Below are 45,225 nucleotides of genomic sequence, written 5' to 3' on the forward strand. Positions count from 1 at the left end.
ACCTGGTTCTCCGTTTTTTCCTTTTTCAATATGAGCTTGATATAGTTTTAAATTTTTATCATTCATAGTTGTATAAGCCACTGGCCATGGTGATAATCCGCGAATATGATTGTGTATCTCTTTAGCGCTTTTAGTCCAATCGATACGTTCATCTTCTCTGCTAATATTAGACGCAAACGTTGCTTTTGAATCATCTTGTGGAATACTTTCATTTGAACCATCTATAATAGAAGGTAATGTTTCTTTTAATAAATCTGCACCTAAAAAGCTTAATTTATCGTGCATTGATCCTACATTATCATCATCTTCAATGTCGATGGCCTTTTGAGAAATAATATTACCTGCATCTAACTTTTTCACCATATACATGATTGTAATACCCGTTTGTGCTTCACCATCTATAATGGCTTGGTGAATAGGTGCTCCACCACGATATTTTGGCAATAATGAGGCATGTACATTTACAGCACCTAACTTAGGAAGATTTAATAGACTTTCAGGTAATAATTGTCCAAATGCTGCCGTTACAATTAAATCAGGATTTAAATCCATAAGTTCATTTAACTCATTAGAATCTTTTAACTTTTCAGGTTGATATACTGGAATGTGATATGTTTCTGCCACTTTCTTTACAGGAGGAGGGGTTAATACACGCTTACGTCCTACTGGTCTGTCTGGTTGAGTAACTACTGCGATGACTTCATGTTCAGCGATTAACATCTCTAGTACTTTTGTTGAAAAATCTGGTGTTCCCATAAAAATTATCTTACTCATTGTCAAAATATGCCTCCACTTCTTTTTCAGTCAATATTTTTGTAGCACGTTCGGTAAATGGAATACCATCTAATTGATCAATGATGTGCAGTATCATTCTAGCCACATCATCATAAGCAGTTAATTCAATCTCGTGACCTTCTAAATCATTTGCTTCTACAGTTATCATTTTACTACGTTCTACCTCCCCAAATACATTAGGAAGATTAACCGAACCTTCTAAATCAATGATTTTTTCATTAGATTCTGTTTTGATTTTAGGATTGATTAATTGCAAGAGTCCTTCCGCTTCCATGTCAATTATAGCAACACGTTGACTTACACCAATTTGTGGCGCTGATAAAGCTGATGCTTCTTCAGAATATAAAGTGTCTTCAATATCTAATAATAAACGTTTTAAATTTTCATCAAAAGTTGTTATCTTTTTTGCTTTTTTAGATAAAACAGGATGAGTCGATGGAACTAATTTCTTTATTGCCACTTAGAACGCCTCCCGAAAAAAATTCATCATATTATTATAACGTAATTCAATTTAAAATGCGACCTTAGTCTTATCTTCACTCTTCTCAGATAACTTTAATTGCTTTTAATTTTTTTCATATCTAAAATAATTATGAAGACAATTAATATATTAAATAGACTAAGGAGGTATAAAGAATGGAAGTCAATAAAGTGATTTACATTATCCTAGCTGTCTTTTTAGGTGGCTTTGGCGTACACAAATTTTATGCTGGTAAAATGATGTCTGGTCTTCTTCATTTATTATTCTGTTGGACAGGAATTCCTCATATTATTGCAATCATCAGTGCGATTCTGACATTACTAAGACCAGCAGATGAAAATGGAAACGTAACAATGTAACATGTAAATACAAAAAGAGTTACACCACGCAGTTAAACGCAAACGGTGCAACTCTTTTTTTACATTAATATTTGAGGATTGATATCAATCCTTAACGATAATTTATCTTTAATATATGCTTCATGATAATAATCATCTAAGTACTGTAATGCATGAATTAATTCTGGCTCACTCTTGTATTTAACCAATATTTGAAAACGATGTTCGTTATTAATTCTAGCAATTGCCGCTGGAGAAGGTCCAAGTACGAGTGCTCTTTCTGAAAGATGTTGCAGTAAAATTTGATGTACATGTTTAGCAGCTTCCATTACTTTTTTCATATTTTTATGCGCAATAGTAAAATTAATTAAATAATAATAAGGTGGATATTTACCTAATTTTCTAAATTGCATTTCTTTATGATAAAACGTTAAATAATCATTTTTTTGAACATCTTCTATTGCATAATGAGTTGGATTATATGTTTGAATAATCACTTTACCGGGTTTTTCATGACGACCAGCACGACCTGAAACTTGTGTAAGTAACTGATACGTTCTTTCACTCGCTCTAAAGTCGGGCAAATTTAACATTGTGTCGGCATTAAGCACACCAACTAATGTTATATTTGGATAATCTAAACCTTTTGCAATCATTTGTGTGCCTAATAAAATATCGCCTTTTCCCTTTTCAAAATCAGTCAATAGCTTTTCATGTGCACCTTTTCTTGACGTCGTATCTACATCCATACGAATAATACGTGCCTCTTCAAATTCTTGTTGTAAAATTTCTTCTACCCTTTGTGTACCTGTACCAACCTGTCTGATATGCGGGCTTTCACAATTAGGACACAGGTTAGGAGGCAAGTCTTGATAGCCGCAATAGTGGCATTTTAGTTGGTCTGTCGTCTTATGATAAGTTAACGAAATATCGCAATGTGGACATTGTGGAACATATCCACAATCTCGACATAACATAAACGAAGCATAACCCCGTCGATTTAAAAATAAAACGATTTGTTCATTTTTATTCAGTCTATCATGAATCGCTTGTCTTAATTCTTCAGAGAACATGGAACGATTACCTGAACTTAGTTCTGCTCTCATATCAATGGTATCTATTGAAGGTAAAGCTTGTTGATTAACTCTTTCAGGTAAAGTAAGTAATTGATATACATTTTTTTCTGCCCGTGCATAAGATTCAAGACTTGGTGTCGCACTTCCTAATACTAATGGACATTGATGAAATTGACTTCTCCATTCTGCTATGTCTCTAGCATGATAACGTGGATAATCTTCTTGCTTATATGTTGATTCATGTTCTTCATCAATAATAATAATGCCTAAGTTTTTAAATGGTGCAAAGATACTTGATCTCGCACCTACGCTTACACGTGCTCTTCCATCTCTAATTTTTTGCCATTCATCATATCGTTCACCATTTGACAAACCTGAATGTAAGACAGCTACATCATCACCAAAACGTCGCTTAAAGCGTAAAACCATTTGTGGTGTCAGCGCAATTTCTGGAACAAGCATCATGGCTTGTTCATCTTTTTTTAATACTTCTTCAATGGCTTGCAAGTAGACTTCAGTTTTACCTGAACCTGTGACGCCGTGTAATAAAAATGTACGTTGTGCGTTGTGATCTATTTTTTCTTTAATTTGTTGAAATGCGTTATTTTGATCAGGGGTTAACATTCGTTTTTCTTCTTTTTCAAAGATACGATTTGCAAAAGGATCTCGTTCAATTTCAGCATCATATTTTTCAAGGAAACCTTTTTTGACGAGACCCTCTATACTTGATTTAGAAAACCCCATTTCTTCAAGTTCTTTTAAAAATACATTTCTATGATGTTCTTCTAAAAGATAAGCATACACATCATATTGTTTTAATTTCTTTTCTAGTAAAGCTAATATATCATCTGGATTGTATCCTTCAACAACTCGTACTGCACGCTGTGTTTTTCTTTTTGTATGTTGAGATAATATGGTTTCTTCTTCTATTAAATGTTGTTCAAGTAAACGATTTAATATATTTAAATGATTATTTTTTTGCGCATCTTTATACTTATAATATCCGTTGTTATCAAAATATTTTAATATATCTTCTTCAATATCATTGTGACGGACTATTTTAAATACTTTAGTGTATTTTGCTTTAATCGCGCTTGGAAGCATTGCCTCTAACACAGAAATGCGTTTTGAAATATGATAATGACTCAACCATTCACTTAATTGGATAAGTTCAGGTGTTAATTCTGGTCGAATATCTCTAATTTCTTTAATTGCTTTCAATTTATCTATATTGACATCTTCACTTGGTTGTTGTTGTATATCCATAACATATCCTTGAATGGTACGTGGACCAAACGGTACAACAACTCTTACACCCACTTTTATAAAATCTTTTAAATGGTCAGGTACGAGATAATCGAATTTAAAATCAACACTCTTAGAAGGAATATCTACAATGACCTTCGCAATCATTATTGCCACCTAGTTTCCAGTTCATCTAAAATTTGTTGTGCAAGTTGCACTTTCTTTCCTTTTTTTATATTAATACGTTGTCCATTTTTAAAATGCATAGTGAGTTCATTATCATCAGATTGAAATCCAATGGTCTGATCTCCTACATTATTCGAAATAATGACATCCGCATTTTTACGTTTTAATTTATCTTGTGCATAAGCATTAATATTTTGGGTTTCAGCTGCAAATCCGACCAAGTATTGATGTGTTTTATGTTCACCTAAATATTTCAAAATGTCCTTTGTTCGCTTAAAAGTGACAGAAAGATTGCCATCTTGTTTTTTCATTTTATGATTCAATACATCAGCCGGCGTATAATCTGAGACGGCTGCTGCTTTAACAACAATATCTTGTTCTTCATATCGACTTGTAACTGCATTAAACATTTCTTCTGCACTTTCTACATGAATGACTTCTACATTCTCTGGATTATCAAGTTGCGTTGGTCCTGCCACAAGCGTCACCTTTGCACCTCTTTTAGCTAAAGCTTCTGCAATTGCATATCCCATTTTTCCAGAGGAACGATTAGATACAAACCTTACTGGATCAATTACTTCAATTGTAGGACCGGCAGTAACTAAAGCATGTTTCCCTTCAAAAGAAGTATGAGATATGTGTGATAGTTCATTCTTATCTTTAAAATAATCATTTATGATTTTGACAATTTGAAGAGGTTCCTCCATACGTCCCTTTGCAATGTACCCACATGCTAAAAAACCATCTCCAGGTTCAATAAAATGATATTCATCGTCTTTTAATACAGAAATATTATGTTGCGTACGTTTATTTTCATACATATGAACATTCATAGCTGGAGCAATAAATTTAGGGGTTTCTGTAGCAAGTAGCGTTGATGTGACGATATCATCAGCAATACCTACACTTAATTTGGCAATAGTATTAGCGGTAGCAGGTGCAACAACGATACAGTCTGCCCAATCACCTAATGCTATATGTTGAATGTCTTCAGGATTTTCTTCAATAAATGTATTGGTATATACAGGGTTTCTACTAATGGCTTGAAAGGCTAAAGGTGTAACAAATTCTTGTGCATGATCAGTGAGCATTACTCTTACATCATAATTCGCTTGCGTAAGTTTACTAGTTAAATCAATTGCTTTATAAGCAGCAATGCCTCCTGTAACAGCTAATAGAATGTTCTTCATGATTCGACTCCTTTAGTTATATTTATAGTCTTCACTTTTAAATTTATTATACACAACTAAGATGAAAAACTAAAAACACGGGAGTAGAACAGATTTTTAATTCACTGTTCTACTCCCGCAAGATTAACTGATTCTAAAAACGCTTATATAAGTACATTTTCAATTGAATCAGAGATTGCAAAAATGTTTAAAAGTCTGAAATACATGGTAACTTATATTTCAGAACAACAACTTAACTGATAACAAAATAATTTTATTTATGCTTGAAACTCTTCAGGTACAACAGGTGAAATTTTTCCGCTTGCGATCTCTTCTAGTGCTTCACCTACAGGTTTTGCTGAATGATAACCCTTTAGTAATGCAGTTTCAGGCTTTTCGTCTAATTCACGTGCACGTTTAGCAGCTGTTGTTGCAATTAAATATTTTGAATTAATTTGTGATTGTAATTGATTTAACGGTGGGTTTAACATTATTTCTTTGCCTCCAATAACATTTTTCTATATATCGCTTCAACGCGTTCTCTTTTTAAGTGCTCGGCTTCTACAATTGATTGAATTCTTTCTTTAGCCAAATGAACTTCATCATTAACAACGACATAATCATAAAGATTCATCATTTCTACTTCTTTACGTGCTTCATTTACCCTACTTTGAATCTTTTCATCTGTTTCTGTACCGCGACCAATAAGACGTTCTTTCAAATGATCTAAGCTTGGCGGTGCAAGAAAGATAAATAATGCGTCAGGAAATTTTTTTCTTACTTGTTTCGCACCTTCAACTTCAATTTCTAAAAACACATCATGACCTTCAGCCATTGTATCTTTAACATATTGTACGGGTGTCCCATAGTAATTTCCTACATATTCGGCATATTCAATAAATTGATCTTCTTGAATTAATGCTTCAAATTCTTCTTTCGTTTTAAAAAAGTAATCTACACCGTTAACTTCTCCTTCTCGCATTTGACGCGTAGTCATCGAGATTGAGTATTTATATGATGTAGTTGGATCGTCAAATATCTCTTTACGAACAGTTCCTTTACCTACTCCTGAAGGACCTGAAAGAACAATTAGTAATCCTTTTTCATTATCCATGCCTTACGACCTCTCTAAGCTATTCTTCTATTATTTAAATATGATATCACATTGTTGTTTACGTTGTATAGAGTGTACTAGGATAAACTTAACTCATGACGCTCTATTGTTACCATGTTACAATATAATGAATGACAAAACTGAAGGTGGAAAAAATTATGGCTTATGATGGCTTATTTACAAAAAAGATAATAGAATCACTACAATTTTTAGTAACAGGTAGAATTCACAAAATTAATCAACCAGAAAATGACACAATCATTATGATTATTCGTCAAAATCGTAAAAACCATCATCTATTGTTATCTATTCATCCCAATTTTTCAAGAATGCATCTCACCAATAAAAAGTACGACAATCCCTTTGACCCACCAATGTTTGCACGTGTCTTTCGTAAGCATTTAGAGGGAGGTATTGTTAAATCAATACGACAAATCGGTAATGATCGTAGAGTAGAAATTGACATTGAAAGTAAAGATGAAATTGGCGATACGATATATCGAACAGTGATATTGGAAATCATGGGTAAACATAGTAATTTAATACTAGTAGATGATCAATATAAAATTATAGAAGGCTTTAAACACTTGACGCCAAATACAAATCAGTATCGTACAGTGATGCCTGGTTTCAAATATGAAGCTCCTCCTACTCAAAACAAACGAAATCCATATGATATTTCAAGTGATGAAGTGCTCAAATTCGTTGACTTTAATTCCGGAAAAATTGCTAAACAATTACTCAATGCGTTTGAAGGCTTTAGTCCTCTAATTACAAATGAAATTACAAATCGTTACCAATTTATGAATCAAGATACTCTACCTCAAGCTTTTGAAGAAGTGATTGACCAAACATTAAAAGTACCCGTACCAGTATTTCATAAAAATCATGAAACAGGTAAAGAAGATTTCTATTTTATGAAATTAAAACAATTCTCGGATGATATTGTTATCTATGATTCATTACATGATTTGTTAGATCGTTATTATGATGCTAGAGGTGAGCGAGAACGTGTAAAACAACGTGCGAATGATCTAGTACGCTTCGTACAACAACAATTACAAAAATATCAACACAAGTTAAGTAAACTTATAGACGAATACGAAAGTGCTAAAGATAAAGACACACAACAATTATACGGTGAACTCATTACTGCTAATATTTATCGTATTCAACAAGGTGACGCGTCTATAAACGTTCTAAATTATTATACTAATGAAGAAGTAACGATTCCATTAGACCCTACTAAATCACCATCTGTGAATGCTCAATACTACTATAAGCAATATAATCGAATGAAGACACGAGAAAAAGAACTCGATCTTCAAATTGCTCTTACACGTGAAAATATTGACTATTTTGCCAATATTGAACAGCAATTAGAACATATTACAGTTGATGAAATTGATGACATTCGTGATGAATTGGCAGAACAAGGATTTATGAAACAACGTAAAAATACTAAAAAGAAAAAACAAGATAAAATCCATTTACAAACATATATCTCTTCAGATGGAGACACGATTTTAGTAGGTAAAAATAACAAGCAAAATGATTATTTAACAAATCGTAAAGCTCAAAAATCACATATATGGTTCCATACTAAAGATATTCCAGGTTCGCATGTTGTCATTTTAAATGATGCACCGAGTGAGACTACGATAAAAGAGGCAGCAATGCTTGCGGGATATTTCTCTAAAGCTGGAAATTCTGGTCAGATACCGGTAGACTATACAGAAATCAAAAATGTCCATAAACCTTCTGGCGCTAAACCAGGATTTGTCACATATGATAATCAAAAAACGTTATATGCAACACCTGATTATGACCAAATCCAGCGTATGAAGCAGGATAAAAATTAAAAAAATAAAAATCCGTAGATGCTTTTTTTAAGTCATCTACGGATTTTATATATCATAGTGTCTATTTTTCTGGTAATGCAAGTTGGAAACTTACTCCAAATTTATCTTGCACCCATGCAAACTCACGAAATGGTGGCATAGAAGTTTTAGGCATCAGTATAGCACCTTCTTTTTTTAGACCATTAAATAAACGTTCCATTTCCATAGCATCTTCAACAGTGATATATAAAGAGATGGAAGGATTCATTGGTAATTCTTCACCATTATCGGCATCTATCGCCATGAATACTTGACCATTTAATGTGAAAATAGAATGTTGAACTGTCCCAGGTTCTCCAGGACCATCTTCTCCGTATTTTACCATTGTTAAAATCTCACTGTTTTTAAATAAGCTTGTATATAAATTGACTGCTTCTTCAGCTTGATTATTAAACATTAAAAATGGTGTTACTTTAGGTATTTCCATTGTAATCCTCCTATAATTTATAATTAATGTCTATTTTAAACTATTTTTAAAAATAATAAAAAGTTAGCTATTAAGAACTTTGAATTAAAAGTAGCTTTAATTTTGAAAACTTTCCATAAACAGTTAAAATTAAATAAAAGTATAATAGGAGGCATTTAATATGATGCATTATATTCTACCACTATTAGCAATGGTCATCGTTTTATTAATCGGATGGGTGTTAATTAAAATCTTTATACGTTAAGTTAATTATAGATTGATATAAAAAGATACATATAAATATGTTGATTCATATTTATATGTATCTTTCTTTCTATATTTAGATTTTATCTTTTTGACGTAAACGTGCTTTGGCTTTTTTAAAGAAGTCACTTGTATGCTCAAAAGATTCCATTTGTGCGTGATGCATATGTTTAATACTTTCTTTAATAGTTAACACATGTGCTGTTTGTTTAAATTCTTTTTCACTGTATAAAAATTGATTCACATGTTTTAACTGATTATAAAATGCATTATTATCTTTGTCTTTAGACAACTTTATCACCCTTTAAGCGAAACTTAGAGATTATCGCGCCAATCCACTAATGTTTGAATATCATTTTCTGAAATTTTGCCTTCTTCTTTAGCTACTTCAATAAGTTCATTATAATTACTTAGCGTATAGAATGGTAGATTCGCTTGTTTGAACATGTCGTCTGCTTTAGCTAGACCATAAGTAAAGATTGCAACTACACCTACGACTTCAGCCCCTGCTTCTCTTAAAGCTTCCACTGCAGTAATTGACGATCCCCCTGTTGAAATTAAATCTTCCACGACAACGACTTTTTTATTTTTACTTTGTGCGCCTTCAATTTGATTTTGTTTACCATGACTTTTACTTTTAGATCGTACATAGTTCATTGGTAAGTTTAGTTTTTCAGAAATATAAGCAGCATGTGGAATACCAGCAGTTGCTGTTCCTGAAATAACCTCTACATTATCAAAATGTTCTGTAATAAGTTCACTTAATCCATCACGAATGTCTTGACGTACTTTAGGGTAACCTAATGTAATACGATTATCACAATAAATAGGTGATTTTATGCCTGAACTCCATGTGAATAAGTCATTGGGTGATAAACTTACTGCTTCAATATCTAATAATGATTTTGCTATGTGTTTTGACATATTAACTTAACCAACTTTCCTTTATTTTTGTATAACTCTCTTGTGGATGCTCACTTTGAGTTATTGGACGACCCACTACAATGTGAGTTGAACCTAATTGTTTCGCGTCTTCTGGAGTTGTAATACGTTTTTGATCATTCACCGCTGCACCTTTAGGTCTGATACCAGGCGTCACCTTTAAAAAGTCAGAACCTAGAGACTTTGTCAGTAATTTAGCTTCTAATGGTGAACATACTACGCCATCTAATCCTGACTCCTGCGCTAATTTTGCATAATTCAACACTGCTTCTTCAATAGACGTTTGGATATTTTGTTCTTGATGAAGCATTTCTTCAGTCGTTGATGTTAATTGAGTCACTGCTATTATTTTAGTAGTTTCATTATATTTACGTAACCCTTTTACAGCATGTTTCATCATTTCAGTTCCACCAGCAGCATGCACGTTAACTAAATCAACATTTAACTTACCTAAACCCTCCATAGCTTTTTGAACTGTATTAGGAATATCGTGTAACTTAAGGTCTAAAAATATATCATGTCCACGTTCTTTTATTTTCTTAATTAAAGCTGGTCCAGTTTGATAATATAATTCCATTCCTACTTTTACAAAAAGTGGTTCATCAAATTGATCTAAAAAATCAAGAACATGATCCTCAGAATCAAAATCTAAAGCTATAATTGGTAAATCTCTCATTCATTAAACTCCTTTAAATAACTCACTTTTATTTTAAAAAGAAGCGACTTGTGCTTAAACATAAAGCAAGTTAACACATAAGTCGCTTATAATTACGGCATTACATATTTCTCATTGAAAATGTCATACTTTCAATGACATTTGTTAATGCACTTGCAGTATCTAATGAAGTTAAACATGGCACTCCGTTTTCTACAGTAGTACGTCGAATTTGGAAGCCATCTCTTTCAACTTCTTTACCTTTTGTCATTGTGTTAATAACAATTTGTACATCCCCATTTTGAATACGTGTTAATAAATCATCTTCTCCACCGATTTTACCAACAACTTCAACAGGGATATTGTGCGCTTCTAATTTTTGTGCAGTACCTTGTGTAGCTAAGATTTTATAACCTACTTCATTTAAACGGTGCGCAATATCAACGATTTCTTCTTTATCTTTATCACTTACTGTCATTAATACGGTACCATGATCTTTTACTTCTACACCACTACCTGTTAAACCTTTATATAAAGCTTTTTCAAGTGTTAAATCTTTACCCATCACTTCACCGGTAGATTTCATTTCAGGTCCAAGTGTCACGTCAACATTTTTTAATTTATTAAAACTAAATACCGGTGCTTTAACAAACACACCCTCTGAATATGGTTGAATACCTTGTTGATAGCCTAAATCTTTAAGCTTTGTACCCATTATTGCTTGCATGGCAAGTTGTGCCATTTGAATATCAGTAATTTTACTTAAGAAAGGCACTGTACGACTTGCACGTGGATTAACTTCTAATACATACACACCATCATGTGCAATAACGAATTGAATATTGATGAGACCCACAATGTTTAATCCTTTAGCTAATTTAATTGTATAATCTTCGAGAGTTTTTATTTCTTTATCGCTCAATGTTTGTGGTGGATACACTGCAATTGAATCACCGCTATGAACACCTGCACGTTCAATGTGCTCCATAATACCAGGAATAATAACTGTTTCACCATCAGAAATTGCATCGACTTCTATTTCTTTACCTGTTAAATATCTATCCACTAATACTGGATGTTCTGGACTTGCTTTAACAGCTTGTTCCATATAGTCTTCTAATTCTGCATCACTATTTACAATCTCCATGGCACGACCACCTAATACATAAGAAGGTCGTACAACTACTGGATAACCAATTTCGCGTGCATTTTCTAATGCTTCTTTAGGAGAAGTGGCTGTTTTACCTTTAGGTTGTGGCACATCAATTTTTCTTAAAAGTGCTTCAAATTCTTTTCTATCTTCTGCACGATTTAAATCTTCTAATGATGTTCCTAAGATTTTCACACCATGTTTAGCTAATTTATCAGCTAAATTGATTGCTGTTTGACCACCAAATTGAACTACTACACCTTTAGGTTGCTCTAAATTAATGATATTCATTACATCTTCTTCAGTTAGCGGTTCAAAATATAATTTATCTGAAATTGAAAAGTCTGTTGATACTGTCTCTGGATTATTATTAACAATGATTGCTTCATATCCGGCATTTTGAATTGCCCAAACTGCATGCACTGTCGCATAATCAAACTCTACACCTTGTCCGATACGTATTGGTCCAGAACCTAATACTAAAATTTTCTCTTTATCTGTAACTATAGATTCATTTTCTGTTTCATATGTTCCGTAATAGTATGGTGTAGATGATTCAAATTCTGCTGCACACGTGTCTACCATTTTATACACAGGTTTAATATCATTATCTTGACGTAATTGATATACTTCTTCTTCAGTCATATCAAAGCGATGAGCAATCACTTTATCACTGAAACCATAATCTTTTGCATATTTAAGATATTCTAAGTCTCCTGGATGCGCTTTAAGTTCATGTTCAATATGAATAATATTAAGGAATTTATTTAAGAAGAAATAATCAATTTTAGTCATTTCATGAATTTCTTGTAATGATGTGCCACGTCGAATCGCTTCACCAATAAAGAATAAACGCTCATCATCTTGATGACTAATACGTTCTTTAATGTAGTCTAAGTCATAACTTTCACCGTTTGGTAAACCAAGATGATGGACACCATATTCTAATGAACGAATCGCTTTTAATAATGATTCTTCATATGTACGACCAATAGCCATCACTTCACCAGTAGCCTTCATTTGTGTTCCTAATTCACGTTCACCTTTTTCGAATTTATCAAATGGGAAACGTGGAATTTTTGAAATGACATAATCAAGTGTTGGTTCAAACGCAGCATAAGATGTTCCAGTTATAGGATTTAGCATCTCATCTAATGTTAAACCAACCGCAATTTTAGCCGCTAATTTAGCAATTGGATAGCCTGTTGCTTTTGATGCTAGTGCAGATGAACGAGACACACGTGGATTAACTTCAATAATGTAATAATTTAATGAATATGGATCTAAAGCCAGCTGTACATTACAACCACCTTCAATACCTAAAGCACGAATCACTTTAAGCGATACATCACGTAACATTTGGTATTCAACATCTGATAGTGTCTGACTAGGAGCTACAACAACTGAATCTCCAGTATGGATACCTACTGGGTCAATATTTTCCATATTACATACTACAATGGCATTGTCATTTTTATCACGCATCACTTCATATTCAATTTCTTTATATCCTGCTATTGATTTTTCAATTAAACATTGAGTCGCTGGACTATAATGTAATCCATTACTTACAACTTCTTTTAATTCTTCATCATTATGACAGATACCACCACCAGTACCCCCCATTGTAAAGGCAGGACGTACAATTAATGGATATCCTACTTGTTCTTTGAATGCAAATGCTTGTTCTACAGTATTTACTATATCACTTTCAGGTACCGGAACATCTAATTCATTCATCAATGATCGGAATAATTCTCTATCTTCTGCTTGTTGTATAGATTCTAATTTTGTACCTAATAACTCTACATTATTTGCTTTTAATACACCGCTATCATGTAATTGTATTGCCATATTTAAACCTGTTTGTCCACCTAATGTAGGTAATAATGCATCAGGTTGTTCTTTACGAATGATACGTGCAATAAAGTCATGAGTTAAAGGTTCAATATATACTTTATCTGCAATTTCTTTATCAGTCATAATAGTTGCAGGATTTGAGTTTACTAAAATAACACGGTATCCTTCTTCTTTTAAAGCAAGACACGCTTGTGTTCCAGCATAGTCAAATTCTGCAGCTTGTCCAATAATAATAGGACCTGAACCAATTACTAAAATCGTTTTAATATCGTCACGTTTAGGCATTCGTTTTACTCTCCTTTTTATTATCTTTAAAATCTCTCATCATGTCTAAGAACTCATCAAATAAGTAATTTGAGTCACTTGGGCCTGGTCTTGCCTCTGGATGATATTGCACTGAAAAGGCTGGTAATGTTTTATGTCTTAATCCTTCAACCGTACCATCATTTAAAGCAATATGTGTCACTTCTAAATCTGTATTTTCTAATGAGTCTTTATCAATAGCATAACCGTGATTTTGACTTGTGATATCGACTTTACCTGTGCGTAAATCTTTTACAGGATGATTCGCACCACGATGTCCGAACTTCATCTTAAATGCTTTGGCACCTTGAGATAATGCAAATAACTGATGACCAAGACAAATGCCAAAGAATGGTATATTTCCTAAAACACCTTTAATCATATCTAAGGCAACATTAACTTCTTCTGGATCTCCAGGTCCATTTGAAAGCATGACACCATCTGGTGACATTGCTAATATTTCCTCTGCTGAAGTATCATAAGGTACTACAGTAACATTACATCCTCTTGAATTAAGCTCTCTAACAATATTTTGCTTTTTACCAAAGTCTAATAACACGACGCTTAAATCTGAGCCTGTTGATACATACGGTGTTTTTGTTGACACAGTAGTTACCTCATCACGAGGTAATTCTGCAGTTTTTAAGTTAGCTGCAAGTGATTCAATTTCCTCTTTATTGTCAGTAAATCCTGCTTTTAATACACCATATTTTCTAATTTTTCTAGTAATACTGCGTGTATCTACCCCTGAAATACCAGGAATTTGATATTGAACAAGCACTTCATGTAATGTTTTTTGTTTTCTAAAATTACTTGGATGCGTACTTGCTTCCTTAACCACTACCCCATTTAATGTAGGTGTAAGTGATTCAAAATCGTCTCTATTAATACCATAATTTCCAATTAAAGGATAAGTAAATGTAACAATTTGACCAGTATATGATGGATCAGAAATCGTTTCTTGATATCCAGTCATCGCTGTATTAAATACAATTTCACCGATTGATAATTGATCTGACCCTAATTTATATCCTTCATAATATGAACCATCTTCAAATACGAGATATCTACGTTCAAACATTTTACTTGTCCTCCTTAAATTTAACTTCACCCTCAACCATTGTTAAAACAGGGTTACCATATACTTTATATCCTATAAATGGTGTATTATCTGCTTTAGATAAGAAGTCTTCACCACGAATTTCTCTTTCTTCATCTAAATTGATGATTGTTAAGTCTGCATAGCTGCCTTCTTCTAATTTTCCATAAGGTAAATCAAATATTTGTGCTGGTTTAATTGTTAAGTAATCAACAAGTTGTTGTAATGACCAGTCTCCATTTTTAACAAAATGAGTATATAATAATGGGAAGGCTGTTTCACTTCCTACAATACCAAATGGTGCTTTTGTCATTGGCTGAGCTTTTTCTTCTTTGGCATGAGGCGCGTGATCTGTAGCAATACAATCAATGGTACCATCTAGTAATCCTTCTAATAATGCATCTCTATCTTCTTTACTTCTTAATGGTGGATTCATTTTAAAAATGGCATTATCACCTGGAACATCATCTTCAGTTAATAACAGATGATGTGGTGTCACTTCAGCAGTAACATGAATGCCTGCTGCTTTAGCATCACGAATTGCTCTTACACTTTCTTTTGTTGAAACGTGGCACACATGATAGTGACAATTTGCTGCTTCTGCTAATAAAACGTCTCGTGCAATTTGTACAGATTCACAAATGTTTGGAATGCCAGGAATACCTAATTCTTCACTACGTTTACCTTGATGCATTGCACCACCATAAATTAAGCTATTATCTTCACAATGAGCAACAACTGCTTTATTTAATTTTGCAGCTTGTTGCATCGCTTCATACATCATTGCTGACTCCTGAACACCTACACCATCATCTGTAAATGCAAATGCACCCTCTTTTGAAAGTGCTTCAAAATCAACATGCTCTTTACCAGCTTGACGAATTGTAATTGATGCATAAGGCAAGACACGGACTTGTGCATTTTCTTTAATTAATGATTGCAACTGATCCATGTGTTCTACTGTATCAGGTACAGGACGTGTATTAGGCATAGGACATACTGTTGTAAATCCTCCACGTGCAGCTGCTTTTGTTCCAGTTTCAATTGTTTCTTTATGTTCTCCACCTGGTTCTCTTAAATGTACATGCACATCTACTAGTCCTGGTGCTACAAACTGACCATTTGCATCAATGACTTCAGTACCTTCATCAATATTAATATTTTCATTCATTTCCTTGATATATTGTCCATCAATTAAAATTGACGTTGATTTAAGTTCACCATTGTCTAAAATTTTAGCATTTTTTATAAGTTTCATAATTATTCTCCTTTTCTTGATAAAAGTTTATCTATTACAGCCATTCTTAAATACATTCCATTTTCCATTTGTTTAAAGATTCTTGACTTAGGTGCTTCAACTAGTTCACTATCGATTTCTACGCCACGATTTACTGGAGCAGGATGCATCACTATCGCATCATCTTTTAAACGACGATACCTTTCTTTAGTTAACCCATATTGTTCATGATAATGATCAGCTTTAAAGTTTGCTTCATCAGTAATACCATGTCTTTCATGTTGAACTCTTAAAAGCATAATGATATCAACTTTATCAATCACATCATCAATATTTACATAGGGAGCATCTAATGTTTCATCTACCCATTCATTAGGACTTGAGAACATTACTTTAGCGCCAAGTGAGGTTAAACTTGTATAATTACTTCTTGCTACACGAGAATTTTTAATATCTCCACATATTAAAATATTTAATCCTTCAAACGTTTCGTATTCTTCATAAATCGTCATTATATCCAATAAGCTTTGAGTAGGATGCTGACCACTACCATCTCCAGCATTTGCAATCGGAATATTTAAATTTTCTAGTTCTTCGTAATATGCATTTTGAGGATGCCTAATGACTAATAAATTGACGCCAATACTCTCTAACGTTTTACAAGTGTCATAAAGTGATTCTCCTTTTTGTACTGAAGAAGTGCTTGTTTCAAAGTTAACTTGTTTCAATCCAAGATTAAGTTCAGCTACTTCAAAACTGCATTTTGTACGTGTTGAATTTTCAAAGAATAAGTTAGATACATATTTTCCTTCATACTGAGGGACAATTTCTTTTCCTGATTTAAAACGACTCGCTGTTTGAATAAGATTAAAAATATCGTCGTTTGTTAAATATTCCATTGAAAATAAATTTTTCATGACCTGCCTCCTAAAAGATCCTCTTTTATTTAATGTCTGATTCTTCTTTTTCTTTTGGCAAAATAAGATTTAATATGATTCCTGATAATGCTGCTAAAGCCATGCCTTCAATTTGTAGGTTCACACCAAGACTTTTTAAATTGATAAGTAAATTTCCAATACCAACTACTAGTACTACTGATGCAATAACTAAATTACGATTACTAGCAAAATCAACACGACTTTCTACCAACATTCTAAGTCCACTTGCTGCAATAATACCGAATAATAAGATAGATACACCACCCATAACTGGTGTAGGAATTGATGAAATTAATGCTGAGAACTTACCTATAAATGATAAGATAATTGCAATCACTGCTGCGCCACCAATGACATAGATACTATATATTTTTGTAATTGCGAGTACACCAATATTTTCGCCATAAGTTGTACTAGGCGGTCCTCCAATAATACTAGCGAACATTGTTGAAACACCATCACCTATAATTGAACGATGTAAACCTGGATTTTCAAAGAAATTACGTCCTACAATTTTATTAATTACCATTTGATGGCCAATATGTTCACTGACTGTTACAAATACTATAGGCAACATGACTAAAATAAGTCCGATATGTATCGATGGAACATAATCTTTAAATGGTAAATATATATCTGGAAAATCTAGCCAACTGGCTTTAGCAATTGGTTTGAAATTAACAATGCCTACAAAAATTGACACAATATAACCTACAATAATTCCTATTAATACAGGAATAAGAGAAAGGAAGCCTTTAAAGAATCCTTGAACAATAATAGTTACAAGTAAGGTTACTAATGCTACTAATAAATAGCTTAAATTGTAACCCTTCATATCTCCTGAATTCTCATACATTGCCATGTTTACTGCTGTTGGTGCGAGACTTAAACCAATGACCATAATAACTGGACCAACAACAACTGGTGGTAAAAGATGCATCAACCAACCGGTACCACTTAATTTTATGAAGATACCAATAACGATATACATTACGCCACTAGCGAATAATGCGACAAGCATATCTCCTAAACTGTGTGTACTTAACCCCGTAATAATTGGAGTAATAAATGCAAAGCTTGAACCTAAATAGGCAGGTATCTTTGCTTTAGTAATTAATATATATAGTAATGTTCCTATCCCAGATGCTAATAATGCTGCAGAAATAGGTAACCCTGTTAAAAATGGAACAAGGACAGTTGAACCAAACATTGCAAATAGATGTTGTAAGCTTAAAAACGCCCATTGTGCTGGTTTTGGTTTATCTTTTACATCTAGTACTGGTTTGACAGTACGTTTAAACATTTGCTCATTTTCCATGAAATGTTCTTCCTTTCTAAAAAAGTCTCTTTACACTATGGTAAAGAGACTAAAATAAATTAATGAAATATTATAAAAAGCTTCTTTAAGTTTTTTATAACATGACATAGGAAAAGTATTTAATTTAAGTGAGACATATCATCTATCCAATTAATAAATACATTACACGCTCACCATTAAATACTTTACCTTTTTCAGTCTCTCGTACTGGTTTAAAAGGTTAGTTATTCAATTACTACTGCATTTCTATCATCTATTTCTTCAAGATAAACAGATACTGCTTCATCTTTTGCAGTAGGTATATTCTTTCCAACAAAGTCTGCTCTAATTGGCAGTTCACGATGGCCACGATCCACAAGGGCAGCGAGGCCAATTTTTATAGGTCGAGAATGTAATAAAATTGCATCTAAAGATGCTCTAACTGTTCGTCCAGTATAAAGTACATCATCAATAATGATCACTATCTTATCTGTAACATCTTGATCAATTTCAATGGCATCTTTAGTGATAGGCTTTTTCGAGTTTTCAATATCATCTCTAAAATGAGTAATGTCAATCGTACCTGTTGGAACTACATGATGTTCAATTTGTTTAATTTTTTCTTGAATACGACGTGCTAAAAATTCGCCTCTTGTTTTAATACCTAAAAGAACAAGTTGTTCAGTTCCTTTATTATATTCTAGAATTTCATGTGCTATACGTGTAACAGTACGTTGTATAGCTGCTTCGTCCATAATAATACGTTCTGACATGATTACACCTCTTAAAAGAAAAAACCTCATGCCTTTTACAAAGACATGAGGTTTAATGTATATAAAAATATTTTATATGATTCGTCTGATAACAATCGAACAATTAAAGTTAATCATATTTATATCATTAGTCACCCTGTCTTTTGAGCCTCTCTGGACTCTTTTTAAAAGACACTGTTTTGTTTAATTTTAACTGTTATTAGCTTAAATCTTTTTAGTTCATAAGTCAATATGCTTTCTTTTAATTTACGACTTTGTTCTCTAATTTTATGATTCTCTTAATCGAATATCTTCTAATAGCGATTGAAACTCTTGAGGTAACTCAGCATGACGTTCAATATATTCATGAGTGACAGGATGTTCAAAACCAATAACTCCAGCATGTAAAGCTTGTCCACCAATATCTAATGTTTTTCTAGGACCATATTTAGGATCTCCAACAAGTGGGAACCCAATATATTTCATATGAACACGAATTTGATGAGTACGACCTGTTTCTAATTGACATTCAATTAATGTATAGTCATTGAAATGTTCTATTACATTAAAATGAGTCACTGCTTCTTTTCCATCATCAACAACATCCATAGATTGACGGTCTTTTTTGTTTCTGCCTATTGGAGCATCAATTGTTCCATAATCATGAGGGATATTACCATGTACTAAAGCTGTATACTTACGCTTTACTGTTTTATCCATAAGTTGTTCTACTAGACCACGATGTGCTATATCATTTTTAGCTACCATAAGTAAACCAGACGTATCTTTATCAATACGATGAACAATACCAGGACGTATCTCTCCATTGATACCTGATAAATCTTTAATTTGATACATTAACCCATTAACTAATGTACCTGTATAATGACCTGGTGAAGGGTGTACAACCATGCCTTTAGGTTTATAAACAATGGCTACATCTTCATCTTCATAATAAATATCTAAATTGAGGTTCTCCGGTAAAATATCGGCTTCAACCACTTCTTTTTCAGTCACTTGAATCTCATCATTTAATTTAACTTTATAATTTGATTTGATTATTTTACCATTAACAGTGACTAAATCATTTTTAATCCAATCTTGAAGTTGACTTCTAGACCACTCACTATTGAAATCAGATAATAATTTATCAATACGCTGACCTACGAGTGCTTCATCTTCTATTTTATATTCATACGTTTCCACTACGTGCCCTCCTATTCTTTTTTAGTTGCATCCTTAACCAATGCAATAATGACAAAAATAACACCAATTGTTAAGCTTGAATCTGCGATATTAAAAATTGGAAAATCATATCCAAAAATATTTGTATCAATGAAATCAACAACTTCACCATTGAATAAACGATCGATAAAGTTACCTAATGCACCAGCAAATAATAAGCTAATTGCAACTTGCATAAACGCATTATATTTAGTTTCTTTAATATAAAATATAATAAGTACAGCTAAAATAATAAGAGTAATAATATAGAAAAATCCCATTTTACCACTTAAAATCCCCCATGCTGCACCATTATTTCTATGTGATGTAATATTTAAAAAATGAGGAATCACTTCATAAGAATCACCAATGTTCATGATTGCTGTAATTATTTTTTTAGTTAATTGGTCTATAATTAAAATCACGATGGCTACTATTAAAGATAAACCAATATAATATTTCTTTTTCATTCATGTGCCTCCATTCAGCCCTCAACTCTTTGACAACACTCTACATTATAGCCTACTACTTAGTATAAAAAAAGCTACAATCTTCTATGTCATATTTGTGTTACTTTTAGGATGAATATAATTAAATTGATCGACTTGATCAACATCTACAAAACGTGTTGTAATTTCGTAAGGTTTTCTGAAATTCATATCAGAGACTATTAAAGAGCCATCATTATTGACTTGTTCTACATAAGCAACATGTCCATGTTTTCCTTTTGGATAATGTAAAATAGAACCCTTAGTTGGATTTTCATTGACTGTATACCCTTGTTTCTTAGCCTTATTTGCCCAATGTTTAGCGTCACCCCATTGGTTACTTATTAAATGATGGTCTTCTTTTACTCGATCAAATACATAGTAAGTACATTGACCTTTAGCGTATGTGTTATATTTCATAGGATTTTTTTCCCAAAAATGAATTGTAGGTTCAGTCATATCTTGATTGTCTAGACCATCAAAAACTGCACCGGCCGTAAATATCATGCACACAAACACCATTAAAAAAATCCATTTTTTCATTTCATCACTCTACCTCTATAAAATTAAATCTAAACTGGATACCATCTGGACCTTTTATATTGATATGATGTGTTTCTGGATAATGAAAGTCAACGATAGATAAACCATAAGTATGTTCATTATCTATTCGCTTTATTTTTGAATTCCATTGATTCATTGAAAGATGACAATAATATTGTTCAGAAGCTAAATAAAACGATTCATCATCTAAATATGCAGAAGGTACTAGTCCAAAATGGTTTAAATAATACTCTCTTACTTCATTTAATCGAATGGTTTTTAAACTAATATTCCCAATTTTACTATCATTAGGTAAACCTTGCCATCCGATGGTGGATGCATATGGTAATAATGAAGAAACATCGAGCGGCTTAATATTGAGTCTAATCCATTCACTTTCTTGTTTCCAATCAGAAATCGCTTTATCAACATAAAATTTAAACATATGACCTTCTGGATCTTCGACAAAAATAAATGTACATACATTTTGTTCTCCACCATTAATTGGTAACTCATAATCATTTAACTTTTCAATTAGATCTGCCAGATGTTGTTTATTGGATAATTGAATTCCTATATAAAATAAACCAGCTTCTTGAGATAAAGGATTTCGTCCAGACTTTATCTCTCTTAAAGTAATATAATGGTGACTGTCTCCAACTTGATATTTGACAGCGGTTAATGTCTCTTCCACTTTTTTAAACCCTAATAATTCTTCATAGAACGGTTGTAAAGTACGTAAATCTCTTACATTTAAAGTGATACCATTAATAAAATGTGCATCATTATCATGAAACATAGGACACCTCCTAAATTTTAAAATCTCTCTTTCAATTTAAAAAAGCTATGATTAATGATTATTCTATAATAAAATATTTAAAATTTTATCAGTCTTAATGCGTAATATTCAACTATTTAGACTAAAAAAGCTTTCGATAGAGAGAACTTCATTGCGTTTCCATCGAAAACTTTTAAATATATATAAAGTACATTATTTTTTAGCTAAAACTTTATTGTAGATTCTTGTACCAACACATGCACCAAACATTACACCAGTAGTCATAGCAAGATTAGTAAAAATTTTATTAACGAAATCTTGTTTATCTTTTTCATAACTAGCTAAATGATTCATATACTGTTTGAATACACCCATCACAAACTTATGTGCAATGGCTTGAGTAAACTTATAAACTCCCCATGGTAATGTTGGTTCATATCCTTGCAACGCTGCAATACCTTCGTTGGTATCTAATATACGTCTAAATTCAAATCGTGCATTACTACTGTCTTTAACCATAGCTAAATCTCCACCAACAATTTTATACACAATCATTTCATTAATAGAATCATGATTATCTCTTTTCATTTTTAAAATACATTTCCTTATTAATGGTAATTGAATATTAAATTCATGCTCATTAATGGTACCATTTACTAAATGGAGCGTGATATTATTAATAAATTCTGCATATTCTCTTGTTACATCCTGTATCGAATAACTTTCCGGAATTCTAAAACGCGTCATTGCTCTAACATCTTTAACTTCATCTCTCTTATTTTGATTTGATTTAGATTGTTTTGTAGTTATTATTTGTTGTTCATCTTGTTTTTCTTTAAGTGCTTTTTTCACATTTTCTTTACCATTCATTTTCTCTTTAATCCAATATCGACTTAACCGAATAAGGATGGTTGGTAAGTGCAATATAAACAAATGTTTATCAAGAATAGTCGCTATACGTTCAAATAATTCTTGATAATTCATTACCTTAGGCCTTGTAATATTAAATACTTCATTTTCTTTAGGAGAACGTTCGACTAACATAGCTAATTTATCAATAACATCATCCATAGATACTGGCGCAATCATATTGTAAGCCCAGTTCGGTAGAATCATTGCTGACAAACGCTCTATCATTCTTTTAAAAATAGGATATGAACTACCGTTTGAATCTATAATTAACCCAGCACGTAATGTGCTTACAGGGACACCATAATATCTTAATATTTTTTCACATTCTAACCGACTTTTTAAGTGAAGTGACAAATGACTATCATTCGTGATAATACCACTCATAAATATAATGTGTTTGACCCCATGTTTTTTCGCTACGCGCCCAACATTATCAGCTAGTAGTGCATCCATATCTTCAAAATTAGCCTGTGTAAGTTTAGCACTTGTCTTCATTGAATGACCAAGATAAATCGCAGTATCTATACCTTTCATTACTTCAGTTATAGCATCTAAATCAAATAAATCTGCTGATTTCCAAGTTACATTTTTTTCATTTTTTTTATTTTGAGCATTTCTTGATATTGCGATAATCTCATGATTAACTTTTAATTTATCTTTTAAGTGACTACCAATATATCCAGAAGCCTCTGTTAGTAAAATTTTACCCATCATTTTATCTCTCTTCCTATATTACTTACGAGAAACATTCTATCACTTATTATTTGATATAACCTCATCCGTTTTTATCTAAACTTGAAACTCTATTCAGATATATTTTCAAATTATTATTATTTAATATTTATATACTTTATAAAAAAACGCTCGTAACCCTTAATTAGGTTACAAGCGTTCTATCTCTATTGAATTAAACTAAAGTTTTTACGACTTCTTGACAACGTGGACATAAATGATCAAGTTCACCAACAGATCCTAATGTTTCACTATAATTCCAACATCTTTCACATTTTTCACCTGAAGCATGGTCAATACGAATGTCACCATGTTGGTATTCATTTCCATTGTCTACTTTTTCAGTCACTTCAACTTGAGAGACGATAAATAATTGTTGTAAGTCATTAAATTGTTGTAAAAATTCTGCAGCTTTAAAGTGATCATTGTTTCCAATCACTACTTTAGCTTCAAGAGATTTACCGATAACTTTTTCATTACGTGCTGCTTCTAATGCACGGTTTACATCATCACGTAATGACATAAATTGATTCCATTTATCTAATAACTCTTGATCAACGTCCACAACTTTTGGCATATCTGCTAAGTGAACACTTTCTTCTTTAACATGTGGTGTATGAGACCATACTTCTTCGGCAGTGTGTACTAAAATAGGAGCAAGTAATTTAGTCATATCTACTAAAATTTGATACAACACTGTTTGCATGCTACGACGTTTATGTGCGTCTTTTTGTTCAATATACAGAATATCTTTACCATAATCTAAATAGAAGTTACTTAATTCAACATTGATAAAGTTTTGAACTTCTTGATAAATATTTAAGTAATCAAAGTTATCATAGTGATTAATAGTACTAGCAGTGAATTCACGTAAGCGATTCAATAAGTAGCGATCTACTTCTAATAATTCATGTTCAGGTACACTGTCTGTTTCAGGATTAAAGTCGTTAATATTACCTAACATAAATCTTAAAGTATTTCTGATTTTTCTATAAACATCAGACGTTTGTTTTAAAATTTCATCTGAAATACGTACATCTGCTAAATAGTCTGTACTACTTACCCATAATCGTGCAATATCTGCACCTTTTTGTTTTACTACTTGATTAGGCACGATAACGTTACCTAAAGATTTACTCATTTTTTTACCTTCGCCATCCATTACGAAACCATGTGACAATAAGAATTTATAAGGCGCTTGTCCTCTAGTCGCAACTGCTGTAGTAATTGAAGAGTTAAACCAACCACGATATTGGTCACTACCTTCAAAATATAAATCGGCTGGGAAATGCAATTCTGGACGAGTTTCTAACACGCCTCTATGAGATGAACCAGAGTCAAACCAAACATCCATAATATCTGTTTCTTTAGTAAATTCTCCATTAGGACTTCCAGGATGTGTGAATCCTTCAGGTAATAAATCTTTAGCTTCTCTTTCAAACCAAACATTTGAGCCATATTCTTCAAATAAATCAGCTACATGATTGACTGTTTCTTTTGTCATAATAATATCGCCATTTTCAGCGTAAAATACAGGCAATGGTACACCCCATACACGTTGACGAGAAATCACCCATTCACCACGGTCACGAATCATATTATAAATACGTGTTTTACCCCAATCTACTTTAAAATCAGTCTCTTCAATCGCATCTAAGATATCTTGTCTCACTTTATTAATTGAAGCAAACCATTGAGGTGTTGCACGGAAAATAACTGGTTTTTTAGTACGCCAATCATGCGGATAACTATGCGTAATAAAGTCTAATTTTAATAAGGCACCTTTATCAGTTAAAAGGTCTGTTACAGCTTTATTTGCTTTATCATAGAACATACCTTCAAATTGTCCGCCTTCTTCTGTGAAGACACCTTTATCATCCAAAGGACTAATGACAGGTAAATCGTATTTTTGACCTACAACATAGTCATCTTCCCCGTGTCCAGGGGCAGTATGTACACAACCAGTACCAGCATCAGTTGTTACATGACCACCATTAATGACTAATGACACTCGATCTATGAAAGGATGTTGTGTTTCAACATACTCTAACTCTTTCCCTGTAAATTCTTTTTCCAATTGAATAGTATCTTTATCCCAACCTAATGCTTCAGAAACACTTTCAGCTAAAGCTTCAGCAATCACGTATTTCTTACCATTTACATTATATTGACCATATTTCAAGTCTGGATGAACTGTAATTGCTACGTTAGAAGGTAATGTCCAAGGTGTAGTTGTCCAGATAATAAATTGAGCATCCTCATCGATAGTACCTTTTGAATCTTTAACATCAAAGGCTACATAAATAGATGCTGAACGTTTATCATGATATTCAATTTCAGCTTCAGCAAGTGAAGATTCACTTGATGGTGACCAATATACTGGTTTTTTACCTTTATAAATTAAACCTTTATCAGCCATTTCGCCAAACAAACGAATTTGAGCTGCTTCATATTCAGGTTTAAGAGTAATATATGGATTATTAAAGTCCCCACGTACACCTAAACGTTTAAAATCTTGTTTTTGAAGTTCAACTTGTTCTAAAGCAAATTCTTTACATTTTTCTCTAAACTCAGCAATTGACATTTTTTTGCGATCAACGCCTTTTTTAGTCAATGCTTGTTCAATTGGTAAACCATGTGTGTCCCATCCTGGAACGTAAGGTGAGTAAAATCCTTGCATCGTTTTATAACGTACAATAATATCTTTAATAATTTTATTTAATGCATGTCCCATGTGAAGATTACCATTTGCATAAGGTGGGCCATCATGCAAAATAAATGATTGATTTCCTTCATTTTTCTCTAAAGCTTTTTGATAATGATTATTTGCTTCCCATTGCTCTTGAATTTTTGGCTCTTTATTAGGTAAACCTCCTCGCATTGGAAAGTCAGTTTTTGGCATTAATAACGTTTCTTTGTAATTCATATTTTCCACTCCTTAAATATAAAAAGAACTCTAAGTTCAATTAATAGGGACGGGAAATCCGCGGTACCACCCTTCTTAACTCAACTTAGAGTTCTCTTCTTAATATTATAAAATTTTAATTTGCCAGTGATATAAAAAATAGACTTATATTAGGCTTCCACCGTGTCCTAACTCGCTGTGAAAAGTTTATTATTTTTTACGTGTCTGACATTTTATTAACTATTTATTTGATGATGATTCGCTACTTGAAACATCCTTATTTTCAGAAGTAGACTTATTTGTATTAGTTGTTTCATTAGAATTGATTGACTGATTTTCCTCATTTGATAATGTCTCAGTTGTTTCACTCGTTGGAGTTTCACTATTCGCATTTGGATTTACATCTTGTGGATTTAAATGCTGTATGTTTTCTTGTGTCACTTGTTCTGCATCAAAATCATAATTTAATAAGTAATCCCAATCATCATTTTTCAATAAATCCAGCTGTGCTTCTACAAGCATACGAAATCTTGATCTAAATATTTTAGATTGACGTTTCATATCTTCAGTTTGGAAAGATAAATGACGTGCTTTTTCAATAGCATCATTTACAATCACATCAGCTTGCGCTTTTGCTTTAGAGATAATTGCTTCTGATTCTTTTGTGGCAGCAATTTTTGTTTGTTCTCCAGCTTGTTGAGCTTGAATAAGCGCATCACTTACTGATTGATGAACATCTTGATAAGATTTAATATTAGTATCTCTCTCTTCAAGCACTTTTTCAAGTTGTTTTTTTTCTTCTTTAAGTCTTTCAATCTCATTACTTAATTGAGTTAAAAAGTCGCTAACTTCAGCAGGCTCCAAACCATTTTTCACTCTTGTAAATTCCTTATTTCTTATTTCATTAGGTGTAAAAGCCATCTGTTATCCTCCTTAAAACAAACCATCATAAAGGTGTTTTTATTATTTATCAATCAATATCATTTACTTAAATAGTGTTTGATACGTTATATGAACTTTTTCTTTTTTAGTTTTGCCACCTATATCAATAATTCGAGCACGTCCAAATCCTTGAATAGAGAGCAAATCATTGTTTTGAAGTTGAAAATCGGGAGAATCGATTAAAGTATGATTCACTTTTACCCGTTTTTTTTCAATTAATTGTTTAGCAATTGATCTAGATTTTCGAATCATTTCTTTTAAAACGACATCTAATCTTAAAGCACTGACTGTACTATGATGAATATTCCAATTCTCTTTTGATTGTATCATATCTTTAAATGGAATAGAATCAAGTTTGACTGTAGCACCTTTAATCTTTGTTAATTCCATCATAATATATGATTCCAATTGCTTTGTCAAAACAAACTGAATCGTATCACCAACAAGTATATCTCCTACTTGTTCTCTTTCTATACCTAAAGACATTAAAGTTCCAAGTACATGTTGATGTTGAATAGACACAAATTTCTCAGGATAATTAATTTGGATTAATACTTCTTCAAAATCACCTTCAGTAGGTTCAAAATAACTAGGCGCAATAATTGCTCTCTTTCTTTCTGCCGATTGACCACCGAAATAGCTCACTTTCATATCTTCAAAACTACCGACGATGACTTCTAATATATATTGTCCTCTAGGATCTAAAAATGAAGTCAATACAGGTGCATATTGTTGATTAACTTGTTCACATTTATCTAATAATTGATCAATAAGTGGTTGTTCTTCATTTCTAAAGTGCTGATAAATATCGATGATTAACGCCTCCTCTTTTAAGTGTTAAAGAGCCTGAGACATTATGCATATCACAGGCTCTACTAACTTATTATAAAATTATTTTAGTATTAAATAATTTAATATCATATCAAAAATACTTTTCAATCCATATTGAAATAATACAAGTACAAATAATGCTACAATTGATGAAATATCAATTATACCAATGGGTGGAATAATCTTTCTAAATGGCTCTAAGAAAGGTTCATATATCTTACTTAAAAATGATCCAAATTTAGATTCTCTAATTGTTGGAACCCATGAAGTAAAGAAATAAATAATCATTCCCCAATAATAAATTTGAACTAGTAATAATATAAAGTTAAATATACTAGCTAATATACCAACATCCATATATTATATTCTACTCCTTAAATTATTCGTAATGTTGTTGTGTATTCATCTGTTCAAGGTGATCGGTAATACTACCTGCCACCTCAACATTATCAGGTGTACAAAGGAAGATATCAGCACCTACACGTTGTATATCTCCGCCAATGGCATAAACTGTTCCACTTAAGAAGTCAATAATACGTTTCGCTGATACTTTATCAATACGTTGTAAGTTAACTAATGTCGCACGACGATTTTTAAGTTCATCTGCAATGTCTTGAGTATCTGAAAATACACGAGGTTCAAATAAGCACATTTTTGAATTTTCGTAATTACTATAACCTGTACCAGCTGATTGATTCATAGTAACAACATTTTTTGAATTAGACTTATTTGATGTATTTCCCATACGATAATTCCTTTCTTCACTATTGTAATTTTTTGATACTTTCTTTTGAGGTACAGTTTTTAAGTGATTTTGATTATTCTGTGTTCTTTCAATAGGTTGCTGTTGCATATTACGATTTTGATTTTCTTCATTTTGTGTTACACGCTGTTGTCTTTCAGCAGGGCTTTCGACTTCTTCTTCATCTTCCATTAGGAAAAAATTATTAAATAAATCCTTGATAGCCACGGGGCTCACTCCTCTTCTCCAACAAGTTTAGTCCCTATTCTTATAAATGTAGCACCTTCTTCTACAGCAATAGTATAATCATTACTCATTCCCATAGATAAATATTCACATGGTGCATAATTTAATTTAAGGTTTTTAATTTCATCTCGTTTTAATCTCAATTGTTTAAATAACTGATGTATGTAGTCCTTATCATCGGTATAAGGCGCCATTGTCATTAATCCAACAATTTTAATATTGTCGAATGCTTTAATTTGTTCAATAAAATCATTAACTTCACTAAGCGCAATACCATGTTTAGTTTCTTCACCAGAAACATTCACTTGGATAAAGCATGAAATAGTGTGAGTTGCTCTTTTATTAATTTCTTTTGCTAAATTCAAACGATCTAGTGCATGTAAATAATCGATGTCATTAATCACATCTTTTACTTTTCTAGACTGTAGTGAACCGATAAAATGCATTGTAACATCTTTAGGTAAGGCTTGTTTTTTTTCTAGAAAACCTTCTACTCTATTTTCTCCAAAGTGTCTTAAACCAGCATCATACGCTTCTTTTGCTCGGTCTATTGTAACATATTTTGTTACTGCAATCACGTTTGGAGCGGTCTTAATCACACTTTTTTCAAGATGATGATTAATTTCCGTTTGCATTTTTTCTAAATTTTCTGTCACTTTCATTATATATCAACCTCTTAACTTTGTAATGACATAAAGGATTATAGTGATATAACTGCATTACACTACACTTCTCCTTTTTGACCTATAAATGCTAGCATCCTGCCAGTTTTACCTTTTTCAACACGATAAGAGAAAAAAAGCGATAAGTCTTCTGACGTAGTATATTTTGTAATGTTAATATTTTCAGCTGGTACGCCACTATTTATTAATAATAAAGCGTTGGCTAATTTTAAATCAATACCATGTCGATCAGTATCTCGTGTTTCAATATATTTGTCAGAATTAATAGGCAATGTTTCAAATTTCTTTTTAATATCATCATTTATTTCATAGGTTGAAGAAGTCGCTGGACCTATGACTACATTTAAATCTTGATAGTCAAATTCTACATATTTAAGCATTTCTACTACTATTTGACCATATGTTCCTCTCCACCCCGCATGAGCTAGAGCGATAAAATGATGTTTTTCACTATAAAAATATACAGGTACACAATCAGCATAACACATCGTTAATAATATATCTGAATCATAAGTATACATACCATCAATTCCATATAATTCATTACCTAATGTCTTAATATTAGCGCCACAATGTGCTTTAGTAATGTGAGCGATATTATTTTCGTGTGTTTGAATAGGAAAAACCCATTGTTGTGTAGGAAAGTTGATAGCATTAGCTAATATCTCTTGATGATGCGTCACATAACTAGGTTCATCATCAATATAACGTGCCATATTAAATGCATCTCTTGGATATGGACTCTTTCCATCTTCGCGTGTAGTAAAACCAAGTGTTAACTGATCATATTGTGATGTATAACTCAAATAATGTGGCTGTTTTATAAATTTTTCCACGTTGTGAAAACCACCTTCACTTTTAAGAATAGTCATACCTAGACTATTGTTTTATATTTTATCAGCATTTCGATTAAAAGATGTAGATAAATGTATTATATAACATATTTCTTTTTAAATTAAACAAAACAAAAAGAGCAGCATTCTCCTCAGAAATCACTGCTCCTTTCTTTATATTTATACTTTAATATTAGCGTCTAGTTCTTCTAGAACGTCTTTCTTCTCTATTACGAATAAAGCTAGGAATATCATCATCTTTAGTAGTATGACTTCTTTCGCTTAGACCATCAGAAGGACGTGAATTAGATGTACTATGTGTGAATGAGTCTTCTTTTGGTGCACTTTGAGTTGATGTACTAGAAGTTGCACTTGAACCAAAACCAGTACTTGACGCTTTACGTCCTTGAGATGTTGGTTTATCTTCAAATCCAGTTGCGATTACTGTTACAACAATTTCATCTTGCAATTCTGGATTAATTACAGTACCAAAAATCATATTTACATCTTCATCTGCTGCATCTTGTACAATATCAGCTGCTTCTTGGGCTTCGAATAAAGATAAAGATTCTCCACCTGTAATGTTCATTAACACACCTTGAGCACCAACAATTGATGTTTCAAGTAATGGAGATGAAATAGCTTTTTTAGCAGCTTCCACTGCTCTATTTTCGCCTGAAGATACACCAATACCCATTAATGCAGAACCTTGGTTAGACATAATTGTCTTAACGTCAGCAAAGTCTAAGTTCACTTCACCTGATACAGCGATTAAATCAGAGATACCTTGAACACCTTGACGTAAAACATTATCTGCTTCTTTAAATGCTTCCATCATAGGAGTTGATTTATCAACAATATCTAATAAACGATCGTTAGGAATAACAATTAATGTATCAACTGCCGCTTTCATTGCTTCAACACCTGCTGCTGCTTGTGTAGAACGTTTACGTCCTTCGAAGCCAAATGGACGAGTTACAACACCTACTGTTAATGCTCCCATTTCTTTAGCAATTTTAGCAACTACTGGTGCAGCACCTGTACCAGTACCGCCACCCATACCAGCAGTAACAAATACCATATCAGCGCCTTGAATAGCATCTTCAATTTGTTCGCGTGATTCTTCAGCAGCTTTTTTTCCAATTTCTGGATTTGCACCTGCACCTAAACCACGTGTTAATTTTTCACCGATTTGTATCTTAGATTCTGCTTTAGATAAGTTTAAAGCTTGCCCATCAGTGTTAATTGCAATAAATTCAACATTGTTCATTCCATGATCAATCATGCGGTTAACAGCGTTGTTACCGCCGCCACCTACACCGATGACTTTTAATGTCGCCAAATGATTAAATCCTTGTTCAAATTCTAACATTTATTTTTCCTCCTAGTCTTAATGGCCAATTATTCAAATAGAGATTTCATAAGCTTTTTAAATTTGCTTTCTTCTTTATCAGATTTTTCATGTTCATCATCATAATGATGTGTTCCATCTTGATGGTTGTTTTCATCATACGTTTCATAATCATCATGTTTCTCCGCTTTTTCACGTACTTCCGGCTGATGATTTTCGTCAGTGTCTTCGTTTTTATTAGATTTACGTTTAAACCAGTCAAAGCCACCTGATTTTGAAGTATGATTGTGTTCGTCATTTTCAATGACTTCTTCTTCAAATTCATCATTATCTTGATAATTTATTGTAACATAATCTAATAATTCATCAAATGTGATACTACTAGATATTGTAGAAATCGCTGAAGTAAATTCAGGTTTTCTAATTCCCATTTGAGAAGGTGTATGGATTCTTATTTTTTCATTAACCATTGTACTTAGTAATTCTTTAATGCCCAATAAGTTTGAAGAACCACCTGTAACAATGAATCCACCATTTACTTTAGTTAATCCTAAATCTACCAACACATCAAATACTTCATCAAAGATATCTTGCACTGTTCTTTCAATAACTGCACTTAAATCTTTTTGAGTATACTCTACTAATTCGTCACTATCTACCTGATCAACACTGAAAACGTCTTGATCAGACGCTGATTGTGTATAAGCATGTCCATATTGATGTTTAATTTTTTCAGCTGTTTCATATGTAGTGTTTAATTCTTCTGCGATATCATCTGTAATATCACGTCCAGCTAATTCAATTGAATCGGCATCTACAAGTTCACCTCGTTCATAAAAGGCGATTTGAGTGAGATCTTCACCAATATCAATTACACATGCACCTAATTCTTTTTCAGTTGCAGATAAAATAGAGCCATAGTTATAAGCATCTGAATAGACGTCCAATACATCTACTCCACAAGATTCTACACATTTAATCATATTAATTAGAATTGACTTGTGAATTGCAATAACACCTGCTTCTACTTTTAACGAGTGTCTTGCAATGAGTTCTTTAGGATCCGAAACCTCGTTATCTCCATCTACAATGAATCTAATCGGAAACACATCAATAACTTCTGTATCAGGTACATCATTTTTTTGACGTATACCTTCCAATACTGTTTCAATATGTGATCCACTAATTTCTGTATCTTCGTAAAAATCAATTTCGTTTTCTTCATCGTACACTTCAGTACCAATGATAGGTAATTTTAAGAAAACTTCTTTTATATCCACACCTGATGCGATAGAAGCTTTTTTAATTGTATCTTTAATTGCTTGTTTCGCAATATCAAAATCATCAATCAATCCATTCTTAATACCGCTAGTGTAGGTTTGCCCTGTACCTATCACATTAATACCATTGTGAAATTTTTCGCCTACTATTGTTTTAACACTTGATGAACCAATATCTATGCTTACATAGTAATGTTCCTCCATAGATAGGCACCTCCTGACAAAATACTATTAAAATACACTATATTTAGTTTACAATACGTCGTTTAGCTTGTGAACTATAAACACATATTATTATCGAAATTTTTTAATTATTTGTATCCGATTGTTCGCTTATTTTATTTAATGCACTTTGTAATTCATTTTTTGCTTCTGTTTCTTGCTGTGTTTTTTGACGAACATTTTGATCGGACTTAGAATTAATACTGCTATTTTCATTATATGGAATAAATGATGCTCCTACAGATAAATCAATATATCCTTGTGTTTTTAATTGACCTGAACTATCTTTTGCAAGAGATTGAGACATTTGAGGATAATACTCGATTTTGTTAGCTAGAGTATTGATGTCTCCTACTACTTGCATGCCATCTTTCATATATAAAAGGACTCGATTTTGTTGATTCTGCAAAGGTGCATATTTTATTTCTGAAATCATATCTCTCGTTTCATTAGACATTTTAGATAATGCTTTCGTGATACGATTTAAATTGTCACCTTTAAAATCTTCTAATACAGGTGCACTATTCGCAATATCACCATTATAATTGTCTAATTTTTTATTTCCTTCAATTATTGGCACATATTTATTTTTATCTTTTACAATACCTACTAAATTATTTTCAATAATTTTAACATTTAAAGTATTAGGCAACTGTTTATTAATCTGAACATCTTTGATTAATGAATTTTTCTTTAAATTATTGATAGCTTTGCTTTTACTAAAAGTATAAATGCGTGATCCTTTTTTGATATTTAATTCTTTTTCAACTTGGCTATCACTTACATTATGATTACCACTAATATTAACATGAGAAATTCTACTTAATGGTGTAAACATATATAGTAGAAATAATATAATTAAAAGTATTAAAGTAGTAACAATAATATATTGGATACGTTTTTGTCGCTTTCTTTTATCTATCTTTTGTTGTTCTCGTTTTTCAGCTACCGTTAAGTGACTATATTTATCATTTTGAAATTTATTGCGCTTTTCTCTTAACCTTGTTTTTACTTCTTTCTTTAAATTTTCACCTTTATTTTTCGAAGAATTTAAAGATTTATTTGACCTTCTATCATTTGAAAGATTCTTTTCTTTTTGGAGTCTATCTTTTGATTTAACATCATCTTTAATTTTTTTATTTTTATCATTTTCTAATTCAGTTTTGTCTTTATCAAATGAACGCTTGATAGAACGAATCTTTTTATTTCTATTGCCCCTTGTATCATCCAATTACTTCACATCCTTTAATTAAGATGGTAGGTATGCACGGAAACTTTCAATAAATCTTTCGCCGCGTTCTTCAAATGTTTTATATTGATCCCAACTTGCACATGCTGGTGAAAGTAAAACAACATCATTAGGTTCAATGACATCTTGAACTTTTTTTACTGCATCTTCTATATCAACTGCCTTGATTACTTCTTTACCTTGACTATTACCTAATTTAGCGAATTTATCTTGAGTTTCACCGAAAACTACCATTACTCTAACATGTTTCATGTAAGGAATTAATTCATCAAATCCATTACCTCGATCTAAACCACCACATAACCAGATAATAGGTTGTTTAAATGAATTTAAAGCAAACTGTGTTGCTAATGTATTGGTTGCTTTAGAGTCATTATAGTATTTATTTGTTCGATTCGTTCCAATATATTGTAATCGATGTTCAATACCTGAGAATGTTGTTAAACTATCTACGATAGCCTTAATTGGTACGCCTGCAAGTATCGCAGCTAAAACAGCAGCTAAAATATTTTCTAAGTTATGTTCTCCTGGTAAAACTAAATCATCAATATTAATAAGGTTAACATCATTATAAACGATATAATTATCTTTAATATAGATGCCATCTACTTCTTGTTGAGTAGAAAAATATAATGTTTTAGCTTTTAAATTTTCAGTTTCAATTAAATGACGTTGATGATAATTACAAATCAAATAATCATCTTCTGTTTGATTTTTGTAAATACGTCGCTTCGCATTTTGATAATTTTCTAATGACTCATGATAATCTAAATGAGCAGAATAGATATTTGTAATGATGGCAATGTGAGGTTTGTAATGTTCAATGCCAAGTAATTGGAATGAAGATAATTCAGTGATTAGATATTCATCAGGTGACGTTTCTTGAGCTACTTTAGAAGCAACATACCCAATATTTCCTGAAAGTCTTCCAGTTAATCTACTTTTTTTAAACATATCTCCAATGAGAGAAGTTGTTGTTGTTTTACCATTTGTACCAGTCACAGCGATAATTGGAGCTTCAGAAATTAAATAACTTAATTCTACTTCAGTTAAAATTTTAAGGCCTCGTTGATATGCTTCATCAATAATTGAAACTGTATAAGGTATACCTGGGTTTTTAACAATAATCGGGTTGCTATCAAGTAATGATAATGGATGACCACCATCAACAATTTTCACACCTAATGTTTCTAAGTCTTTTGCATGGGGATCTTTAGATAAATCTTTCCCATCATTTACAGTTACATTTGCACCTAATTTAACTAATAACTTAGCAGCTTCATAACCACTTTTTGCTAATCCAACTACAAGAACATCTTTATTCTCTAATCCTGTATAATTTAGCATTCTAATGCACTCCTATCCATAATCCAATTAATCCTGAAATTAAGCCCACAAGCCAAAATACTGAAACAACTTTCCATTCACTCCATCCGCTAAGTTCAAAATGATGATGAATTGGTGTCATTTTAAAGATTCTTTTTTTAGTTAATTTATAAGATGATACTTGCAACATTACTGATAATGTTTCGATAACAAATACTAAACCTACAAAAAGTAATGAAAATTCTTGGTTTAACATGATTGAAATTGTAGCAAAAATACCTCCTAATGCTAAGCTTCCTGTATCTCCCATAAATACTTTGGCTGGATTTAAGTTATACGGTAAGAAACCGAGTAATGCAAAAATCATAATAATACAAAAAGTACCAATTGCAGGGGCATTTAACATGAAACTCATAATTGCATACATAGTGAATCCAATAATTGATAAGCCAGTTGCTAATCCATCCAATCCATCAGTTAAATTAACTGCGTTTGAAAACCCAACTTGCCAAAAAACAATAAAAATAACGTACGCAAACGACAATGGAATTCCAAAATTAGTAAATGGAATATTTATACTTGTTGAAAATTCTATTAAATGAAAAACATCGCTTAGAATGAAAAATATAATTGCTATTGCAATTTGAGCTAAAAATTTCTGCTTACTTGTAAGTCCTTGGTTATTTTTTTTAACTACAATAATGTAATCATCAATAAAGCCAATGAGTCCAAATCCTATTGTGACAAAGAGTAATAGAATAATGGGATTGGAATGATCTGTGAAAAATATAGCAATAATAGATGTAATAATAATACTAATTAAAAATGTTAAACCACCCATGGTTGGTGTACCCGTTTTTTTCATATGACTTTGAGGGCCTTCTTCGCGGATACTTTGCCCAAATTTCATTCTTTTAAGTGTCGGTATAAGTACAGGAACTAAAATAAATGTGATAAGTAATGCGATAATCGCAAATATAAAAAGCATGGTAATCTCCTTTATGTATTTTAAATTTATTCGTTTTTCACTTTATTTCCTTTATAATCTTATCAATTTTCAAACTAATTTTATATATATTATGTAAGAAAATGAGATTATAAATAAGGTATACATAATATATGACACCTTATTTATTATCATTTAAAACGACGTCATTTGTTCTTATGAATCGTTTTTATCATTAGACGTTGTATCAGTTGAATTATCTGAAGTGTTATTTGAATCAGAGCCACTCGAATCAGTTAAGGATGTACTATCATTAGGATCATCAGTAGATAATTCTATTTCAATTTTATTATTACTTTTGAGTGTTGACCCACTCGCTACAGATTGTTTTGTTACGTATCCACTGCCTTTAGTCGTAACATTGATTCCAGTTAATTCTTGGAAGGCTAGGACATCGTCTGTTGTCCAACCTTTCATATTGGGCATAGTAATATCGCCGTCTGTCACTGCTAACACTTTACTATTCGGTAATAATTTTGTATTAGCTCTAGTAGATTGAGCTTTTATTGTATTACCATTACCAATAATGACAGGTTGTAAATCTTTTCCTTTAAGACTATCTTGTGCCTTTTGACTTGGTTGCCCTACAACATTTGGCACTTTACTATACTGTGCTGATTGAGTCTCATCTTTTTTAGAGCCTACATTTAAATACTTAAGTGTATTTTCCATGATAGGTTTAAAAGCTTTACTTACCCCTAATTCATATGCTTCTTGGTCATTTTTCTGAGCAAGACTCATACCGGCATAAACAATAACTCTTGGATGTTTTTTTGGCGCATCTCCCATAAAGCTTACAAAGTAGGGATTTGCTCCTTTAACGTATCCACTACCATTTTCATTAACGACCTGAGCAGTACCTGTTTTCCCTTCAATATCATAACCATCAATACGATAATTGGAAGCATGACTTTTATCACTATTTACTACTTTATCTAATTCTGTTTCAACTTTATCCGCAGTTTCTGAAGTAATAGGTTTTCCAGCTATTTTCTTTTCACCTTTATAGAATGTTTTCTTTGAAATTGGATTGTCTATACTTTGAACAAACCAAGGTTTTAACATATTTCCTTTATTAAAGAAAGCTGATTGTGCTTGTATCATTTGTACAGGTGTCACTGTAGTCGATTGACCGAATGCTGATGTTTTTTGTTGTAATTCATTTGACCAAGCAATATTTCCTTTTAATTCTCCGTCAAACATGCCATTTGTTGATTTACCAAAACCAAAGCGCTCGTACCAAGATTTCATTTTGTCAGCACCAACTAAATCTTGAAGATGCATCATCAATGTATTAGATGAGTAAGTGAAACCTAATGACATTGGAATTTCTCCCCAACCGGTTTTATTCCAGTCAGAAATTCTTGAACCCATAATATCACGATGACCAGATTCATATTTTTCTTTAGGATTAAATTTACCTTCTTGAATGGCAGCTGCTAATCCATATGATTTAAATGTTGACCCAGGCTCATAGGCATTTTGATATAAATCATTCGCCCATTTTTTTCCAAAGTCTTTACCCGTTTCGGGGTTGAACGTTGGACGTTGACTATATGCAAGAATTTCTCCTGTTTTCGCATCCATAACCACTGCAAATAAATCTTTTGGTTCATATCGTTTCACCATATCATCAAGGGCCTCTTCGACAAATACTTGTATATTTGAATCAATGGTTAAATGAACGTCATCACCACGTTTTGGCGCTTTTTCATTTTTACTGTTTGGTGCAATATAACCCCAAATGTCATGTATATAAGATAGCGAACCTTTCTGTCCATTTAGATAACTATTAAAAATCTTTTCTACACCTAATGCACCATTTAATTCCCCGGTATCAGGATTTTTTTGAGCCATACCAATTAAATGAGAAGCAAAATTACCGTTAGGATAGAATCGTTCAGTTTCTGGATATAAGGTGATGCCTGGTAAGTCCATTTTATCGAGTTTAACTTTATCTTGATATGTTAAATTTGTCCCTTTCTGTCCAAATTCAACTTGAAAGGCTTTCTTTTGATTAAGACGTTTTTCAATTTCATCAGGTTTCATATCAATAATTTTTGATAATTGTTTTGCTGTTTTCTTTTTATCTTTAACATACCTTGGTGTATCACCAACTTCTCCAGCATTTTTATCAATAATAGCTACTAATTTATATCGTTGAACATCTTCGGCTAAAATTTTACCGTTTCTATCGTAAATTTTCCCTCTTTCAGGCTGTTCTTGCGTTTTTACGAGATATTTTTCATTAGCGCGCATCACTAAATTTTGTCCATCTGAATGTCCAGTTATCATGATATATGAATATCTTAAAACCAATACAAAAAAGAGCAGTCCGAATAATCCAACAAGGAGGACTGCTCCTAATTTATTTTTTCTAATTTTAATTTTTCGCTTCGCCATTAGTACGCACTACCTTTACATTATCGTTCTTTAGGCTCATACCTTGTTTTTTAGCCTGATCGTAAATGCGCTCATAAGAAGAATTTTTCTTAATTTCAGATTGAATTGCATTGTTTTCATTAGATTGTTGTTCAATCTTTTGATCTAACTCGGCAATTTTATCATTTGTATCGTATGCATCCATTTTTAAAGATAGCATATAGATTGCTAGAACAGCAATTGCTGTGACAAGCGTTATGTATAAAAATTTCTCAAATCGCGTAAGTTGAACAATAACCTTTTTAGTTACTGTTTTCGTCTCAGATTGTGTTTTTGGTTGTTCTTTCGGTATGCTAGTGTGCTGAATGTGTTCATATGGTTCGTAAATTTTTTCTACAGCCATCCTCAATTACTCCTTATTTTAATATTTCAGCAACACGTAATTTTGCACTACGTGCTCTATTATTTTCGTCTAAATCCTCATCTGTAGCAGTAATTGGTTTACGATTTACTCGTTTTAACTTAGGTGTATAAGCTTCAGGAATAATTGGTAACCCTCTAGGCACGTCAGGTCCTTTTTCGTATTCTTGGAAAATTTGCTTGCATAGTCTATCTTCCAGAGAATGGAAAGTAATGACTGAAATCCTACCTTTTACTTTAACATGCTCAATGGCTTGTTCAATTGAATCTTCGAACGCAGATAGTTCATCGTTCACTGCTATTCTTATCGCTTGAAAAATGCGTTTAGCAGGATGACCACCTTTTCTTCGAGCTTTAGCTGGAATACCTTCTTTAATAATATCTACAAGCTCTAATGTTGTTTCAATAGGTTGTTGTTCACGGTGTGCTTCTATTCTTCTCGCTATTTGTTTAGAAAACTTTTCTTCTCCATAACGATAAAAGATTTTAACCAATGCTTCATAAGACCAATCATTAACAACATCATATGCAGTTAATTCTTGCGTTTGATCCATACGCATATCTAACTTTGCATCATGATGATAACTAAATCCTCTTTCAGGTATATCAAGTTGTGGACTTGAAACACCTAAGTCATAGTAAATACCATCTACTTTTTCAATTCCTAAATTTTTCAAAATATCAGTTAATTCTCTAAAGTTATTATGTACAAACGTGACCTTGTGTAAGTGATCTTTTAGTACTTCTTTAGCATTTTCTAAGGCAGTAGTATCTTGATCGATTGCAATCAACCTACCGTCATCGTTTAATTGATTTAATAAATAGAGTGCATGACCGGCTCCACCAAGCGTACAATCTACATATATGCCATCCTCTTTGATGTCTAATTCATCTATTGTTTCTTTTAGCATAACGCTTACATGATGAAACACTATAAATTCCTCCATTAAAAATCAAAATCTATCAAATCTTCGGCAATATCTTCAAAACTTTCTTCTGATTCTTCATAAAATTCATTCCAAGTTCCTCTATCCCAAATCTCTATACGATTTGAGACACCTATTACCGTACATTCTTTTGTTAAATTTGCGTATTTCCTCAAATTTTGAGGAATGTTAATACGCCCTTGCTTATCTAGCTCTACTTCGATAGCTCCAGAGAAGAACATACGCATAAACTTACGTGCGTCTTTTTTTGTCATAGGTAAGGTTTTCATTTTCTCTTCAATCTGTTGCCATTCTTCAAGCGTGTAGCCAAACAAACATTTATCAAGGCCTCGTGTGATAATAAAACGTTCATTTAAGTCATATCTAAACTTAGATGGAATTATCATACGTCCTTTAGCATCTAATTGATGCTCGTATTCTCCCATGAACATTATTACCACCTCACCTTATTAATAATTTACCACATCTCACCACTATCCTCCACTAATTATGTAAAATATCTTAAAATTCTTTAATTTGACATAAAAAGACCCATATTATCTATTTAAATAATATGGGTCTCTCCCTTACAAATTAAGGTTTTATAACTATTTGGTTAAATGTATATTTAAGTGGAGGATAAGTGGAGGGACTGAACGCATCTATCCCAAATTCATTCATCATTTGAAGTGGATTCCAAATTCTTTCTTGTAGACCACCCATTGGATGCAATACATGTTCAATCTCTCTAAAATGTTTCATACTTATATCGTTATCTCTTTCAATGTTAAGTAAATATCGGTTTAATAAATATTCAAATTGTTTATTATGAATGTCATAATTTTTCTTTACTAAATTGATATTGTCATGATTATCATTCACTTCTTTAAGAAGTAATTCGTATATTTTGGCATGATTCTCTTTTAAAGACTCTACTTTTTTAATAAATGTATCTGAGGCTTTGCTACGAACGAAGTTTTCTCTATCCGTTTCTATACCGTTCATAATAACATTTTCAGCATTTAACTTATACTGATTAATTAGCTTTTCTATTCTAATTGGTAAATAAGTGATTTTCATTCTTGGTAAAACAATAGGCATTTCAACATCTAAAATTTTAAATACTTCATTCAATTCAGCCCAGTATTTAATTTCACTTGGTCCTCCAATAAAAGCTACCGTATTAAATAGCCATTCTTCCATTACTGGTCTAGTTACAACATTATTAGAAAAACGAGTTGGTTCTTTTTCAACTAATTTTAACAATTCATCTTTATTATATGTAATATCTGATTTACTCAATTTGAATACATCATCTTTTTTAATAATTAGTTGACGCATACTATCTTCATGAAGGAACAAATGGACATTGGTATCTGTTTCAATCATTTTGTTTAAACCTGATTGCGTAGTTAATTTTTGTGTTTTTCTAAACGCCTGGTTAATTTCATTATGTTTTTGAATAATATTTTTTAATAATGGCTTCTCCAATTCACGAATTTTTTCATATTGAGCATCAATAAATAGTACACCGTAATCTTTAAATACTTCTTGAAGTAACCCTTTAAAAATATCAGTCCAATTATTGTACTTTTCTATAATCTCTAAACATACTTGATAAAGTGCGTTAGTATGTTTCGTTTCTTTTAATTCTTTAAAAAATTGATTAAGTGCTTCAATCATCTGTTCCTTTTCTGGAATATAGCGAGAGACGCTTGTTTCAGGCGATGTCATTGTATGATATTTTACTTTATGTAATTGAGCGTCTTTTGCATTATAAGCATACGTATGATTTACTTCTTCAAAGTCATGATCTTCACCAGCAATCCAAAAAACAGGTACAACTGTTTGTTGGTATGTTTCAGTTAACTCACGACTTAAATTAACAATTGAAAGAATTTTATGAAACGTATATAAAGGTCCACCAAAAAGACCAGCTTGCTGGCCCCCAATTACCACTTTAGCTCCTTCACTGAGTGCAGTAAGATGAGTCTGTTGAATTTCTGTTATATTCAAATCTGACATATATGATTTAATCACTTGAGCAAGTTGTTGCTCTCTACCATTATTAGGACGATTCATTCTTTGATTAAAACTAGATGGTTTGACTGGATTATATTGATAAAATTTCAATAATGTTTCATCACTGTTTTCTAACTTAGTAATAAATGAATCTTTTTCTTGAAAATTAGTTACTTTACAGTTCATTCCCTTACTCCTTCAATATAACATTACTTATTCAGTATAAAGATTATATCCTTAGATGACAATTTTACGGCTTAAATATTGAAATTCAAATCCATTTTATCAGATTATAAGTAATTAATATGTTATTAAATGAAAATCGTATATTAATGACGATACAATATATATAAAGAATTTAAATGATAATGAAAACATGAGCAAAGTTCAACATCTTTAAATAAATTAAAAAAACTGTTGAATTATTTGAGGAATTTAAAGAAAAAGAAATTAATAATAAAGATTTGCATAAGGGTTCAATATACTAGTATGGTTTCCAAATCATTAAGCTATAAACGCTATTTGCATAAATAAGCCTGAGCCATTTAGCTCAGGTCTGTTATTAATCATTCTTCCACTAAATTAACCAATTCATACAAAGATTGTATTTCATAATCCGGTACAATATCACTGTTATTTTCTTTATTACGATAATTAAACCAACATGTTGTAATACCAGCATTTTTTCCACCTAGTATATCTGATGTAAGAGAATCTCCTACTATTATTGAAGTCTTTCTTTTTTCTTCACCAATTCTCTCAAAGATATAATCAAAAAATTCACTCATAGGTTTTTGATATCCTGTTTCTTCTGATATATATACTCCAGATAAGATATCTTTAAACTCTAATTGAGCAATACGACGTTTTTGAGTATCTGTAACACCATTAGTCACAATAAACAATTCACATTCTTGGCTTAATCGATCAATTGTTTCTAAAGTAGAGTTGAAGAATTTTAATGGTGCTTTAGCTAGTTCGTCTCTAAATAAAACATCGGCTTTTTTACCATCTACGTCTATGCCATACTCTTTAAAATAATTAATAAAACGATGTGTTAATACTTCTTCTTTAGATAGTTCATTTTTTTGAAATGCTTCCCAATGATTTTGATTTACTTTCTTAAAATATTGAAAATCTTCTTCAGTTGGATAATGACCGAAATGATGTGCCATTTGATGAAATGCTCGATCTTCTGCATCAAAAAAGTCCACAATTGTATCATCAAAATCAAGTAAAATAGTATCGTATTTCATTTTTATACTCCTAAATTATAATATGTATATTATTTTAGCAGATTTGTCATGATTCATTAAATAATGCCAAAAAATAAAAACACTTAAGGATTAATCCTTAAGTGTTGAATACTTGCTATTAAGTATTAGAAACCAAATACTTTACCTAATACACTTGCACCACTTGATACAATGTCAACAATACTTGTACCTAATTTTGTCCAATCTTGATTTTGTGCTGCTGTTACAGTATTTGCAATTGCTTCTGCTAATTTAGTCATTTGAATTTCTCCATTCTTTTTTTATTTTTAAATGTTATTACATTAGAATCCTAAGTATTTACCTAGAATGCTTACACCATTTGATACGATGTCAACAATACTTGTACCTAATTTTGTCCAATCTTGGCTTTGTGCTGCGTCTACTGTATTTTTAATTGCTTCTACTAATTTAGTCATTTGAATTTCTCCATTCTTTTTTTATTTTTAAATGTTATTACATTAGAATCCTAAGTATTTACCTAGAATGCTTACACCATTTGATACGATGTCAACAATACTTGTACCTAATTTTGTCCAGTCGTGGTTAATTCCTGCGTCTACTGTATTTTTGATTGCATCGAATAATTTTTCCATGTTAATAACCCCTTTATACGTAATTAATAATTAATTAAAATCCGAATACTTTACTTAAGATACCTACACCACTTGATACGATGTCAACAATACTTGTACCTAAT

The 45,225-nt window shown here is 31.9% G+C and carries 45 protein-coding genes; 2 read left to right on the forward strand and 43 right to left on the reverse strand.

Annotation, left to right across the window (positions count from 1 at the left end; genetic code table 11):
- Positions 1-774: methionyl-tRNA formyltransferase (fmt, locus tag HMPREF2647_RS06090; RefSeq protein WP_070859741.1), on the reverse strand; the 774-nt coding region annotated here is incomplete at its 3' end.
- Positions 767-1,255: a peptide deformylase gene (locus HMPREF2647_RS06095; protein ID WP_017174568.1), complete on the reverse strand. Its 489-nt coding sequence runs from the start codon at positions 1,253-1,255 to the stop codon at positions 767-769. The genes HMPREF2647_RS06095 and fmt, both read right to left, overlap by 8 nt.
- A gap of 176 nt (positions 1,256-1,431) precedes the next feature.
- On the opposite strand from HMPREF2647_RS06095, the gene HMPREF2647_RS06100 reads away from it, so the two are divergent.
- Complete coding sequence (locus HMPREF2647_RS06100) at positions 1,432-1,635, forward strand: TM2 domain-containing protein (protein ID WP_002448731.1); 204 nt, start codon at positions 1,432-1,434, stop codon at positions 1,633-1,635.
- A 59-nt stretch (positions 1,636-1,694) separates the two neighbouring features.
- Here HMPREF2647_RS06100 and priA read toward each other — a convergent pair whose 3' ends face one another.
- From priA to gmk, 4 genes are all read right to left on the reverse strand, one after another.
- Positions 1,695-4,103, reverse strand: a complete 2,409-nt coding sequence (priA, locus tag HMPREF2647_RS06105; protein WP_070859721.1) for a primosomal protein N' — start codon at positions 4,101-4,103, stop codon at positions 1,695-1,697.
- Positions 4,103-5,311 (reverse strand): bifunctional phosphopantothenoylcysteine decarboxylase/phosphopantothenate--cysteine ligase CoaBC, encoded by a 1,209-nt coding sequence (gene coaBC / locus HMPREF2647_RS06110; RefSeq protein ID WP_019835570.1) that lies wholly within the window; start codon positions 5,309-5,311, stop codon positions 4,103-4,105. The genes priA and coaBC overlap by 1 nt, the downstream gene beginning before the upstream one ends.
- A gap of 257 nt (positions 5,312-5,568) precedes the next feature.
- A complete protein-coding gene (gene rpoZ / locus HMPREF2647_RS06115) occupies positions 5,569-5,781 on the reverse strand; it encodes a DNA-directed RNA polymerase subunit omega (protein WP_049379526.1) in 213 nt (70 codons plus the stop codon).
- Positions 5,781-6,404 (reverse strand): guanylate kinase, encoded by a 624-nt coding sequence (gmk, locus tag HMPREF2647_RS06120; RefSeq protein ID WP_002448723.1) that lies wholly within the window; start codon positions 6,402-6,404, stop codon positions 5,781-5,783. The genes rpoZ and gmk overlap by 1 nt, the downstream gene beginning before the upstream one ends.
- Positions 6,405-6,562: 158 nt before the next feature.
- Between gmk and HMPREF2647_RS06125 the strand changes: the two genes are divergently transcribed.
- The gene (locus HMPREF2647_RS06125; RefSeq protein WP_049379527.1) at positions 6,563-8,266 is read left to right on the forward strand and encodes an Rqc2 family fibronectin-binding protein; all 1,704 of its coding nucleotides are present in this window, start codon (positions 6,563-6,565) and stop codon (positions 8,264-8,266) included.
- A 61-nt stretch (positions 8,267-8,327) separates the two neighbouring features.
- On the opposite strand, the gene HMPREF2647_RS06130 is transcribed toward HMPREF2647_RS06125, so the two are convergent.
- The 37 genes from HMPREF2647_RS06130 to HMPREF2647_RS11600 form a co-directional block, all read right to left on the reverse strand.
- A complete protein-coding gene (locus tag HMPREF2647_RS06130) occupies positions 8,328-8,732 on the reverse strand; it encodes a VOC family protein (protein ID WP_017174564.1) in 405 nt (134 codons plus the stop codon).
- A 319-nt stretch (positions 8,733-9,051) separates the two neighbouring features.
- Positions 9,052-9,276 (reverse strand): hypothetical protein, encoded by a 225-nt coding sequence (locus tag HMPREF2647_RS06135; RefSeq protein WP_231103763.1) that lies wholly within the window; start codon positions 9,274-9,276, stop codon positions 9,052-9,054.
- Positions 9,277-9,290: 14 nt separating this feature from the next.
- On the reverse strand, positions 9,291-9,899 hold the full coding sequence (pyrE, locus tag HMPREF2647_RS06140; RefSeq protein ID WP_017174562.1) for an orotate phosphoribosyltransferase: 609 nt from the start codon (positions 9,897-9,899) through the stop codon (positions 9,291-9,293).
- Between the two features lies 1 nt (position 9,900).
- Positions 9,901-10,593: an orotidine-5'-phosphate decarboxylase gene (gene pyrF, locus HMPREF2647_RS06145; RefSeq protein WP_017174561.1), complete on the reverse strand. Its 693-nt coding sequence runs from the start codon at positions 10,591-10,593 to the stop codon at positions 9,901-9,903.
- A 100-nt stretch (positions 10,594-10,693) separates the two neighbouring features.
- Complete coding sequence (carB, locus tag HMPREF2647_RS06150; RefSeq protein ID WP_048762369.1) at positions 10,694-13,867, reverse strand: carbamoyl-phosphate synthase large subunit; 3,174 nt, start codon at positions 13,865-13,867, stop codon at positions 10,694-10,696.
- Positions 13,860-14,966 carry a carbamoyl phosphate synthase small subunit gene (locus tag HMPREF2647_RS06155; protein ID WP_017174559.1) on the reverse strand — a complete coding sequence of 369 codons (1,107 nt, stop codon included), beginning with the start codon at positions 14,964-14,966 and terminating at the stop codon, positions 13,860-13,862. Before HMPREF2647_RS06155 ends, carB begins: the two co-directional genes overlap by 8 nt.
- A 1-nt stretch (position 14,967) precedes the next feature.
- A complete protein-coding gene (locus HMPREF2647_RS06160) occupies positions 14,968-16,242 on the reverse strand; it encodes a dihydroorotase (RefSeq protein ID WP_017174558.1) in 1,275 nt (424 codons plus the stop codon).
- Positions 16,243-16,244: 2 nt separating this feature from the next.
- Positions 16,245-17,138: an aspartate carbamoyltransferase catalytic subunit gene (locus tag HMPREF2647_RS06165; RefSeq protein WP_017174557.1), complete on the reverse strand. Its 894-nt coding sequence runs from the start codon at positions 17,136-17,138 to the stop codon at positions 16,245-16,247.
- 25 nt (positions 17,139-17,163) lie between these two features.
- Positions 17,164-18,477 carry a uracil-xanthine permease family protein gene (locus tag HMPREF2647_RS06170; RefSeq protein WP_048680024.1) on the reverse strand — a complete coding sequence of 438 codons (1,314 nt, stop codon included), beginning with the start codon at positions 18,475-18,477 and terminating at the stop codon, positions 17,164-17,166.
- A gap of 224 nt (positions 18,478-18,701) precedes the next feature.
- The gene (gene pyrR, locus HMPREF2647_RS06175; protein ID WP_017174555.1) at positions 18,702-19,229 is read right to left on the reverse strand and encodes a bifunctional pyr operon transcriptional regulator/uracil phosphoribosyltransferase PyrR; all 528 of its coding nucleotides are present in this window, start codon (positions 19,227-19,229) and stop codon (positions 18,702-18,704) included.
- 267 nt (positions 19,230-19,496) lie between these two features.
- Entirely contained in the window at positions 19,497-20,414 is a 918-nt protein-coding gene (locus tag HMPREF2647_RS06180; RefSeq protein WP_017174554.1) for an RluA family pseudouridine synthase, read from the reverse strand.
- Positions 20,415-20,425: 11 nt separating this feature from the next.
- A complete protein-coding gene (lspA, locus tag HMPREF2647_RS06185) occupies positions 20,426-20,902 on the reverse strand; it encodes a signal peptidase II (RefSeq protein ID WP_048762366.1) in 477 nt (158 codons plus the stop codon).
- An 84-nt stretch (positions 20,903-20,986) separates the two neighbouring features.
- Positions 20,987-21,463, reverse strand: a complete 477-nt coding sequence (locus tag HMPREF2647_RS06190; protein ID WP_025987213.1) for a CHAP domain-containing protein — start codon at positions 21,461-21,463, stop codon at positions 20,987-20,989.
- A 4-nt stretch (positions 21,464-21,467) separates the two neighbouring features.
- Positions 21,468-22,262 carry a VOC family protein gene (locus tag HMPREF2647_RS06195; protein ID WP_017174552.1) on the reverse strand — a complete coding sequence of 265 codons (795 nt, stop codon included), beginning with the start codon at positions 22,260-22,262 and terminating at the stop codon, positions 21,468-21,470.
- Between the two features lie 192 nt (positions 22,263-22,454).
- Complete coding sequence (locus HMPREF2647_RS06200; protein ID WP_048762472.1) at positions 22,455-23,864, reverse strand: NAD(P)H-binding protein; 1,410 nt, start codon at positions 23,862-23,864, stop codon at positions 22,455-22,457.
- Between the two features lie 196 nt (positions 23,865-24,060).
- On the reverse strand, positions 24,061-26,811 hold the full coding sequence (ileS, locus tag HMPREF2647_RS06205; protein WP_048762364.1) for an isoleucine--tRNA ligase: 2,751 nt from the start codon (positions 26,809-26,811) through the stop codon (positions 24,061-24,063).
- A 219-nt stretch (positions 26,812-27,030) separates the two neighbouring features.
- On the reverse strand, positions 27,031-27,711 hold the full coding sequence (locus tag HMPREF2647_RS06210) for a DivIVA domain-containing protein (protein WP_037540982.1): 681 nt from the start codon (positions 27,709-27,711) through the stop codon (positions 27,031-27,033).
- Between the two features lie 63 nt (positions 27,712-27,774).
- Positions 27,775-28,548: a YlmH family RNA-binding protein gene (locus HMPREF2647_RS06215; protein WP_029376746.1), complete on the reverse strand. Its 774-nt coding sequence runs from the start codon at positions 28,546-28,548 to the stop codon at positions 27,775-27,777.
- A gap of 75 nt (positions 28,549-28,623) precedes the next feature.
- A complete protein-coding gene (locus tag HMPREF2647_RS06220) occupies positions 28,624-28,920 on the reverse strand; it encodes a YggT family protein (protein WP_070859723.1) in 297 nt (98 codons plus the stop codon).
- 22 nt (positions 28,921-28,942) lie between these two features.
- A complete protein-coding gene (locus tag HMPREF2647_RS06225; protein ID WP_070859725.1) occupies positions 28,943-29,533 on the reverse strand; it encodes a cell division protein SepF in 591 nt (196 codons plus the stop codon).
- 5 nt (positions 29,534-29,538) lie between these two features.
- Complete coding sequence (locus tag HMPREF2647_RS06230; protein WP_070859727.1) at positions 29,539-30,213, reverse strand: YggS family pyridoxal phosphate-dependent enzyme; 675 nt, start codon at positions 30,211-30,213, stop codon at positions 29,539-29,541.
- Between the two features lie 62 nt (positions 30,214-30,275).
- Positions 30,276-31,070, reverse strand: a complete 795-nt coding sequence (pgeF, locus tag HMPREF2647_RS06235; protein WP_017174545.1) for a peptidoglycan editing factor PgeF — start codon at positions 31,068-31,070, stop codon at positions 30,276-30,278.
- A gap of 190 nt (positions 31,071-31,260) precedes the next feature.
- Positions 31,261-32,439, reverse strand: a complete 1,179-nt coding sequence (gene ftsZ / locus HMPREF2647_RS06240) for a cell division protein FtsZ (RefSeq protein ID WP_017174544.1) — start codon at positions 32,437-32,439, stop codon at positions 31,261-31,263.
- Between the two features lie 29 nt (positions 32,440-32,468).
- Complete coding sequence (gene ftsA, locus HMPREF2647_RS06245) at positions 32,469-33,902, reverse strand: cell division protein FtsA (protein ID WP_019835560.1); 1,434 nt, start codon at positions 33,900-33,902, stop codon at positions 32,469-32,471.
- Between the two features lie 103 nt (positions 33,903-34,005).
- Entirely contained in the window at positions 34,006-35,151 is a 1,146-nt protein-coding gene (locus HMPREF2647_RS06250) for a cell division protein FtsQ/DivIB (RefSeq protein ID WP_019835559.1), read from the reverse strand.
- An 18-nt stretch (positions 35,152-35,169) separates the two neighbouring features.
- The gene (gene murD, locus HMPREF2647_RS06255; RefSeq protein WP_017174541.1) at positions 35,170-36,516 is read right to left on the reverse strand and encodes a UDP-N-acetylmuramoyl-L-alanine--D-glutamate ligase; all 1,347 of its coding nucleotides are present in this window, start codon (positions 36,514-36,516) and stop codon (positions 35,170-35,172) included.
- A gap of 1 nt (position 36,517) precedes the next feature.
- Entirely contained in the window at positions 36,518-37,483 is a 966-nt protein-coding gene (gene mraY / locus HMPREF2647_RS06260; protein WP_017174540.1) for a phospho-N-acetylmuramoyl-pentapeptide-transferase, read from the reverse strand.
- 174 nt (positions 37,484-37,657) lie between these two features.
- The gene (locus tag HMPREF2647_RS06265) at positions 37,658-39,904 is read right to left on the reverse strand and encodes a penicillin-binding protein (RefSeq protein ID WP_048762358.1); all 2,247 of its coding nucleotides are present in this window, start codon (positions 39,902-39,904) and stop codon (positions 37,658-37,660) included.
- Positions 39,885-40,286, reverse strand: a complete 402-nt coding sequence (ftsL, locus tag HMPREF2647_RS06270) for a cell division protein FtsL (protein ID WP_070859730.1) — start codon at positions 40,284-40,286, stop codon at positions 39,885-39,887. The genes HMPREF2647_RS06265 and ftsL overlap by 20 nt, the downstream gene beginning before the upstream one ends.
- A 13-nt stretch (positions 40,287-40,299) precedes the next feature.
- Entirely contained in the window at positions 40,300-41,235 is a 936-nt protein-coding gene (gene rsmH, locus HMPREF2647_RS06275) for a 16S rRNA (cytosine(1402)-N(4))-methyltransferase RsmH (RefSeq protein WP_017174537.1), read from the reverse strand.
- A gap of 14 nt (positions 41,236-41,249) precedes the next feature.
- Positions 41,250-41,681, reverse strand: a complete 432-nt coding sequence (mraZ, locus tag HMPREF2647_RS06280; RefSeq protein ID WP_017174536.1) for a division/cell wall cluster transcriptional repressor MraZ — start codon at positions 41,679-41,681, stop codon at positions 41,250-41,252.
- Between the two features lie 142 nt (positions 41,682-41,823).
- Positions 41,824-43,437, reverse strand: a complete 1,614-nt coding sequence (gene bshC, locus HMPREF2647_RS06285; RefSeq protein ID WP_049379535.1) for a bacillithiol biosynthesis cysteine-adding enzyme BshC — start codon at positions 43,435-43,437, stop codon at positions 41,824-41,826.
- Positions 43,438-43,817: 380 nt separating this feature from the next.
- The gene (locus HMPREF2647_RS06290) at positions 43,818-44,507 is read right to left on the reverse strand and encodes a YjjG family noncanonical pyrimidine nucleotidase (RefSeq protein WP_002448764.1); all 690 of its coding nucleotides are present in this window, start codon (positions 44,505-44,507) and stop codon (positions 43,818-43,820) included.
- Between the two features lie 125 nt (positions 44,508-44,632).
- Positions 44,633-44,767, reverse strand: a complete 135-nt coding sequence (locus tag HMPREF2647_RS06295; RefSeq protein ID WP_002488710.1) for a beta-class phenol-soluble modulin — start codon at positions 44,765-44,767, stop codon at positions 44,633-44,635.
- A 42-nt stretch (positions 44,768-44,809) separates the two neighbouring features.
- On the reverse strand, positions 44,810-44,944 hold the full coding sequence (locus HMPREF2647_RS06300) for a beta-class phenol-soluble modulin (protein ID WP_070436685.1): 135 nt from the start codon (positions 44,942-44,944) through the stop codon (positions 44,810-44,812).
- A 42-nt stretch (positions 44,945-44,986) separates the two neighbouring features.
- On the reverse strand, positions 44,987-45,121 hold the full coding sequence (locus HMPREF2647_RS06305) for a beta-class phenol-soluble modulin (RefSeq protein ID WP_017174532.1): 135 nt from the start codon (positions 45,119-45,121) through the stop codon (positions 44,987-44,989).
- Between the two features lie 34 nt (positions 45,122-45,155).
- A partial coding sequence (locus tag HMPREF2647_RS11600; protein WP_141756749.1) for a beta-class phenol-soluble modulin occupies positions 45,156-45,225 on the reverse strand: 70 nt, incomplete at its 5' end.

The sequence above is a fragment of the Staphylococcus sp. HMSC035D11 genome, assembly GCF_001836075.1.
Taxonomy (GTDB): domain Bacteria; phylum Bacillota; class Bacilli; order Staphylococcales; family Staphylococcaceae; genus Staphylococcus; species Staphylococcus hominis.

Coding starts and splice junctions, on each gene's coding strand:
- ftsA (WP_019835560.1), bottom strand. CDS start 33,902: ATGGAGGAACATTACTATGTAAGCATAGATATTGGTTCATCAAGTGTT.
- lspA (WP_048762366.1), bottom strand. CDS start 20,902: ATGAAAAAGAAATATTATATTGGTTTATCTTTAATAGTAGCCATCGTG.
- mraZ (WP_017174536.1), bottom strand. CDS start 41,681: ATGTTCATGGGAGAATACGAGCATCAATTAGATGCTAAAGGACGTATG.
- rpoZ (WP_049379526.1), bottom strand. CDS start 5,781: ATGTTAAACCCACCGTTAAATCAATTACAATCACAAATTAATTCAAAA.
- murD (WP_017174541.1), bottom strand. CDS start 36,516: ATGCTAAATTATACAGGATTAGAGAATAAAGATGTTCTTGTAGTTGGA.
- HMPREF2647_RS06100 (WP_002448731.1), top strand. CDS start 1,432: ATGGAAGTCAATAAAGTGATTTACATTATCCTAGCTGTCTTTTTAGGT.
- HMPREF2647_RS06220 (WP_070859723.1), bottom strand. CDS start 28,920: ATGGATGTTGGTATATTAGCTAGTATATTTAACTTTATATTATTACTA.
- HMPREF2647_RS06195 (WP_017174552.1), bottom strand. CDS start 22,262: ATGTTTCATGATAATGATGCACATTTTATTAATGGTATCACTTTAAAT.
- HMPREF2647_RS06265 (WP_048762358.1), bottom strand. CDS start 39,904: ATGGCGAAGCGAAAAATTAAAATTAGAAAAAATAAATTAGGAGCAGTC.
- ileS (WP_048762364.1), bottom strand. CDS start 26,811: ATGAATTACAAAGAAACGTTATTAATGCCAAAAACTGACTTTCCAATG.
- pyrE (WP_017174562.1), bottom strand. CDS start 9,899: ATGTCAAAACACATAGCAAAATCATTATTAGATATTGAAGCAGTAAGT.
- gmk (WP_002448723.1), bottom strand. CDS start 6,404: ATGGATAATGAAAAAGGATTACTAATTGTTCTTTCAGGTCCTTCAGGA.
- coaBC (WP_019835570.1), bottom strand. CDS start 5,311: ATGAAGAACATTCTATTAGCTGTTACAGGAGGCATTGCTGCTTATAAA.
- HMPREF2647_RS06290 (WP_002448764.1), bottom strand. CDS start 44,507: ATGAAATACGATACTATTTTACTTGATTTTGATGATACAATTGTGGAC.
- HMPREF2647_RS06130 (WP_017174564.1), bottom strand. CDS start 8,732: ATGGAAATACCTAAAGTAACACCATTTTTAATGTTTAATAATCAAGCT.
- HMPREF2647_RS06165 (WP_017174557.1), bottom strand. CDS start 17,138: ATGAAAAATTTATTTTCAATGGAATATTTAACAAACGACGATATTTTT.
- HMPREF2647_RS06200 (WP_048762472.1), bottom strand. CDS start 23,864: ATGGGTAAAATTTTACTAACAGAGGCTTCTGGATATATTGGTAGTCAC.
- HMPREF2647_RS06230 (WP_070859727.1), bottom strand. CDS start 30,213: ATGAAAGTGACAGAAAATTTAGAAAAAATGCAAACGGAAATTAATCAT.
- HMPREF2647_RS06155 (WP_017174559.1), bottom strand. CDS start 14,966: ATGTTTGAACGTAGATATCTCGTATTTGAAGATGGTTCATATTATGAA.
- mraY (WP_017174540.1), bottom strand. CDS start 37,483: ATGCTTTTTATATTTGCGATTATCGCATTACTTATCACATTTATTTTA.
- HMPREF2647_RS06190 (WP_025987213.1), bottom strand. CDS start 21,463: ATGAAAAAATGGATTTTTTTAATGGTGTTTGTGTGCATGATATTTACG.
- ftsZ (WP_017174544.1), bottom strand. CDS start 32,439: ATGTTAGAATTTGAACAAGGATTTAATCATTTGGCGACATTAAAAGTC.
- bshC (WP_049379535.1), bottom strand. CDS start 43,437: ATGAACTGTAAAGTAACTAATTTTCAAGAAAAAGATTCATTTATTACT.
- HMPREF2647_RS06210 (WP_037540982.1), bottom strand. CDS start 27,711: ATGGCTTTTACACCTAATGAAATAAGAAATAAGGAATTTACAAGAGTG.
- carB (WP_048762369.1), bottom strand. CDS start 13,867: ATGCCTAAACGTGACGATATTAAAACGATTTTAGTAATTGGTTCAGGT.
- ftsL (WP_070859730.1), bottom strand. CDS start 40,286: ATGGCTGTAGAAAAAATTTACGAACCATATGAACACATTCAGCACACT.
- HMPREF2647_RS06305 (WP_017174532.1), bottom strand. CDS start 45,121: ATGGAAAAATTATTCGATGCAATCAAAAATACAGTAGACGCAGGAATT.
- HMPREF2647_RS06160 (WP_017174558.1), bottom strand. CDS start 16,242: ATGAAACTTATAAAAAATGCTAAAATTTTAGACAATGGTGAACTTAAA.
- pyrF (WP_017174561.1), bottom strand. CDS start 10,593: ATGAGAGATTTACCAATTATAGCTTTAGATTTTGATTCTGAGGATCAT.
- HMPREF2647_RS06295 (WP_002488710.1), bottom strand. CDS start 44,767: ATGACTAAATTAGCAGAAGCAATTGCAAATACTGTAACAGCAGCACAA.
- priA (WP_070859721.1), bottom strand. CDS start 4,103: ATGATTGCGAAGGTCATTGTAGATATTCCTTCTAAGAGTGTTGATTTT.
- HMPREF2647_RS06170 (WP_048680024.1), bottom strand. CDS start 18,477: ATGGAAAATGAGCAAATGTTTAAACGTACTGTCAAACCAGTACTAGAT.
- HMPREF2647_RS06300 (WP_070436685.1), bottom strand. CDS start 44,944: ATGACTAAATTAGTAGAAGCAATTAAAAATACAGTAGACGCAGCACAA.
- HMPREF2647_RS06125 (WP_049379527.1), top strand. CDS start 6,563: ATGGCTTATGATGGCTTATTTACAAAAAAGATAATAGAATCACTACAA.
- pyrR (WP_017174555.1), bottom strand. CDS start 19,229: ATGTCAGAACGTATTATTATGGACGAAGCAGCTATACAACGTACTGTT.